A 56,221-nucleotide genomic window follows, 5' to 3' on the forward strand; every position below is an offset into this window, starting at 1 on the left:
GCGTCAACGTCTTGTGGGCCCTGATCCGTGACCGACGGTGCTACGAGGTCACACCGCCCGTGACCGCAGCCGCTTGACAACAACATTAGGAAGCGGGGAGTACTCATGGCGGGCTTCCTCTCGTCGATGCGGGCGAACGGTTTGCTTTCCGCTGAAAACGCGCCCCGCCGGGTCAGGCCCCCGAGTCCGGCAAGCGACGCCAGGCGCTCCGTCCATGCCGTCGCGCGCCCACGCCAGCCGCAGCTCAGCTTCGGAATCCATGCCCACAGCCAGGACCGTGAACCGCAGCCGCCAAGGGCCGGCGTGGTGCGATCCGTGGAGCAGGCCGGCCCCGATGTGGCATCCGGCCGAATGCTGGGGTCGCGACCCCAGCGGCAGACTTCGGATACCGGCCCAGCCACGGAGAAGGACGGCCCCTCTTCCCCGAGTTGCCGCCGCCACTGAGCGCGGGACCTTCCCAGCGCCCCGGTGAGCGTGCCGGGCTCCGAATGACCACAGGCCGGGAGCTGGTTACCGTCCGGAGTCGGTGCGCGCCGGATCCCGGAACCCGCAAGCCATCCCGGGGGATGCGTCACATCGACGCTATCGGCATCGTCAAAGTGACACGAAGCAGCTATGATAGATAGCGTCAAATAGACGAAAAGGCGCGTTCGCAGAAGCGCGGACAAGAACGCAGAGAAGAAAGGGTGCGTGACGTGACCACGGCCCAGCCCCTGGATGTACAGCCGACGCCGCTCGCGCTGCTGCTGCTCGGCCGTGAGGCCGACCCGAGGAGCGAGCGCGGCGTCGAATGCCCCGGCGACCTCCCCTCCCCGTCCGACCCGGACCTGGTGGAACGCGCCCGCGCCGCGAAGGAGAAGCTCGGGGACAAGGTGTTCGTCCTCGGCCACCACTACCAGCGCGACGAGGTCATCCAGTTCGCGGACGTCACCGGCGACTCGTTCAAGCTGGCCCGCGACGCGGCGGCGCGCCCGGAGGCGGAGTACATCGTCTTCTGCGGCGTCCACTTCATGGCCGAGTCCGCCGACATCCTGACCACGGACGCCCAGGCCGTCGTGCTGCCCGACCTGGCGGCCGGCTGCTCGATGGCCGACATGGCTACCGCCGAGCAGGTCGCCGAGTGCTGGGACGTGCTGACGGACGCCGGGGTCGCCGACCAGGTGGTGCCCGTCTCGTACATGAACTCCTCCGCCGACATCAAGGCCTTCACCGGCAAGCACGGCGGCACGATCTGCACGTCCTCGAACGCGAAGCGGGCCCTGGAGTGGGCCTTCGAGCAGGGCGAGAAGATCCTCTTCCTCCCCGACCAGCACCTGGGCCGCAACACGGCGGTGCGGGACATGGGGCTGGAGCTGGACGACTGCGTCCTCTACAACCCGCACAAGCCGAACGGCGGCCTCACCGCCGAGCAGCTGCGCGACGCGAAGATGATCCTGTGGCGCGGGCACTGCTCGGTCCACGGCCGTTTCTCGGTCGAGTCGGTCGAGGACGTCCGGGCCCGGATGCCCGGGGTCAACGTGCTGGTGCACCCGGAGTGCAAGCACGAGGTCGTCGCCGCCGCGGACTACGTGGGCTCGACGGAGTACATCATCAAGGCCCTGGAGGCGGCTCCGGCCGGCTCGAAGTGGGCGATCGGTACGGAGCTGAACCTGGTCCGCCGGCTGGCGAACCGTTTCGCCGCGGAGGACAAGGAGATCGTCTTCCTCGACAAGACGGTCTGCTTCTGCTCGACGATGAACCGCATCGACCTGCCGCACCTGGTCTGGACCCTGGAGTCGCTGGCCGACGGGAAGCTGGTCAACCGGATCGAGGTCGACCCGGAGACGGAGAAGTACGCGAAGCTCGCGCTGGAGCGGATGCTGGCGCTGCCGTAGCGCCGTACGCCCCGGAAGCCCCGGAAGCCCCGGGAATCCCGTACGTCCCCAGGAACCCCGGGAGCCCCGGTATGCCGCAGGTCGGCGTACCGGGGCTTCTCGCATACCGGGCCTATCGCACGCCGGGTCTGTCGCGCGTACCGGGCCCATCGCGTACCGGAGCCTTCGCGGTGCCGGCTTTCGCGTGCCGGTCGGGATGTTCCGCTCGCGATCCGGTCGGGCCGGTTCTCCCATACCGCCGCCGATGACACCACCGCGTAACTACGCTGCTACTCACCGCAGCGAATCTCCGCGCGGCGGGACCGATGAGGCTGACCGGAATGAACGGCGAGGACGGTGGGGCGGGCATGAACTACGAGGACCGTGGGACGGGCGTGGGCGACGAGGCGCGCGGGACGGGCGTGGGGGCCATGGCGGAGTGGAGTCTGCCGCAGGCGGAGGAAGAGGTACGGAACCGGCGCGGCGCCGCCGAAGAGGACCCCGCCACCGGCCTGCCCGCCCTGGCCGCCGCTCTCGTCGGCCTCTCCGAACTCCGCGCCGGGGCCGGGGAGGCACGGCGGGCGATCGCGCCGGCCGAGGAGGCGGCCGGGATCTACCGGTCCCTCGGCGAGGAGGGGTCCGGCGGCTTCGCGCCCGAGCTGGCCGGGGCCCTGCACCAGTGGTCGGACCGGCTCGCCGCCGCCGGGGACAGCGCGGGCGCCTTGCCCCCGGCGAAGGAGGCCGCGCGGATCTACGCCGAGCTCGGCATGAAGCGCCCCGGGGACTACCAGGCGGAGCTGGCCCTGACCATGGGAGCGCTGGGCGACCGCGTGGCCGACACCGGGGACCGGGCGACCGCCGTGCCGTTCGCGAAGCAGTCCGTACGGCTCCAGCGGGAGCTGGTCGACGAGGGGCAGCCGGGGGCGTCCGTACCGGCGCTCGCGGAGTATCTGCTGCGTTACGCGGGCCATCTGGCCGGGTCGGGTGACCCGGTGGAGGCCGTGCCCCGGACCGAGGAGTCGGTGGGCCTCCTCCGGCACCTGGCGGCGGACGAGCCGGAGACCTACCGTTCACGGCTGGCCACGGCTCTGCGCACCCTCGGCGGCCACCGCGCGGCCGTGAGCGACACCTCCGGGGCGGTCGAGGCGACCGCGGAGGCCGTGAGCCTCTTCCGGGACCTCGCCGCGCAGCGGCCGGCCGCCTTCCGCCCGGAGCTGGCCATGGCGCTCGACGGCCTGGCCGGTCACCTCGGCGGGGCCGGCGATCCGGCGGCGGGGCTGCGGGCGGCGGAGGAGGCCGTGGCTCTCCACCGCGAGCGGGCCGCCGAGCAGGCGGAGACCTTCCGGCCCGGCCTCGCCGCCGCCCTGCGCACCCAGGCCCGGTGCCTGGCCGCCACCGGGGACCCGGTGGGTGCCCTGCCCCCGGTGCGGGAGGCCGTCGAGCTGCTGCGGGAAGAGGGGGACACCGTGCTGGCCGAGCTGGCCGGGGCCCTTCAGACGCTCGGTACGTACGTGGAGCTGGAGGGCGACGCGGAGGGGGCGGTGGAGGCGTTCTGGGAGGCGGTGGCGCTCCACCGGTCCCTGGCGCTGGAACGCCCGGGTGCCTCCGCCGCCCCGGTCACCGCCCTGGTGTCGGCCCTGGACGACCTGACGCGGGCGCTCGCGCGTACGGGCGAGCACGCGGCGGCGGTCGAGGAGTTCGACGAGACCGTCAAGGAGTTCACGGCGGCCGATCCGGCGACCGCCCGGCGCCTGGGCGTGGAGCGGAACGCCTTCCTGCTGCGCTGCCCCGACCCGTACCCGGCGACCGGGGTGACCGAGCTGGTGCGGTGGCTCGACGAGGACGGGGAGGCCGCCGGCAGCCCGGACACCGTGACCGTACGGGCCCGGCAGGCGCTGCGCGCGTACGGGGACACCGCGGCGGTGCGCACGGCGTGGGAGGAGGAGACCTTCACGCCCGTGCCGGACTGGCTCGCCCTGCCGGCTCAGACCCTGGATCTCGTCAACGCCTGGGTGTTCGCGCCGAACTGGCCCCGGTCCCGCGACTTCTGGTCCCGCAACGCCGATGTCCTCGGCAGCGAGGAGGCGGCGACGGCCCTGGACGAACTGGCGGTCCTGGACCCGCGCGGTGCGCAGCGGCACGCCCTGCTCCGCGAGGCCGTCCTCGTCCACGGGGTGACCGCCGCCTACGATCCGCTGATCCTGCAGGAGCAGTTGGCCCAGTGGCTGGAGTGCGCGGACTGGACGGAGTCACGGGCGTACCTCCAGGAGCACCCGCGCCTCCTGACCGTACAGCCGCCCGACGCCACCCCGCTGGCCCACGTCGCGATGCTCGACATCGGCCGCACCGAGGGTCTGGACGCCGCGTACCGCCTCGTCGAGGACCGCGAGGCCCTCCAGGCTTACGTGGACCGGGCGTTGGAGGCCGGGGACGGCACCGCGCTGATGCACGGCGGGGGCATCGAGGGCCAGGTGTTCGGCGACCGGCTCTCCTCGCTCACCCACGCGCAGGTGGCCCTGGTGCTCGCCGGGGCCACCGAGGGCTTCGAACCGGACGACCTGGCCGCGCTCCGGCACAGGGCCGACGAGGAGACCCGCGCCCGGCTGGTACGGGAGACGGTCGCCGTCGCCGCCCGCCACCCCGAGCGGCACGGGGAGACGCTGCGCCGGATCGTCGAGGCGCTCGGCGGGGCCGCCTGAGAACCCACGCGTACGCCGCCGGGAGGAGCGGCGCGAGACCCGCGCCGCCCCTCAGCCGGCACTCTCCAGCCGCCCGCCCCGGCTCGCCGCGATCCGCAGGGTGTCCCCCAGCGACTCGGCGAGCCGGGCGCCCGCGCCGCTTTCTCGCAGCACGGGCACGGTAAGCGCGTGGCCCGACGGCTTCGCTGCCCGTTGGATGCTCTCGTGGCCGGGCGACAGGCAGCACTCGATCATCCCGTTCAGCGTCCCGACCCGTACGAAGCCCGCCTTCGCGAGCACCCGCCCCGAGGCAGGGTTGTCGCCCTGGCTCCGGCTCCGGCTCCGGCTCCGGCTCCGGCTCCGGCCCCGGCGATCCTTGCGCAGGACGTAGCTCACGCGGCCGTATCAGCCGGCGACGCCCGTGGGTGCCGTCGCGGTGTCGCGGTGCATGATGTGGCCGGTGGCGGTGAACGCCTCATTGCCGACCAGCCGGCCGGTCCGGGTCTCGGTGACGATGAATCCCTCGCCCGCGTAGAGCGCCTCGGCGGCCGGGTTGCCGTCGAGCACGGTGACTTCAACCCTCGGTCCGGCAGCGGCAACAGCGTGGCGCAGCAGTGCCCTGCCGATCCCCTGCCGATAGCGCTGCGGGTCGACGTACAGCCAGGTGACCTCGTCGTCATCGAGCGCGACGAAAGCGGCTACTCTCCCGTCGACCTCCGCCACCCACAACTGGCCGTCGAACAGCCCCTCCTGCTCAGCGGTCTGCGCGAGCGTCAGGAACGCCTCGACACCGGCGGAGTCGCGCAACTCATCAAGGCGCGCGGCATCGTGAATGCGCGCGATCGCGTCCCAGTCATCGTTGACGTATGGCCGAATCTCGATCTTCACGGGCGGCATACGCCCAATCCTCAGGGTCCACCCACAGCCGGCGCAACGCGTTTTACGCCGCCGGGAGGGGCGGCGCGAGACCCGCGCCGCCCCTCAGTCGGCACTCTCCAGCCGCCCGCCCCGGCTCGCCGCGATCCGCAGGGTGTCCCCCAGCGACTCGGCGAGCCGGGCGCCCGCGAACCGCAGCTCCTGCTCCCCCACCACGGAATCCGCCAGCAACTCCCGCGCCTCGGAGAGCACTTCCTCGGCCGAGGCGATCATGGCGGCTTCCAGCTCGTCGGCCATCCGGGAGACGCGGCTGTCGGGGTTCGTCGTGCTGAGCCAGCACGGCGCCCCGAAGTCGTTGGTCCACGGGAGCAGTCGCAGGGCCCGGCCCTTGCTGTCGAACATCATCTCGGTCGCTACCTCCGGAGAAGGCCCTCTGGTGCACCGCAGGAGAGGGCGGTTACGGTGTGTGCCTCAATCGTCGCCCTGGGGAACATCGCCCCAACAGAGCGCCGCTGTCCCGGCCTTGGGAACGGGACACACGAAAGGCACGCACGTGACGTTCAAACCCCAGCCCCTCACCCCGTACCTCTCCGCCCGCCACTACTTCGGCTCCGAGCAGCGCCGCCACCGCGAGCGGGCTGGTCTGTCCCTCGTCCAGCTCGCGGGCATCGTGAACTCCAGCAAGAGCACGCTGGGGCGGATCGAGACGGCGGACCTGATGCCGCCGCCCGACATCCCGAGCCGCCTGGACATCGCCTTCGGGACCGACAAGCACTTCCACGGGCTGTACGAGCTGGCCCGGCGCGAGATCCATCCGGACCAGTACCAGCGGTACATGGACTTCGAGTTCCGGGCGGAGGTAATAGAGCAGTACGGGGCGCAGGCATTGCCGGGGTTGTTGCAGACAGAGGAGTACGCGCGGGGCCTGCTCCGCTGCCAGGAGGAGCTGAGCCCCGAGCAGGTCGAGGATCGTGTCGCGGCGCGGATGTCCCGCCAGGTGCGGCTGCGTTCGGACAACCCACCACTCCGTTGGGCAATCATCGACGAGGCGGTACTGCGGCGGCAGGTCAGCAGCCCTGACTGCATGCGTGAGCAACTGGCTTCGCTGCTGGAGCAGGTGGACACGCCGAGCAGTAAGGTTCAGGTGATGCCGTTCAGTGCGGGGCCGCACTCGTTGCTGGGTGGCGCGCTGACTCTGCTGACCTTGCCGGATGGCACTTCGGTGGCGTACGAGGAAGGCATCCAGGCCGGTCATCTCTACGAAGACCCGGTCGCGGTGAAGAAATGGCGGCGGCAGTACGACGTGCTGCGGGCCAACTCCCTCACGCTGGACGAGTCGGCGGAACGGATTCGTACCGCGATGGAGGGCTACCGATCATGACCCACTCCCCCGAGCTGAGCACCGCCCACTGGCGCAGCAGCAGCTACAGCAACACGAACGGGGGTGAATGCGTGGAGGTCAGCGACGACTTCCCCGAACTCGTCCCTGTACGCGACAGCAAGAACCCCACCGGACCCGCACTCGTCCTCCAGGCCACCGCCTGGGACGCGTTCATCTCCTCGATCAAGTAGCCGGGAAACCCGGAAGGGGCCTGTCCCACGCACCCGCGTGGGACAGGCCCCTTCCGCCGTGTCAGGCCTGCGCGGGTTCGGCCTCGCGGGCCTCCTCCGGCTCGGGCCGGTCCGGGGTGCCTGCCCTGGCCGCGCGCTTGGCGGCCTTCTTCCTGGCGCGGCGCTCCTTGCGGAGCTCGACCATCGCGTACAGCGTCGGCACGAGCAGCAGGGTCAGCAGCGTGGAGCTGATCAGGCCGCCGATCACCACGACGCCCAGCGGCTGCGAGATGAAGCCGCCGTCGCCGGTGACGCCGAGTGCCATCGGGAGCAGGGCGAAGATGGTCGCGAGCGCCGTCATCAGGATCGGGCGGAAGCGGTGGCGGCCGCCCTCGATGACGGCTTCCACGATGCCGAGGCCCTGGGCGCGGTACTGGTTGATCAGGTCGATCAGCACGATCGCGTTGGTGACCACGATGCCGATGAGCATCAGCAGGCCGATCATCGCCGGAACGCCCAGCGGCGTGCCCGTGATGAGCAGGAGGGCCAGGGCGCCGGTCGCCGCGAACGGCACGGAGACCAGCAGGATCAGCGGCTGGACGAGCGACCGGAACGTGGCCACCAGCAGCATGAAGACGATCGCGATGGCCGCCAGCATGGCGAGGCCGAGCTGCGCGAAGGCTTCGTCCTGGTCCTCGGTGACGCCGCCGATGGTGGCGGTGGCGCCATCGGGGAGGTCCAGGGCGTCGATCTTCTCGGCGAGATCGGCGCCGACCGCGCCGGTGTTGTCGCCGACGGGCTTGGCGGTGATCGTCGCCGATCGCTGTCCGTCGATCCGGGTCATCGAGACCGGGCCGGGCACCACCTTCACGTCGGCGATGTCGCCGAGCGTGACCGGGCCGAGCGGCAGGGCCTTCAGTTCGGCCAGGGTGGCGGCCGGGTCGGCGGACCGGATGACGATGTCGCGCTCGGTGTCGTCCAGCGTCGCCGTGCCGGCGGGTGTGCCGCGGACGGCTCCGGCGACGATTCCGCCGAGGGCGGCGGAGTCGAATCCGGCGGCGGCCGCCTTGTCGTTGGCGGTGACGGAGATGCGCGGGACGCTCTGCGCCAGGTCGCTCTGGACGTCGGTGACGTCCTTGATGGTGGCGACCTCGGTACGGACCGCCTCGGCGGCCTTCTTCAGGACGTCCCCGTCGGCGGCCTTGACCACGACGCTCAGGTCCTGGGAGCCGAAGCCGTCGCCCGCGGCGATGGTGGTGTCGCCGATGCCGTCGAGCTTGCCGAGGGCCTCGTCGATGCGGTCCTGGGCGTCCTCGTAGTCCGCGGCGTCCTTCAGGGTGACCTGGTAGGAGGCCTGGTTGGCGCCCGTGCCGCCGCCGAAAGCGGCCAGGAAGCCGGAGGAGCCGACGGTGACCTGGTAGTCCTTGACGCCCTTGTCCTGCTGAAGGACCTTCTCGACCTTGCGGGCCGCCTCGTCGGCGGCTTCCAGGCTGGTGCCGGGGGTGAGTTCCTGCTTGACGCTCAGGACCTCCTGTTCGCCGGCGTCGAAGAAGTTCGTCTTCAGCAGCGGGACCATCCCGAAGGTGCCGAAGAGCACGGCGACGGCGATGACGAGGCTGGTGACCCGGCGGCGGGTCGCGAAGCGCAGGACCGGGACGTAGATCCGCTGGAGCCTGCTGGCCGCTTCCTTCTCCTCGGCGACGCGGCGGGCTTCCGCCGCGTCCTCGGGGGTGCCCTTGGGTGCGCGCAGGAACCAGTACGACAGCACCGGGACCACCGTGAGCGAGACCAGCAGGGAGGCCAGCAGGGCCGCGGTGACGGTCAGCGAGAACGAGCCGAAGAGCTGGCCGACCATGCCGCCGACCAGACCGATGGGCAGGAAGACCGCGACGGTGGTGAGGGTGGCGGAGGTGACCGCTCCGGCGACCTCCTTGACCGCGGTGATGATCGCCGCGTGGCGCTCCTCGCCGTAGCCGAGGTGACGCTTGATGTTCTCCAGGACCACGATCGAGTCGTCGACGACCCGGCCGATGGCGATGGTGAGCGCGCCGAGCGTGAGCATGTTGAGCGACAGGTCGCGGGTCCAGAGCACGATCAGCGCGAGGACGATCGAGAGCGGGATGGAGACCGCGGTGACCAGCGTCGAGCGGATCGAGGCGAGGAAGACCAGGATCACGACGACCGCGAAGACCAGGCCGAGCGCGCCCTCCGTGGTCAGGCCCGAGATCGACTTGGAGACGGCGGGGCCCTGGTCGGAGACGACCGTCAGCTCCGCGCCGCTGCCGAGGTCCTCACGGAGGCCGGGAAGCTTGTCCTTGACGGCGTCCGAGATGGCGACCGCGCTGCCGTCCTTGTCCATCGTCGCCGTCACGGCGAGGCTCGGCCTGCCGTTGGTGCGGGTGATGGAGACCGCCGTGGACGGCTCCTGCCTCACCTCGGCGACATCGCCGACGCGCACCGGCTTTCCGGGCCCGCCGCCCGCCGGGTCCCCGGCGACGACCTGGAGGTCCTCGATCTGCTTCAGTGAGGTGAAGGCGCCGCCGACCTGGACGGTGCGGCTCTTGCCGGACTCGGAGAAGGAACCGGCCGGCACGGTGGCGCCGCCCGCCTGGAGGGCCTGCGAGAGCGCGCCCGCGTTCAGGCCGGCTTCGGCGAGCTTCCTGTCGTCGGGGACGACGGAGACCTGGAGGTCCCGGACGCCGTCCACCGTGACCTGGCCGACGCCCTCGATGCCCTCAAGGGCCGGGACGACCGTGCGGTCGAGCTGGTCGGCCAGGACCTGCTGGTCCTTGTCGGAGGTGACGGCGAGGACCACGGTCGGGATGTCGTCCGTGGAGCCGGCGATGACCTGCGGGTCGACACCGGCGGGCAGTTGGGCACGGGCCCGGTTCACCGCCTGCTGGATGTCCGCGACGAGCTGCTTGGTGCCTGCGTCGCCGAAGTCGAACGTCGCCATGATGAGGGCGTTGCCCTCGCTGGCGGTGGAGGTGACGCCCTCGACGCCGTCGACGGCCTTGAGGGAGTTCTCCAGGGGCTCGACGACCTGCTTCTCGACCACATCGGGAGACGCACCCTGGTAGGGCGCCAGCACCGAGACCATCGGCAGTTCGATGGTCGGCAGCAGTTGCTGCTTGAGCTGCGGGATCGCTATCGCGCCGAAGACCAGCGCGACTATCGAGATCAGCCCGATCAGGGCCCTTTGCGCGAGGCTGAATCTGGACAGCCAGGACATGGGTGGGTCTCTCTTCTGTGGCGTACGCGGCAGAGGACGGGGAGGGGAGGGGGAGAACATCAGGAGCCTGCGCCTCCGGCCCGGTCCTACGATCTCCGCTCCGCGTCGCCGAAGCGTCGCCCCCCGGGCTGCTTTCCTCTGTCGCGCATACCGCAGGCGGAGTACACCGTCGTACGCCCCGGCCCCACCCCGTCAGTCCGCGCGGGGACGCACCAGGCCCGATTCGTAGGCGATTACCACCAATTGAGCTCGGTCCCGGGCTCCCAGCTTCGCCATCGCCCGGTTCACATGGGTCTTGACGGTGAGCGGGCTGACCGCGAGGCGTTCGGCGATCTGGTCGTTGGAGTGGCCGCCCGCGACCAGCACCAGCACCTCGCGTTCGCGGCCGGTGAGCGCCGCCAGCCGCTCCGCGTACTCCGTGCTGTCCGGCCCCTCCCCCTGATAGCCCGAACTGCCGCCCTGGGCCAGGAACGTGGCGATGAGCCCCTTGGTGGCCGCCGGGGAGAGCAGCGCCTCGCCGGCGGCGGCGATCCGGATGGCGTTGAGGAGTTCGTCCGGCTCCGCGCCCTTGCCGAGGAAGCCGGAGGCTCCGGCGCGCAGCGACTGGACCACGTACTCGTCGACCTCGAAGGTGGTGAGCATGACCACCCGCACCGCGGACAGTTCCGGGTCGGCGCTGATCATGCGGGTGGCGGCGAGCCCGTCGGTGCCCGGCATCCGGATGTCCATGAGCACCACGTCGGCGCCCGTGGCGCGGGCCAGCTCGACCGCCTGGGCCCCGTCCGCGGCCTCGCCGACCACCTCCATGTCCGGCTCGGAGTCCACCAGCACCCGGAACGCGCTGCGCAGCAGCGCCTGGTCGTCGGCGAGCAGCACCTTGATGGACGACTCCCGCGGACCGGGCCCCGGCGTCGGGCTCGGCGTCTGCTGGGTCATCGGCGCTTCGGGCGTCGGCGTCTGTCGAGTCGGCGGCGTCGGCGTCTGTCGAGTCGTCGGCGTCGGCGTCGGCTGGGTCATCGGCAGAGCCCCGTCCCGCCCGCTGTGCCCGGCCGCTCCGGTTCACCCGTACGGGCCTCGACCGGAAGGATCGCATGGACCCGGAAACCGCCGCCGTACCGAGGCCCCGCGGTGAGGGCGCCGCCGAGGGCGGTGACGCGTTCGCGCATGCCGATCAGGCCGTGGCCGCCGCTGTCCGCGCCGTCGTCGGCGGTGTCGCCCGGTCCGGCGCCGGGCCGCCGGGCGGTGCTCCCCCGGCCGTTGTCGAGCACGGTGACCTCGGCGGTGGCGCCGACCCGTACGACGCTCACCTCGGCCCTGGCCCCGGCGCCCGCGTGCTTGCGGACGTTGGTCAGGGCCTCCTGGATGACCCGGTAGGCGGCCAGGTCGACGGCGGCGGGCAGCCGGGGCCCGGCGTCGGCGCAGGCCACCTCGACGGGGAGCCCGGCGTTGCGGAAGGTGCCGACCAGCTCGCCGAGGACGGCGAGCCCGGGGGCCGGTTCGGTGGGCGCCTCGGGGTCGCCCTGCTGGCGCAGCAGTCCGACGGTGACCCGGAGTTCGTTGAGCGCGGAGCGGCTGGCCTCGCGGACGTGGGCGAGCGCTTCCTTGGCCTGGTCCGGGCGCTTGTCCATGACGTGGGCGGCGACCCCGGCCTGGACGTTGACCAGGGCGATGTGGTGGGCGACGACGTCGTGGAGGTCCCGGGCGATCCGCAGCCGCTCCTCGGCGACCCGGCGGCGGGCCTCCCCCTCACGGGTGCGCTCGGCCCGCTCGGCGCGTTCGCGGATCGCGTCGACGAACGCGCGCCTGCTGCGTACGGCGTCCCCGGCGGCCCCCGCCATCCCGGTCCAGGCGAACACACCGAGGTTCTCCTGGCTGTACCAGGGCGTCGAGCCGAAGATCATCGCGGCCGCGGTGAGCGCCCCCATGGTCAGCAGCCCGACCCGCCAGGTGGTGGGGCGGTCGGTGCGCGAGGCGACGGTGTAGAGCGCGATGACCGCGCTCATGACGACCGGGGCGGGCGGGTCCATCAGGACGTACTCGGTGGCCGAGAGGGCCCCGGTGGCGGCGAGCACCGCCAGCGGACGCCGTCGCCGCAGGACCAGGGCGAGGGCGGTCAGCACCATCAGGAGCACGCTGAACGGTTCGGGGGTGCGGGCGCCGAAGGTCGGCCCGTGTCCGGTGCCGGGCCCGGCGAAGGAGCCGCAGATCATCGCGACGAGAGCGCCGAGGGCCAGTGTCGCGTCGAACGCGAGGGGATGGTCCCGGAGCCAGCGGCGGGCGCGCGCGAAGCCGGACGAGAGGGTGGTCACGTCCAGCAACGGTACGCGGCCGGTCCCCGGGCCCGCCGGAGCCGGCCCGGGGAATCAGTTGGGGATGAGACCGTCGTCGCCGAGCATGGCACGGACGTCTTCGAGGGTGGCGTCGAACGCCGGCAGGATCAGCTCGGACGGCTCCAGGGAGTCGTCCGGCAGCGGAGTGCCGAGCTCGCGCACCTTGTCCAGGAGCGCGTGGAGAGTCGTGCGAAAGCCGGGGCCGTCGCCGCTCTCCATCTCCTTGAGCAGGATGTCGTCGAGCTCGTTCAGTTCGACGAAGTGACTGTCGGCCAGCTTGACCTGGCCCTCCCCCATGATCCGTACGATCATGACGCTGCCCTTACTGCTTGTCGAACTTGTGCGGGGACGACTGCTGCGACTGCGGCGCACTGTCCTGGGCGCCGCCCTCGATGGCCTGCTGCGAGGACGAGGAGCCGCCGGCCAGCTCGGCCTTCATGCGCTGCAGCTCCAGCTCCACATCGCTGCCGCCGGAGATCCGGTCCAGCTCGGCGGCGATGTCGTCCTTCGCCGTGCCGGTCGGGTCGTCCAGGGCACCGGAGGCGAGCAGCTCGTCGATGGCGCCGGCCCGCGCCTGGAGCTGCTGCGTCTTGTCCTCGGCCCGCTGGATCGCGAGGCCCACGTCGCCCATCTCCTCGGAGATGCCGGAGAAGGCCTCACCGATCCGGGTCTGGGCCTGCGCCGCCGTGTAGGTGGCCTTGATGGTCTCCTTCTTCGTGCGGAAGGCGTCGACCTTGGCCTGCAGCCGCTGGGCCGCCAGGGTGAGCTTCTCCTCCTCGCCCTGCAGCGTGGTGTGCTGCGTCTCCAGGTCGGTGACCTGCTGCTGAAGGGCGGCGCGCCGGGACAGCGCTTCGCGCGCCAGGTCCTCGCGGCCCAGCGCCAGCGCCTTGCGGCCCTGGTCCTCCAGCTTGGACGACTGGCCCTGCAGCTGGTTCAGCTGCAGCTCCAGGCGCTTGCGGGACGTCGCCACGTCGGCGACGCCGCGACGCACCTTCTGAAGCAGCTCCAGCTGCTTCTGGTACGAGTAATCCAGGGTCTCGCGCGGATCCTCGGCCCGGTCAAGGGCCTTGTTTGCCTTCGCGCGGAAAAGCATCCCCATACGCTTCATGACACCGCTCATGGGCTTCGCGCGCCCCCTTCTGACGGACTGAGCTCCAGCACTCCGGATAGAACCCACAGTACGGGCCCTGTCTCTATTACCGCACTGTCCGAGTCCCGATGTGCTCCTCCCCAAGGACGACTGCGCCTCGTGAACACTCCCGCCCAGGGTGTAGGCGCGGCTCGGGGACGTCTCGTCGACGTACGCCGGAACAGGCGGCCAACACCCGTAAACAGGCGGTCAACGCCCGTATCGGCCCGCTGTGGCACTCCTGGGGACGCCGTCCGTTGCCGGATCGTTCCCGCCCGGATCTCCGGGCCCGCGCGCCGACCCCGTACCCTTGGGTTTTGTGTTCCGTAGCCGTGCCAAGACAGAGAAGGCCCCCACCGACAAGGTGACGGCGGACCTCTCCCAGCAGCCCCGCGACCCGCAGGCTCCCAAGGGTCGCCCCACCCCCAAGCGCAGCGAGGCCCAGACGCAGCGCCGACGCGCCGCGTCCAGCGCGCCGACCGACCGCAAAGCGGCCGTGAAGCGCCAGCGCGAAGCGCGCCGCGCCGACATGGCCAGGAAGCGCGAGGCCCTCGCGTCGGGCGACGAGCGCTATCTCCCGGTCCGCGACAAGGGCCCGGTCAGGCGCTTCGTCCGCGATTACGTGGACTCGCGCTTCTGCGTCGCCGAGTGGTTCCTGCCGATCGCCGTGGTCATCCTGATCCTCAGCGTGATCCAGGTGCAGAACATCCAGAGCATCTCGCTGCTGCTCTGGGTCGGCGTGATCATCCTGATCGTGATCGACTCGATCGGTCTGTCGATGCGCCTGAAGAAGCAGCTGCGTGAGCGCTTCCCGGACACGCCGAAGCGCTGGGCCGTGGCGTACGGCCTGATGCGCACGCTCCAGATGCGCCGACTGCGGCTTCCGAAGCCGCAGGTCAAGCGCGGAGAGCGGCCCTGAGCACGGAGGCCTCCGGCCTCACCGGGGTCACCTCGGCGTGGCCGGCGGGTCCCGGCGGCGTACGCGACAGGGTCCGCCAGGAGCTCGTCGCGCGGCAGCTGGACGAGCAGATAGCCGCGCGGTTCCCGGTGGGCCGGCGGCTGCGCGTCCTGGACGTCGGCCTGGGCCGGGGCACCCAGGCGCTGCGGCTGGCGCGGGCCGGTCACTCGGTGACCGGCCTGGAGTCGGACGCCGGGATGCTGGCGGCGGCCCGTGCGTCCCTGGCGACCGAGCCGGAGGGCATCCGGGAGCGCGTCCGGCTGATCGAGGGCGACGGCCGGGACACCGGTGTGCACTTCCTGCCCGGCAGTTTCGACCTGGTGCTGTGCCACGGCGTCCTGATGTACGTCGAGGAACCGGACCCGATGCTGGCCGGGCTCGCCCGGATGCTGGCCCCCGGCGGCCTGCTCTCCCTGCTCGTACGGAACGCGGACGCGCTCGCGATGCGCCCGGGGCTCGCCGGTGACTTCGGCGCGGCCCTGACCGCCTTCGACACCGCCACGTACACCGACCGCCTCGGCCTCACGGTGCGCGCGGACCGGCTCGACGCCCTGCGGGCCACGCTCGCGGGGATCGCCGCGCCGCTGCACGCCTGGTACGGGGTGCGGGTCTTCACGGACAACGCGGGACACGACGTGGAGCTGCCGCCCGAGGAGCTGGAGCGGGTCCTCACCCTGGAGGACCGGGCCGGGCGGACCGACCCGTACCGAAGTGTGGCGGCACTGCTGCATCTGTGCGGAGTGCGCGGCTAAGGGCTGTCCCGCAATCCTGGTGGATCAGCGCGCGGCGTCAGATGCGGTGCATCGCAAGGCGGAGGGACGCCCGCATACTGGATGTATTCGGGCGTTCCGACAATACGGCGAGGTGCCGTAGCTGACGTCGTGCGCCCACCAGGGATTGCGGGACAGCCCTGAGCACCGGCGTTACGGGAGCCCGTTCGGCCCAGCAGCGCGGGCACCCGAACGGGCCGGACTCCAGACTCCGGTTATGGACGTATCCCCCTTCGGCGGCCGGGCGCGCAGGCTGCTGCTTCCCCTGTCCGCGGCCGTCTGCGCCCTCGCCCTGGCGGGCGGCTGCTCAGGTACGGACCCGGCGGCCCCGGCCCCCGAGACCCCTGCGTCGGGCACGGCGCAGGGTGCGGTGCAGCGTGCCCCCGACGATCTGCAGAACGCCTACCAGTCCGTCATCAACGACGTACTGCCGTCGGTCGTGCAGATCGACGCCTCGCAGAGCCTCGGTTCCGGGGTCGTCTACGACGACAGGGGGCACATCGTCACCAACGCCCATGTGGTCGGCGACGAGGAGAGGTTCAAGGTCAGCGTCGCCACCGGGGAGGCCGTGCTGAACGCCTCGCTGGTCTTCTCCTACCCGGAGCAGGATCTGGCCGTGATCAAGCTCGACGAGGTGCCGGACGGGCTGAAGCCCGCGGAGTTCGGCGACGCGGAGAAGGTCGGGGTGGGGCAGATCGTGATGGCGATGGGCTCGCCGCTCGGCCTGTCCAGCAGCGTCACCCAGGGCATCGTCTCGGCGCTCGGCCGGACCGTGAGCGAGAGCCGGGCGGGCGGTGGCACGGGCGCGACGATCGCCAACATGGTGCAGACGTCCGCGGCGATCAACCCGGGCAACAGCGGCGGGGCGCTGGTCAATCTCGACAGTCAGGTGATCGGCATTCCGACCCTCGCGGCGACCGACCCGCGGATGGGCGACAGCGCGGCGCCGGGCATCGGCTTCGCGATCCCCGTCTCGATCGTGACGACGGTCGCCGACCAGATCATCAAGGACGGCAGGGTCACCGACTCGGGCCGGGCCGCGCTGAACATCACCGGCCGCACGGTCGTCGACGACAGCTACCGCCCCGCCGGGGTGGCGCTGGTCAGCGTGGAGCGGGGCGGGGCGGCGGACGAGGCGGGGCTGCGGGCCGGGGACATCATCACGAGGGTCGGGGACGCCGAGGTCACCACGATCACCTCGCTCGCCGAGGCGCTGGCGGGCGAGAGACCGGGCCAGCAGGTGACCGTGACGTACACGCGGGACGACGACAGCCGGACGGCGGAGGTCACGCTCGGCGAGATCTGAGGACTCAGCGAGGTCTGAGCACCCTGCGAGATCCGGCCACTCGGCGAGATCCGGACGCTCGGCAAGGTCTGAGCGCTCTGCGAGGTCCGGGCACTCTGCGGGGTCCGGGCAGGAGACGCGCGGAAGGGCGGGCGGTACGAGGAGGTCCCCGTACCGCCCGCCCTTCCGCTGTCCTCGCTGCCGCCCGAGCGTCAGGCGCCGTCGGCCTGCAGGCTCATCGGGCCGTAGATCTTGGTCGTGTCCTCGAAGAGCGTCACCTGTGCGGCGCCGCCCTCCAGGAGCTCTTTCCAGTACTCACCGATCCAGGACTCCGCGTCGCCCTGGGTGGTGAACTCCTCCGGCTTCAGCGCCGGCTCCGTCGCCGTACCGTCGGACTTCTCGAACCGCCACGTCCACGCCATGCCAGCCTCCCGGGTCACGTTGCTGTCCGAAGCGTAGCCGGACGCGCACCTCACGCGGGGACACGGGAGGATCAAAGTGTGGAACTGACTCTGCTCGGCACCGGAGCCCCCGAAGGGCTGCCGCGCCCCTCCTGTCCCTGCGCGGCCTGCGCCTCGGCCCGCGGCCCGTGGGCGCGGGCCGCGACGGCGCTGCTGGTCGACGACGCGCTGCTGCTGGACCTCACCCCCGGGGCGGTGTTCGCGGCCGCCCGTGCGGGGCATTCGCTGGGCGCGGTCCGCCAGGTGCTGCTGACCCACCCGCACGACGGCCCCGCCGTCGAACTGCCCGCCCTGCTGCCGCCGGCCGGCCGGGTGCCGGACGGCCAGGTCCTGACGCTGATCAGCGGGCACCGGGTGCGGGCGGTGGCGATGGACGCCCCGGGGACCGGGTACGAGGTGACCGCGCCGGAGGGCGAGCGGCTGCTGTACCTGCCGCCGGGGGCCGCGCCCTCACGTCTCGACGGGCGGGCGGACGGAACGTACGACATGGTCGTCTGCGATGTGATCGCGCGGCCCGACGCGGTGGCCCGGCTGCGGTCGGCCGGTGCGGCCGGGGCGACGACCGAGGTGATCGCGGTCCACCTGGATCACGACGCCCCGCCGGGCGTGGCACTGGAGCGGCGGCTCGCGGCGGCCGGGGCGCGGGCGGTGCCCGACGGGACGACGCTGGTGGTGGGCGAGTACCACGCGGTGCCGGACGTGCCGCGCCGGGTGCTGGTGACGGGCGGCGCGCGGTCGGGGAAGTCGCTGGAGGCGGAGCAGCGCCTGGAGACGTTCCCCGAGGTGGTGTACGTGGCGACCGGCGGCCGCCGCGACGGCGACCCGGAGTGGGCGGCCCGGGTCGGACTGCACCGGGAGCGCAGGCCGGGCGCCTGGCGGACCGAGGAGACCTGCGAGCTCACGGGGCTGCTGGCGGCGGACGGGCCGCCGCTGCTGATCGACTGCCTGTCGCTGTGGCTGACCGACGCGATGGACCGGGTGGCGGCCTGGGAGGACGAGCGGTGGCGCGACGGGGGCGAGGCGGCGTTGCGGGAGCGGGTCGCCGAGCTGGTCGCCGCGGTGCGCGGGACCCGGCGTCCGGTGGTCCTTGTGACCAACGAGGTGGGGTCAGGGGTGGTTCCGGCGACGTCGGCGGGACGGCGGTTCCGGGACGAGCTGGGGCGGCTGAACGCGGCGGTGGCGGCCGAGTGCGAGCAGGTGCTGCTGGTGGTGGCGGGGCAGGTGCTGGTGCTGCGGGGGTGAGGGGGCCGGCGGATCAGGGCCGGGCCCGTGCGCGGGGGCGTCCCGTACGCGGGGGCGTACTGCTCACAGCCAGGCCGTGGGCAGGGGCGCGGGCCCGGACCGTCACCTGGGCGGGGCGTACTGCTCACAGCCGGGCCATAGGCAGGGCTGGCCCCTGGGCGGGGGCGTGCCGCTCACGGCCGGGCCCGCCCCGTGGGCCGACCGGTACTGTTCCGGGCAGGGCGTGTCCGGACACGCTCTGGGGGCCCGCCGCCGGGTTCCCGCAACCGGACCCGACGTGACGACCCGCGAGGCAGACCTCCGTGAACCTGGACGACTTCTCCGACCTGATCCAACGCCCCGACGGGGGTGTGCGGCGCGAAGCAGAGGAACGGCGCGAGCGGCTGACCGTCTCCCCCGGGGCGCTCGGCCGGCTCGACGAGCTGGGCGAGTGGCTCAGCGCCGCGCAGCAGTCCGTACCGGTCAGGGCCGTCGAGCAGCCGCGTCTGGTGCTCTTCGCCGGTGACCACAAGGTGGCCGAGCTGGGCGTATCCGGCCGGCCGGCGGGAAGCGCGTACGAGCTGGTGCGGGCCGCCCTCGACGGGGCGAGCCCTGTCGCGGTGCTGGCGCGGCGCTTCTCGGTGCCGATGCGGATCGTGGACGTCTGCCTGGACTGCGATCCGGAGCTGCTGCCCGAGTCCGTGGTGCGGCACCGGGTGCGGCGCGGTTCGGGGCGGATCGACGTCGAGGACGCGATGAGCCTGGAGGAGGCCGAGCAGGCGGTCCGCCTGGGCATGGCCATCGCCGACGAGGAGGCGGACTCCGGGACCGATCTGGTGGTGCTCGGCGACCTCAGCGTGGGCGGGACCACGGCTGCGGCCACCCTCGTCGCGGCGCTCTGCGGAACGGACGCCTCCGTGGTGACCGGGCGTGGCGGTGCGGGCATCGACGACCTGGCGTGGATGCGCAAGTGCGCGGCGATCAGGGACGCGCTGCGCCGGGCCCGCCCGGTGCTCGGCGACCAGCTGGAGCTGCTGGCCGCGTCCGGCGGGGCGGATCTGGCGGCGATGACGGGTTTCCTGCTCCAGAGTGCGGTGCGCCGGATGCCGGTGATCCTGGACGGGGTCGTCGCGGCGGCCTGCGCGCTGGTGGCGCAGCGGGCGGCGTTCCGGGCGCCGGACTGGTGGCTGGCCGGCCAGGTCAGCGGGGAGCCCGCGCAGGCCAAGGCGCTGGACCGGATGGCGCTGACGCCGCTGCTGGACCACGGGGTGACGGTCGGCGAGGGCAGCGGCGCGCTGCTGGCCCTGCCGCTGGTGCAGGCGGCGGCGGCGCTGGCCGCCGAACTGCCGGAGCGTGAACCGGAACAGGTGGTGGACGAGTCGGTGGACGAGTCGGAGCCGGAGTCGGTATCGGAGCCGAAGTCGGTGTCGGAGGCAGCGGCCCTCGACGGGGTCTGAGGGCGCGGCCCCCCGCCTCTCCCGGCGCCCCCGGTGCGTGGACGAGATCGGCGTCACTCAGGTGTCGCTCAACTTCGCGCTGCCCCGGTCCGTCTTCGAGAGGGAGCGCGGCTCGGCACGCATCCGTGCCGACGCCGGCTACCGACCGACGACCGGGGGCCTGTTCCATGCTGTTCGAGTCCGTGCTGTTCGAGAAGAGCGGATGAGCCGTCTCCCGGCCCTGCGCCGGGCGGCGGCGCGGGAGTGGGGCCCGCTGTGCTCGACCGTACGGCGGGGGCTCGCCGGACGCGGGGTTCGGGCGCTCGCGCTGACGCTGACCGCGGTGGCGCTGACCGCGACCGTCCAGGTGGTGCAGAACCAGGCGTGGGGCTACCGGCCGGTACAGAACCTCGGAGCCGTACGGGCCGATGACCCGCTCTGGCTCGCCCTCCTGCGTACCCCACTGTCACTGTTCGTGCCGGCCCTCGATCTGCCGGTGTGGGGCGCGCTGGCCCAGATCCTGCTGGTGTTCGGCATCGCGGAGGTGTGCCTGGGGCGGTGGCGCACGCTCACGGTGGCGTACGTCGCGACGCTGGCGGGGACGCTGTACGCCCGGATCGGCATCGCGCTCGGGCCGGAGACGTTCCCCGGGCTGCCCGCCTCCGACGCGCAGGTGGTGGACACCGGCCCCTCGGCAGCGGTCGTGGGGCTCGCGGTGTACGTCTGCCACCAGCGGCGCGCCTGGCTCACCGGGGCGCTGGTGGTCCTCGCGATGGTGGTGGAGGTCCTCGTCAAGGACAACCTGGCGGGCCGCGAGCATCTGGCCGCCATCGCCGCCGTCCTGGTGGTGTGCGGCGTACAGGAGTGGCGCGGGCGGCGGCACAGCACTCAGGACCCGGGCGCGGGCGGCAGCGGGGCCCGGTCCGGAGCGCCGCCGATGAGGTCCTGGAACCTCCGGCGCGGCCCGGCCCAGCGCACGTCGTGGTGGTAGGCCCGCAGCAGCGCCCTGGAGCGGGCCCGGTGACGGTGGCGGTAGAAGCGCCTGGCCCAGGGCGAGGTGGGGCGGGCCAGCCGGATCGCGCCGACCAGCGCGACGACCGGGACGAGGGTGCCGAGCACCGCCATCCGCGTCTTGCCCTTGAACAGGGCGATCAGGACGAAGCAGAAGTTGATCGCGTACGTCGTGATGACGCCGAGCCTGCCCTGTTGTTCCTCGTCGGTGACGTCGTCGACGCCGAGCGGGGAGAAGCCCGCCAGGATCAGCAGCACCAGGGAGGCGGTCAGCACGACCACCTCCACGCTCTGGCGGCCCTCCTCGGTCCAGTACACGTCGTCCAGATGCAGGATGAGGGCGAACTCGTCCAGCACCAGACCGGCCCCCACCCCGAAGATCACCGCGCAGACCCCGGCGGCCACGCCGTGCCGGCCGCCGGCCACCGCGCCGAACCCGCCGATCACCGAGAGCACGACCCCGGGCACCACGTGGTGGATATGCACCCCGCCCGGGGCGATGTTGCGGAACGGGCCCTTCCCGGCGCGGATCATGCGGGTGATGGTGCGGGTGATCGCGAAGGTCAGGACGAAGGCGGCCAGCGCGAGGAGCAGGGGCATCTTGCCCGGCTCCGCGATGTTGTCGTGCCACCAGTGACCCACGCCACCCACTCCCGATACATCCGGTTTCGTTGCCGTTCGCCGCGTTTCTGCCAATCTATCGGTGGGGCCCAGCGGCTAGCCTGCGCGCGGTGACCTCCCTGAACAGCCATGGCCTGCGTTTCGCCTTCGGCACCCTGACCGTGCTGCCCGTCCGGGTGACCCGCTGGGACCGCGTGACCGCCCGCTCCGGGATGCTCTGCGCCCCGCTCGCCGGGCTCGTCGTGGGGCTGCTCGCCGCCGCCCTCGGCACACTGTCGCTGCTGGCCGGCTCGGGGCCGCTGCTCTCGGCGGTGGCCTCCGTCGCGGTGCCCTCCGCGCTCACCCGGGGGCTGCATCTGGACGGCCTGGCGGACACGGCGGACGGCCTCGGCAGCGGGAAGCCGGCCGGGGACGCGCTGCGGATCATGAAGCAGTCCGACATTGGGCCGTTCGGTGTCATCACCCTGCTCCTGGTCCTGCTGGCCCAGGTCGCCGTCCTCTTCGAGCTGTACGGGGAGGGCTGGGCCCACGGGGCGCTCGGGGCCGTCGTCGCGGGCGTCGCCGCCCGGCTCGCGCTGACCCTGGCGTCCCGTCAGGGCGTCCCGGCGGCCCGGCCGGAGGGGCTCGGGGCGACGGTGGCGTCCACGGTCCCGGCCGGGCGGGCGCTGCTCGCGGTGGTGGTGACGGTGGCGCTGTGCGCGGCGGCGGGCGCGGCGCTGGGCCCGTACGCGGCGCTGCACCACGCGCTCGCGGTGCTCGGCGCGCTCGCCGCCGCCGAACTGCTGCTGCGGCACTGCGTCCGGCGGTTCGGCGGGGTCACCGGGGACGTCTTCGGGGGCGTCGAGGAGACCGCGGCGACGGCGGCCCTGGTGGTGCTGGCGCTCGGGGCCTGACGGCGTGGCAGGACCGGAACGGCCGCCGGAACGACTGCGGGGACGACTGCGGGGACGACCACCCGCGGCGGCGGCCGTACCCGCGTCGCACCGGCCGGAACCGACCGCTGTACCCGCGGCGTACCAACCGGAACCGACCGTCGCACCGGCAGTCCTACCGGCCGGTTCCGGACGCCTTACCGGCCGGTATCCACCGTCGCACCAGCCGCCGCACCAGCCCCTGCCCACCGCCGTACCGGCTCGGAACCGACCGTCATAGCGGTCCGGAACGGCCCGCCGCCGTCACGGAGCGGGAACCGCGCGCGTAGGCTCATTCCCGACGCATCATCGGGGCGTCTACGATGCGCCGGGCATGGTCGGCCCACCCCTCGACCGAACTCGAACTCAACGGAAGCGAGATTTCACCACCGTGACAGCTCTCACTCTCAGCACTGCCGGTGCGGCGACGCTGCGCGCCGACGCACTCGTCGTCGGCGTCGCCAAGGGCGCCAAGGGACCGGTCCTGGCACCGGGATCCGAGGCCGTGGACAAGGCGTTCGACGGAAAGCTCGCCGCCGTCCTCGCGACCCTGGGTGCCACCGGTGCCGAGGGCGAACTGACCAAGCTGCCCGCCGCGTCCGGTCTCAAGGCCCCGGTCGTCGTCGCGGTCGGCCTCGGTCCGGTCCCGGACAAGGAGGACGCGTACGACGCCGAGGCGCTGCGCCGCGCGGCGGGCACCGCGGCCCGTGCGCTGACCGGCTCCAAGAAGGCCGGCTTCGCGCTGCCCGCCGGCACGGTCGAGGACGCCGCCGCCGTCGCCGAGGGCGCGCTCCTCGGGGCGTACGCCTTCACCGCCTACCAGGGCGGCGAGAACAAGCTGGCGCCCAAGGACGCGAAGTCCAAGGGCAACGGCCCCAAGCTGCCGCTCGCCGAGGTGGCCCTGCTCGGCGCCAAGCCGCGTGACAAGGCCTACAAGGCGGCCGTCGAGCGCGCCCAGGCCCTGGTCGAGGAGATCAACCGGGCCCGCGACCTGATCAACACCCCGCCGAACGACCTGTACCCCGAGTCCTTCGCCGCCGTGGCCGCCGCCGCGGGCAAGGAGCACGGCATCAAGGTCCAGGTCCTCGACGAGAAGGCCCTCGTCAAGGGCGGCTTCGGCGGCCTCCTCGGCGTCGGCCAGGGCGCCGAGCGCGGCCCGCGCCTGGTGAAGCTCGCCTACACGCACCCGAAGGCGGAGAAGACCCTGGCCCTGGTGGGCAAGGGCATCACCTACGACTCGGGCGGCATCTCGCTCAAGCCGGCCGGCCACAACGAGACGATGAAGTGCGACATGGCCGGCGCCGCCGCCGTGTTCGCCGCCGTCGTCGCGGCCGCCCGCCTGGGCCTGAAGGTCAACGTCACCGGCTGGCTGGCGCTGGCCGAGAACATGCCCTCCGGCAACGCCACCCGCCCCGGTGACGTGCTGCGCATGTACAGCGGCAAGACCGTCGAGGTCCTCAACACCGACGCCGAGGGCCGGCTCGTCCTCGCCGACGCGCTGACCCGCGCCTCGGAGGAGAAGCCGGACGCGATCGTCGACGTGGCGACCCTGACCGGCGCGATGGTGCTGGCGCTCGGCAACCGCACCTTCGGTGTGATGGCCAACGACGACGCCTTCCGCACGTCGATCCACGAGATCTCCGAAGAGGTCGGCGAGCCCTCCTGGCCGATGCCGCTCCCCGCCGACCTGCGCGCGGGCATGGACTCCCCCACCGCCGACATCGCCAACATGGGCGAGCGCATGGGCGGCGCCCTGGTGGCCGGTCTGTTCCTGAAGGAGTTCGTGGGCGAGGGCATCACCTGGGCGCACCTGGACATCGCGGGCCCGGCCTTCCACGAGGGCGCGCCGTACGGCTACACGCCCAAGGGCGGCACCGGTTCCTCGATCCGCACCCTGGTGCGGCTCGCCGAGCACACCGCCGCCGGCGACCTCGGCTGAGTTCCCGTCTTCCGTCGCGTACGGCCCCGGGCACAGGTCCGGGGCCGTACGTGTTCTCGGAGCGGAAGCGGCAAGGATGAGCGGCGGAGGCCGGCTGAGCGGCGGCGGGCGAACGGGTTTCGCTCTCGACGAACACCGGCCGAATCCGTAGGTATCTACGCAGCAGTAACCCTCCGGGACGGACGATCATCCGTCCCGGACCCGGGCCCCGCGTCCCGCCCGCCGTCGACAAGTGCGAAGATGGGTTCTCGGCAGGACAGGGCCCCCACCACAGGGCCGAAGACAAAAGCGGCCGCACACCAGCCGACCGGCCGGTCACACCCCAGCGACGGGGCCCCGGCGTACGGCGCACATGCATGGAGGACGTGACGTGGCGAACGACGCCAGCACCGTTTTCGACCTAGTGATCCTCGGCGGTGGCAGTGGCGGTTACGCCGCGGCCCTGCGCGGAGCGCAGCTGGGCCTGGACGTCGCCCTGATCGAGAAGGGCAAGGTCGGCGGCACCTGCCTGCACAACGGCTGCATTCCCACGAAGGCACTGCTGCACGCGGGCGAGATCGCGGACCAGGCCCGCGAGTCGGCCCAGTTCGGCGTGAAGGCGACCTTCGAGGGCATCGACATCGAGGCCGTCAACAAGTACAAGGACGAGGTGATCTCGGGCCTGTACAAGGGTCTCCAGGGGCTCATCGCCTCGCGCAAGGTCCACTACATCGAGGGCGAGGGCAAGCTCTCGTCGCCGACCTCCGTCGATGTGAACGGCCAGCGCGTCCAGGGCCGCCACGTGCTGCTGGCGACCGGCTCCGTGCCGAAGTCGCTGCCCGGCCTGGAGATCGACGGCAACCGGATCATCTCCTCGGACCACGCGCTGAAGATGGACCGCGTGCCGAAGTCCGCGATCGTGCTGGGCGGCGGCGTCATCGGCGTCGAGTTCGCCTCGGCGTGGAAGTCGTTCGGCACCGAGATCACCATCGTCGAGGGCCTCAAGCACCTCGTCCCGGTCGAGGACGAGAACAGCTCCAAGCTTCTTGAGCGCGCGTTCCGCAAGCGCGGCATCAAGTTCAACCTCGGCACCTTCTTCGACAAGGCCGAGTACACGCAGGACGGCGTCCGCGTGACGCTCGCCGACGGCAAGACCTTCGAGGCGGAGCTGCTGCTCGTCGCGATCGGCCGCGGCCCGGTCTCGCAGGGCCTGGGCTACGAGGAGCAGGGCGTCGCGATGGACCGCGGCTATGTCCTGGTCGACGAGTACATGCAGACCAACGTGCCGACGATCTCGGCCGTGGGCGACCTCGTCCCGACCCTCCAGCTCGCCCACGTCGGCTTCGCCGAGGGCATCCTGGTGGCGGAGCGTCTCGCCGGTCTCAAGACCGTCCCGATCGACTACGACGGCGTGCCCAAGGTGACCTACTGCCACCCCGAGGTCGCCTCCGTCGGCATCACCGAGGCCAAGGCCAAGGAGATCTACGGCGCGGACAAGGTCGTCGCCCTCAAGTACAACCTCGCGGGCAACGGCAAGAGCAGGATTCTGAAGACCGCGGGCGAGATCAAGCTCGTCCAGGTCAAGGACGGTGCCGTGGTCGGCGTCCACATGGTCGGCGACCGCATGGGCGAGCAGGTCGGCGAAGCCCAGCTGATCTACAACTGGGAGGCGCTGCCCTCCGAGGTCGCCCAGCTCATCCACGCACACCCGACGCAGAACGAGGCGATGGGCGAGGCTCACCTGGCGCTGGCCGGCAAGCCTCTCCACTCCCACGACTGATCCCCCGGTTCCGGGCGCGACGACCGACCACTTCCGCATTTTCGTAAGGAGCAACTGAAACCATGTCGGTTTCCGTAACCCTTCCGGCGCTCGGCGAGAGCGTCACCGAGGGCACTGTCACCCGTTGGCTGAAGGCCGAGGGCGAGCGCGTCGAGGCCGACGAGCCGTTGCTCGAGGTCTCGACCGACAAGGTCGACACCGAGATCCCCGCCCCCGCGTCCGGTGTGCTGACCGCCATCAAGGTCGCCGAGGACGAGACCGTCGAGGTCGGCGCCGAGCTGGCCGTCATCGACGACGGCTCGGGCGCTCCGGCCGAGGCCGAGGCCCCGGCTGCCGAGGCCCCTGCCGCCCCGGCCGAGGCCCCGGCCCCGGCCGCCGAGGCACCCGCCGCCGCTCCGGCCCCCGCGGCCGAGGCTCCGGCAGCCGCCCCGGCCGGCGGCGCCTCCGGCACCGACGTCACCCTCCCGGCGCTCGGCGAGAGCGTCACCGAGGGCACCGTCACCCGCTGGCTCAAGGAGGTCGGCGAGGAGGTGGCCGAGGACGAGCCGCTGCTCGAGGTCTCCACGGACAAGGTCGACACCGAGATCCCCGCCCCGGTCGCCGGTGTGCTGCTGGAGATCGTGGTCGGCGAGGACGAGACCGCCGAGGTCGGCGCCAAGCTCGCCGTCATCGGCGCTCCGGGCGCGGCTCCGGCCGCCGCTCCGGCGCAGCCCGCCGCCCCGGCCCAGGAGGCCCCGAAGGCCGAGGCGCCGAAGCAGGAGGCTCCCGCAGCTCCCGCCCCGGCCCCCGCCGCCCCTGCGGCTCCGGCTCCGGCCGCTCCGGCTCCGGCTCCGGTCCAGGCCCCGGCGGCTCCCGCCGCCCCGGCACCGGCTCCGGCGCAGCCCGCCCCCGCCGCCCCGGCACCGGCCGCTCCGGCCGCGCCCTCCGGTGACGACGGCGCGTACGTCACGCCGCTGGTCCGCAAGCTCGCGTCCGAGAACAACGTGGACCTGAGCGCGGTCAAGGGCACCGGCGTCGGTGGCCGTATCCGCAAGCAGGACGTCGTCGCCGCCGCGGAGGCCGCCAAGGCCGCAGCGGCCGCTCCGGCCCCGGCAGCTGTGACTGCCGGAGGCCATGCGGCCGCAAAGGCGCCGAAGCTGGAGGCGTCCCCGCTGCGCGGTCAGACGGTCAAGATGACCCGCATGCGCAAGGTCATCGGCGAGAACATGATGAAGGCGCTGCACTCGCAGGCCCAGCTGACCTCGGTCCTCGAGGTCGACATCACCAAGCTGATGAAGCTGCGCAACCAGGCGAAGGCCTCCTTCGCCGCCCGTGAGGGCGTCAAGCTGTCCCCGATGCCGTTCTTCGTGAAGGCGGCGGCCCAGGCGCTGAAGGCCCACCCGGTCGTCAACGCCCGGATCAACGAGGACGAGGGCACCATCACGTACTTCGACGCGGAGAACATCGGCATCGCCGTCGACGCGGAGAAGGGTCTGATGACCCCGGTCATCAAGGGTGCGGGCGACCTGAACATCGCCGGTATCTCCAAGAAGACCGCGGAGCTCGCGGGCAAGGCGCGCGGTGGCGGCCTGACGCCGGACGACATGTCCGGCGCCACCTTCACCATCAGCAACACCGGTTCGCGCGGCGCCCTGTTCGACACGGTCATCGTGCCGCCGAACCAGGCCGCCATCCTGGGCATCGGCGCCACGGTCCGCCGCCCGGTGGTCATCGACCACCCGGACCTCGGCGAGACCATCGCGGTGCGCGACATGACGTACCTCTCGCTCTCCTACGACCACCGTCTGGTGGACGGCGCGGACGCCGCCCGCTACCTGACGTCGGTCAAGGCGATCCTGGAAGCCGGTGAGTTCGAGGTCGAGCTCGGCCTCTGAACCCCCCGGCTGTAACCAGCCTCACCAGCGGCGCCCCCGTCCGGAACTCTTCCGGGCGGGGGCGCCGCCGTATTGTCTAAGCACCACCGGCCGCCCGCGCCGCCGTGCTGGTGTAGGCACCACCGGTTTGCCCGAAGGAGCACCTCATGACCCCGCCCGTCGTCCACTCGCTGCGCGAACAGATCCGCGAGCACATCGTGGAGGGGATCGTCAGCGGGCGCTGGAAGCCGGGTGAGCGGATCGTGGAGCGCCGCATCGCCACCGAGCTGGAGGTCAGTCAGACGCCCGTGCGCGAGGCGCTGCGCGAGCTGGAGACGCTCCGGCTGATCGAGTCGGCCCCCAACAAGGGCGTCCGGGTCCGCAACCTCACCGCCGCCGACCTGGAGGAGAGCTACCCGGTCCGGGCCGGCCTGGAGCAGATCGCGGCGGAGCTGGCGGCCCCCCGGCTGGGCCGGGACTGCTCGGCGCTGGCCCCGCACGTGGCCGCGCTGTACGAGGCGGACCGGCTGGCCGACGGCGAGGCCCAGGTGCGGCACACGGTCGGCTTCCACCGGGAGATGGTGCGGGCCGCCGGGAACGCGGTGCTGCTGCACACCTGGGAGGGGCTTGGCATCGAGGTGTTCACGGCCCTGTCGATCCGCTGGCTGGGCACGGTGCAGAAGTCGTACGCGGAGGAGCACCAGGCGCTCATCGACGCGTTCCTCGCCGAGGACCCGGAGATCGGGGCCCTGGTGAAGGCGCACGTGCTGGGCTGCGCGCCCCGCGCCTGAACGCTTCCGCGGGACTCCGCGGAACTCTGCGGGACTCCGCGAGGCTCCGATCATCTGGCACCCGACCCGCTCTTCCGTGCAGGTCAGCGCCCTATTTGCACGCTATTTCGCGTCACTCCGTGCCCCGTTTCGAGGCACCCCATGCCACTTTTCTTCGTATCGAGAAGTTTTGCCTTCAATCCTTTGATCGATCATCGATCAGCGCCTTACAGTTCACTTCGCGGGCCCACCGGCCCCATCGCTCTGTCCTGCCAGATAGAGCCTTCTCCACCCCCCTCCTCTCCGGAAGGCGGCGATCATGACCGACCCCGTAGGAAAGCTTCCGAGCGAGCTCGACCAGCTCCCGGACCGTGACCCCGAGGAGACCGCCGAATGGGCGGCCTCCCTCGACGCCGTCACCCAGGCCGCCGGCCCGCACCGCGCCGCGTACCTGATGCGCCGCTCGCTGCAGCACGCCGAGGGCGCCGGTCTCGCGCTGCCCAAGCTGCTGGAGACCGATTACGTCAACTCCATCCCGACCGCCGCCGAGCCCGCGTTCGACGGCGACCTGGAGATGGAGTCGAGGATCACCGCGTGGAACCGCTGGAACGCGGCCGCGATGGTCACCCGGGGCGCCCGGTACGGGGTCGGCGGCCACATCGCCACCTTCGCCTCGGCGGCCTGGCTCTACGAGACCGGCTTCAACCACTTCTTCCGCGGCAAGGAGGGGGACGGCAGCGGCGACCAGCTCTACATCCAGGGCCACGCCTCCCCCGGCATCTACGCCCGCGCCTTCCTCGACGGCCGGATCAGCGAGCAGCAGCTCGACAACTTCCGCCAGGAGTCGGGCGGCGAGGGCCTGCCCTCCTACCCGCACCCGCGGCGGCTGCCCTGGCTGTGGGAGTTCCCCACCGTGTCGATGGGCCTCGGCCCCCTCTCGGCCATCTACCAGGCGCGCTTCAACCGCTACCTGACCAACCGCAACATCAAGGACACCGCCAACTCGCACGTCTGGGCCTTCCTGGGCGACGGCGAGATGGACGAGCCCGAGTCGACCGCCGCCCTCGCCCTCGCGGCCCGTGAGCAGCTCGACAACCTGACCTTCGTCATCAACTGCAACCTGCAGCGCCTCGACGGCCCGGTCCGCGCCAACTTCCGCGTGGTCCAGGAGCTGGAGGCACAGTTCCGCGGGGCCGGCTGGAACGTCGTCAAGACGCTCTGGGGCAACGCCTGGGACGAGCTGTTCCAGCTGGACACCCAGGGTGCGCTGCTGCGCCGCCTGCGCGAGGTTCCGGACGCGCAGTTCCAGACGTACGCCACCCGCGACGTCGCCTACATCCGCGAGCACTTCTTCGGCGCCGAGCCCGCGCTCGCCGAGCTGGCGAAGCTGCTCACCGATGCGAAGATCGCCGAGTGTTTCTACACCTCGCGCGGCGGCCACGAGGCCCGCAAGGTGTACGCGGCCTACCGCGCGGCCGTGGAGCACAAGGGCGCGCCGACCGTGATCCTGGCCCAGACGGTCAAGGGCTACACGCTCGGCAAGGGCTTCGAGTCCAAGAACGCCAACCACCAGATGAAGAAGCTGTCGATCGACGAGTTCAAGGGCATGCGCGAGCTGCTCGGCCTCCCGATCCCCGACAGCGCCTTCGAGGACGGTCTGGTTCCCTACGGCCACCCGGGCGCCGACTCCCCCGAGGTCCGCTACCTCCAGGAACGCCGCGCCGCCCTCGGCGGCCCCGCCCCCGCCCGCCGGATGCACGCCTCCGCGCCGCTGCCGCAGCCCGAGGAGCGCGCGTTCAAGGCCCTGTACAAGGGGTCCGGCAGGCAGGAGATGGCCACCACCATGGCGTTCGTCCGCCTGGTGAAGGACCTGATGCGGGACAAGGAGACCGGCAAGCGCTGGGTGCCGATCGTCCCGGACGAGGCCCGTACCTTCGGTATGGAGTCCCTCTTCCCGTCCGCCGGCATCTACTCGCCGCTGGGCCAGACGTACGACCCGGTCGACCGCGACCAGCTGATGTACTACAAGGAAGCCAAGGACGGCCAGATCCTCAACGAGGGGATCACCGAGGCCGGGGCCATGGCCGACTTCATCGCCGCCGCCACGTCGTACGCGACGCACGGCGAGACGATGATCCCGTTCTACATCTTCTACTCGATGTTCGGCTGGCAGCGGACCGGCGACCAGATGTGGCAGCTCGCCGACCAGCTCGGCAAGGGCTTCATCGTCGGCGCGACGGCCGGCCGTACGACCCTGACGGGTGAGGGCCTCCAGCACGCGGACGGCCACTCGCACCTGATCGCGGCCACCAACCCGGCCTCGCTCAACTACGACCCGGCGTTCGCGTACGAGGTCGCGGTGATCGTCAAGGACGGTCTGCGCCGGATGTACGGCCCCGAGGCCGAGGACGTCTTCTACTACCTGACGGTCTACAACGAGCCGAAGCCCCAGCCCGCGATGCCCGAGGGCGTCGAGGAGGGCATCGTCAAGGGCCTGTACCGCTTCAAGGAGGGCACGCCCGCGCAGGCGGACGCGCCGCGCCTGCAGCTGCTGGCCTCCGGGACGGCGATCCACTGGGCCCTGGAGGCCCAGGAGCTGCTGGCCGCCGACTGGGGTGTCACGGCCGACGTCTGGTCCGCCACCTCGTGGGGCGAGCTGCGCCGCGACGCGCTGGAGGCCGACGAGGCGCTGCTCCGCGGTGAGCAGCAGGTCCCGTACGTGACGCAGGCGCTCTCCGGCGCGCCGGGCCCGGTGCTCGCGGTCAGCGACTGGATGCGCCAGGTCCCGGACCAGATCAGCCAGTGGGTGGAGCAGGACTGGTCCTCGCTCGGCACGGACGGCTTCGGCCTCTCCGACACCCGCGCCGCGGCCCGCCGCCACTTCGGCGTCGACGCCCAGTCGATCGTGGTGGCCTCGCTGGCCCAGCTGGTCAAGCGCGGCGAGGTCCCGGCCTCGGCGGTCAAGGAGGCCCGGGAGCGCTACGGCCTCTGAGCCCCGCTCCCGTGGAGCCCAGCCGAACCCCCGGTCACCGGGCGGGCGCGCCCGACAGCGCGCCTGCCCGGCGGCCGGGGGTTCCGGCGTGGGACGGGCCCGCCCTGCCGCCACAATGGGCTCATGCGCGCTGCCCGGCTGATCAAGATGGTGCTGCTCCTGCAGGCCCGCCCCGCCATGACCGCCGCCGAGCTGGCGGCGGAGCTGGAGGTGTCGGAGCGTACGGTCACCCGGGACGCGCAGGCGCTCTTGGAGGCGGGCGTCCCGGTGTACGCGGAACGCGGCCGGGCCGGCGGCTACCGGCTCATCGGCGGCTACCGCACCCGGCTGACCGGTCTCGCCCGGAACGAGGCGGAGGCGCTCTTCCTCTCCGGGCTGCCCTCGGCGCTGCGCGAGATGGGCCTTCAGGACGCGGCGTCGGCGGCCCGGCTCAAGGTGTCGGCCGCGCTGCTGCCCTCCGTGCGCGACGCCTCCGCCTCCGCCGCCCGGCGCTTCCACCTGGACGCGCCCTCCTGGTACCACGACCCGGAGACCCCCGAACTGCTGCCCGCCATCGCCGACGCGGTCCGGGACGACAGGCTGCTGCGGGCCCGCTACCGCAGGGGCGGGGGCCGCGAGGCGGGCGACCAGGGTACGGAGGCGGCGCGGGAGCTGGCCCCGTACGGCCTCGTCCTCAAGGCCGGGGTCTGGTACCTGTGCGCGCGGGCGGGGGACGACTTCCGGGTCTACCGGATCGACCGCTTCACCGCCGTGGAGCCGGCCGAGGAGCGCTTCGAGCGGGACGAGACCTTCGACCTGCCCGGGTTCTGGGCGGAGCGGGCCGCCGGGTTCGCCCGGTCCCTGCTGCGTACGGAGGTGACCGTACGGGTGTCCGGGCGCGGGGCGCGGATGCTCGCGCACACCGGTGACCGCGCGGCGGCCGCGGCGGCGCTCGCGGAGGCCTCCGAGCCCGGCCCGGACGGCCTGCGCACCCTCACGCTGCCGGTGGAATCACTGGACGTGGCGTACGGCCAGCTGCTGGCGCTGGGACCCGAGTTGGAGGTCCTGGCGCCCGAGTCGCTGCGGATCCGGTTCGCGGACGCCGCCGAACGCCTGCGCGAAATGTATCGCTGAAAGGCGTCAATTCGGTGTCTGCGCGTGCGGGAGCCCCCGGCAGGCTGGATGCTGGACCCGTGATGGACGAAACGGAATTCTGGGAGATCATCGACAGCACCCGCGAGGCCGCCGAGGGCGACCCCGAGGACCACGCCGACCTGCTGGTGGAACGGCTGGTGCAGCTCGATCCCGATTCCGTGCTGGACTTCGCCCGGCACTTCGAGGCCCGCTACAACCGCGCCTACCACTGGGACCTGTGGGGCGCGGCGGCCGTGCTGCTGGGCGGGGCGAGCGACGACGCGTTCGACTACTTCCGCTGCTGGCTGATCGGCCAGGGCCGGGAGGTCTTCGAGGGCGCGCTGCACGACCCGGAGAGCCTGGCGGAGCTGCTGGAGGACTTCGACGAGGAGATCGACGGGGACGGCGAGGACCTGGGCTACGCGGCCGACGAGGCGTACGAACAGCTCACCGGCGTGGTCGCGCCGGACCTGGGGCTGCCGCCGCAGGCCGCCGAGCCGCTGGGCACCCCGGTCGACTTCGAGGACGAGGAGGCGCTCGCCGCCCGCTTTCCCGAGCTGTGGGACCGCTTCGGGCCGCGCTGATCCCCGGCGCTCAGGCGGGGCCGAGCGAGCGGCCCATGCAGATGTCGTCGACGTAACGCCCGTTCAGGAAGAACTCCCCGGGCAGCACCCCCTCGACGGCGAAGCCCTCGGAGGCGTACAGCGCGCGGGCGGGGTCGTTGTGCCCGAGCACCCGCAGCGTGATCCGGTTGGCGCCCTGGCGACGGGCCTCGGCGAACGCGGCCCGCAGCAGGGCCCGCCCCACTCCGGTCCCGCGCGCCCAGGTCGCCACGGCGAGTCCCCGTATCTGGCGCACATGGGCGTTGGAGGCGAGCGGGGTGGGCCGCGCGAGAAGGATGTACCCGGCGATCCGGGTCCCGCCGCCCTCCGTCCCGGCCCCCGCCTCCGCGTCCGCCCCCACGTCCGCCTCCACCACGAGGAAGTCCTCCGGCGGGTGCCGCTCCCCGAAGAAGGGGTCGTACGGCGGCACGGGCCTCGGCAGGACCGCGTGCAGCGGCGACCAGGTGGACCGGTCGAGCTCGGCGAGCTCGGCGTCGTCGGCGGGCACGGCGGGGCGGGCGGGGCGGAGGATGAGTGCGGCCATGGGGTCACTGTGCCACGCGTTGTTCCCGGTGTCCGAGGCATTTCATGGGGCAGGATGAGCCCATGCCGAGCTCCCGTATCGCCGTCAGCGGATCGTCAGGACTCATCGGAGCGGCGCTGGTGCGCTCGCTGCGCGCCGACGGGCACGAGGTGGCCCGCCTGGTGCGCCGGCCCGCCAGAACCGGCGACGAGGTCGCATGGGACCCCAAGCGGGGTTACGTGGATGTGGCCGGGCTCGTCGGCTGCGACGCCGTCGTACACCTGGCCGGGGCCGGGGTGGGCGACCACCGCTGGACCGACGCCTACAAGCGGGAGATCCGGGACAGCCGGGTCCTGGGCACCGCCGCCGTCGCCGAGGCCGTCGCCTCGCTCGACGCCCCTCCCCGCGTTCTGCTGTCCGCGTCCGCCATCGGCTTCTACGGCGACACCGGGGACCGCCCAGTGGACGAGAGCGCGCCGCCCGGGGACGGGTTCCTGCCCTCGGTCTGCGAGGAGTGGGAGGCGGCCACCGCCGCCGCCGAGGAAGCGGACATCCGCACGGTGCACGCACGGACCGGGCTGGTCGTCGGCCGCGAGGGCGGGGCCTGGGGGCGGCTCTTCCCCCTGTTCAAGGCGGGGCTGGGCGGACGGCTGGGCAACGGCCGCCAGTACTGGAGCTTCATCGCGCTGCACGACCACATCGCGGCCCTGCGTCACATCCTGGACACCGAGTCGCTGACCGGCCCGGTGAACCTGACCGGCCCCGACCCGGTCACCAACGCCGAGGTGACCGCCGCGATGGGCCGGGTCCTGCGCCGCCCGACGCCGTTCCCCGTGCCGGCGCCCGCGCTGCGGCTCGTGCTCGGGGAGTTCGCGGAGGACGTCCTGGGCAGCCAGCGGGTGATCCCGGCGAAGCTGCTGGACTCCGGCTTCTCGTTCGCCTTCCCCGGCATCGACGAGGCGATCCGGGCAGCGCTGAGGTGAACGGGCGGCGCTGAGGCTCCGGCCGGCCCGACGCCCCGGGCTCGCTTCGGGGCGTTCACCGGTCCGCGCGCCCCGGCCGCGCTTCGGGACGCCCGCCGGTCCGCGCCCCTTCGCGGCCCGTCCGGTGCGGCGTGTGCGACCCCGTGCCCCGGTGCTCCCCGGCGCGCGTCTGACCCAGTATCGGCCATCCTCCTAGCCTCGATGCGAACTCCGGCATTCCGGGGGCCTGTTGGGGGCAAGAGCCTCCCACCAGTCGCACCGACTCGGGGAGGGGCACGTGCGCAACACGGCACACCACGCAGACGTGGTCATCATCGGGGCCGGAATCGCCGGCCTGTCAGCGGCCCACCTGCTCATCGGGGCGGGGCTCGGCGTCAGTGTTCTGGAGGCGGCGCCCCGGGTGGGCGGCCGGCTCGCCACCGACGAGGTGGACGGGTTCCGGCTCGACCGGCTAGGCCCGCTGCTCTGCACCTCCTGGCCCGAGCTGACCGGCACCCCGGGGCTCGGGGCTCCGGGGCTGCGGGAGTTCGCGCCCGGGGTCCTGGTCCACAGCGAGGGCCGCCGCCATCTCACCGGCGACATACGGAGCGCGAGGGGCGCACTCAAGGCGGTACGCACCCGTTCGAGCGCCCCCCGGGCCCCACGCGCTCCCTGGGCGGCGCAGAGCGCGTACGGGCCCGAGCACGGCGCCCCGGCGCGCGGCGGCGGCCGGGGCGGCGTGGTGACCGGGGCGATCGACCGGGCCCGGCTGGGCGCGGCGCTGTCCCGGCTGGCGGCCACCTCTCCGGCCCGGCTGCTGGCCCGCCCGGAGCGGACGGTCGCCGACGCCCTGGCCGGCGTCGGGCTGCCCGGCCGTACGGTGGACGGCGTCCTGCGCCCCCTTTTCACCGCGCTGCTCAGCGACCCCGCCCTCACCACGTCGAGCCGGTGCGCCGATCTCGCCCTGCGGGACTACGCGCGCGGCGGCCTGTGCGTACCGGCGGGCGGTTCGTCCGTGCTGCCGGAGCTGCTGGCGGCCTCGCTGCCGCCGGGGACGGTGCGTACGGGCGTCCATGTGACGGCCGCCGACATCACCTCCGTACGCACCAAGGAGCACGGGGAGCTGGGGTGCCGCTCCCTACTGCTGGCGACCGGCGCGGGGGCGGCGGCCGAGCTGCTGCCCGGTCTGCGGGTGCCGCCCTTCCACCCGGTGACGGTCCTTCACCACACCGCGCCCGCCCCGCCGCCGACGGGCAGGTCGCTGGTGCTGGACGGTGACCGGTCGGGCCCGGTGGCGTACACCGCGGTGATGAGCGAGGTCGACCCCTCGCGTGCGCCGGAGGGCCGGGCGCTGATCACCTCGACGGTGCTCGGGTCCCCGCCGCCGGACCTGGACCGCTCGGTGCGGGCGCATCTGGCGGCGCTGTACGGCGTGCCGACGGACGGCTGGGAGCTGCTGGCGGTCCATCACGACCCGGAGGCGGTGCCCGCGATGGAGGCCCCGCACGATCCGCGCCGGCCGGTGCGGGTGCTGGCCGGGCTGTACGTGTGCGGCGACCACCGTGACACGAGCTCGGTCCAGGGCGCGCTGCACTCGGGCCGCCGGGCGGCGGAGGCGATCCTCACGGACCTGGCCGTCCCGGGCAACCGCGAGGGGAGCCCGCGACTGCCGGAGGCGGCATGAGCAAGCGCGAGGGGAGCCCGCCGTTCCCGGCAGCGGCATGCAACCGCGACCGGAGTCCGCCGCTGCCCGAAGCGCCATGAGCAACCGCGACCGGGTCAGCCGAGGGCGGCGACCCGGTCGCGGTAGCCGCGTACGGCGACCGCGTCCCGGTAGGGCTCCAGGCTGCGCTCGAAGGCGCGTACGTACTCCGTGGCGCGCACCGAGCGCATCTCGGCCGCCTGCTGGGCCGCCTCCGCGCCCAGCTGGCAGGCCTGGTCCAGCTCGCCCAGGCCCAGGCGGGCCGAGGCGAGGACCACCCGGCAGAACAGTCTGCTGCGGGCGTACGCCGGGGCGCACAGCGCGAGCGACCGCTCGGCGTGCTGGGCGGCGGCCCGGTACTGCTGGAGATCGCGGTGACAGTGGCTCAGCTCGTCGGCGAGCTGCGCCTCGTCGAAGGTGCGGGCCCAGTGCGGCACCTCGTCCCCGGGGCGGGAGGTCTCCAGGGCGTGTTCGGCCCGGGTCAGGGCGGCGGTGCAGGAGCGTGCCTCGCCGAGCACGCCGTGCCCGCGCGCCTCGACCGCGTACAGCAGCGCCTGGACGAGGGGCGGAGCGGACGAGCCGACACCCTGCTGGGCGACACGGGCGAGCTGGACAGCCTCCCTGCCGTGCCCGAGGTAGACCGCCTGCCGGCTCATCGTGATCAGCACGTAGGCGCCGTAGCCCCGGTCCCCGGCGGCCTGGGCGAGCCGCAGCGCCTGGACGAAGTAGCGCTGGGCCAGGCCGTGGGCGGCGATGTCGTACGAGGTCCAGCCGGCCAGCCGGGTCAGGCCGGCGACCGCGGCGAACAGCCGCCGTCCGGTGGCCTCGCCGTACGTGCCCCGGAGCATCGGCTCGGCCTCGTGCTCCAGGTACCGCACGAGGGCCTGCCGGGCGTGCCCGCCGCCGTACGCGTGGTCGAGGGTGCGGAAGAGCTCGCCGACCGAGCGCAGCGCGGCGACGTCCCCGCCGCCGACCCGCTGACCGGGGCCGCGGTCCGTCTGCCGCTGGCGCGGGACCACGGGCAGCGCCCCGGTCCCGGGGTGCGCCCCGGCGGCGGGCGGGCGCGTGGCGGCGGGATGCGGGCCGGGCGGGCCCGGCGGCTTGGGCCGTGGCGGGCCGGCGGCCGGGCGCGGCCCGCCCCTGGTCTCGGTGCGCAGCGCCCCGTCCGGGCGCCCCGGAGAGGACACCCCGGCCTCTCCCCCGGCCCGGCGGGCGGCGCCGCCGTCCCGGGCGACCCACTCGTCGGCCCGGCCGATCAGCCAGTCACGGCTGGGGACGACGAGTCCGGCCGGGGTGAAGGCGATCTTGCGCAGCTCCGTGTGGGTACCGGAGTCCTTGCGCCAGAGGCCGCTGACGATGTCGACCGCCTCGGTGGGGGTGGCCGCGAACTCCAGACCCGCGTAGACGGGCGCGCAGGCGTCGAGCCCGAGATCCTGCGCGGAGAGCCGCCGCCCGAGCCGCCGGGTGAACACCTCGGCGATCAGCGCGGGCGTGGTGCCGCGCGGCTGCTGTCCCCGTAGCCAGCGGGTGACCGAGGTCTTGTCGTACCGCAGGTCGAGGCCGTGTTCGAGGCCGAGCTGATCGACCCGGCGGGCCAGGCCGGCGTGCGAGAACCCGGCTTCCGCGATGAGCGAGGCGAGTCGGCGGTTGGGGGTGCGCTGCGGGGGTCGTTCCGACATCAGCTGTACGGTCTCCTGCCTTCGGGGCCGGACGGGCAGCCCTCATGGGAACGGCGCGAATTTAGCGGCCGCCGGGGCGGTCACAGCCACCCTTTGCTCCACGTTCATCCGATCGTGTGAGGATTCCGGGCGGAGCTGACGGAATCGTCCGACCCGTGGACGGTCCGGCACCGGGCCCCGGGCGGGCGGCGAACGGCTCACGGACGCTCCGCGGGCGGGTCGCGGACGGGCCGGGCGGGCTGCGGGCGGATCACGGATCACGGACGGGCCGGCGGGCTTCGGGCGGTCCCCGATCCGGGCCCGGCCCCGGTTCGGCCGCCCGCCCCGGGACCGGCCGCCGAACCTGCCGGGGGGCTGTTCGGGCGACGGTCGTACAGTGGATGCGGGCGCGATCAGTGCAGGGCGCCGCCATCCCGGGGACACCCCTCCGGGCATGCGGGGCCCGCGTAGGGAGGCATCGGTGAGCGAGCTGCGGTTCGTCCGTCTGGGCTTCGGCGAACAGGCCGTCGCGTACACGGAGGCTTGGCAGAAGCAGCGTGAGGTGCACGCGGACCGGTTCGAGGACCGGGTGCCGGACACCTGTCTGCTGCTGGAGCACCCGCCCGTCTACACCGCAGGACGCCGTACGGCGGACAGCGAGCGTCCGCTGGACGGCACCCCGGTCATCGATGTGGACCGCGGCGGGAAGATCACCTGGCACGGCCCCGGGCAGCTCGTCGGCTACCCGATCCAGAAACTTCCGCGCCCGGTCGACGTCGTCGCACACGTCCGCCGGCTGGAGGACGCACTGATCCGCACGGCCGCCGACTTCGGCGTGGCGACCTCCCGGATCGAGGGCCGCAGCGGCGTCTGGGTGCTCGGCGACCCGGTCGAGCAGCGCCAGGCGCTGGGCGGGCTCTCGCTGGACTTCGACCCGAGGCTCCAGGACGAGGAGTTCGACCCGCGGCTGAACGGCCCGGAGTACGCCCCGTCCAACGCGGGCCAGCGCCGCGAGGACCGCAAGCTGGCCGCGATCGGGATCCGGGTCGCCAAGGGCGTGACGATGCACGGCTTCGCCCTCAATGTGAACCCGGACAACACCTGGTTCGACCGGATCGTGCCGTGCGGCATCCGGGACGCGGGGGTCACGTCCCTCTCGAACGAGCTGGGCCGGGAGATCACCATCGAGGAGGTGCTGCCGGTCGCAGAGAAGCACCTGCGGGACATCCTGGAGAACGCGGAGCTCGCACCGAGGGTGATCGAGCAGCCGACGGCCCCGGCCCCGGCGTAGTGCGGCCCCCCGCAGTACGGCCCCGGCCCGGCGCCGACCGGCCGTACCGGTCGTACCGGCCAGTAGCCCGGCCGTCACACCGGCCGGGGAATAGGCCCCGTCGGCCGCAGGTTGGGCGGACGTAAGACCGTTTGATGTACGGGCGTACCCTGGTGTTCGCCAAAGAATCCAAAGCGAGTCCCTCGCGAATCGCTCGCGAATCCCACGCGAACCCGACGCGAATCCAACGCAGCAGAGAGCAAAGGGGAGCCGGAGTGTCCGCTGTCGCACCCGACGGGCGCAAGATGCTGCGCCTGGAGGTCCGGAACAGCCAGACCCCCATCGAGCGCAAGCCCGAGTGGATCAAAACGCGGGCGAAGATGGGCCCCGAGTACAAGCAGCTGCAGCAGCTGGTGAAGGGCGAAGGGCTGCACACGGTCTGCCAGGAGGCGGGCTGCCCCAACATCTTCGAGTGCTGGGAGGACCGCGAGGCCACCTTCCTCATCGGCGGCGACCAGTGCACCCGGCGCTGCGACTTCTGCCAGATCGACACGGGCAAGCCGCAGGCGCTGGACCGTGACGAGCCCCGCCGCGTCGGCGAGTCGGTCGTCACGATGGACCTGAACTACGCCACCATCACCGGCGTCGCACGCGACGACCTGGAGGACGGCGGCGCGTGGCTGTACGCCGAGACCGTCCGCCAGATCCACGCGCTCACCGCGGAGCGGGAGGCCGGCGCGACCAAGGTCGAGCTGCTGATCCCCGACTTCAACGCCGAGCCCGAGCAGCTCGCCGAGGTCTTCTCCTCGCGCCCCGAGGTGCTCGCGCACAACGTGGAGACGGTGCCGCGGATCTTCAAACGGATCCGCCCCGGCTTCCGTTACGAGCGTTCCCTGGAGGTCATCACCCGAGCCCGCGAGGCCGGTCTGATCACCAAGTCGAACCTGATCCTCGGCATGGGCGAGACCCGCGAGGAAGTCAGCGAGGCGCTCCAGGACCTGTACGACGCGGGTTGCGAGCTCATCACGATTACGCAGTACCTGCGCCCCTCCGTACGGCATCACCCGGTCGAGCGCTGGGTGAAGCCGCACGAGTTCGTCGAGCTGAAGGACGAGGCCGACGCGATCGGCTACTCCGGCGTGATGTCGGGTCCGCTGGTGCGGTCCTCGTACCGCGCGGGGCGTCTCTTCCAGCAGGCGATGGCGGCGCGCGGCGCGGCCGCCGGGAGCGCGCAGGCCGCACCCGCCGTGTGAATCCGCTCACGAGCGACTACCTCGCAGTAACCGTGCGACCGAAGCGGTCCGGACGCTCCCCGCAGGTCGGGGACGCGTACGGACCGCTTCGGCGTGCGCGGCACCGGAATGAAGGCTTCATTGGTGTTTGACCACCCGGTCATGCGCTGGTAACACCAAGCAGTGAGCCTAGGTACGCGTGCGGCAGCGACTCCCGCGGCCGCCGCCGTCACCGCTTCCCGTACTCAGTCCGCGCCCCGGGGCGCATCCACTCCGAGGGGGAACACCACGATGCAGGCCGCACCGGTCCGCGCCCACGTCCTTCCGTCCGTCACCACCGCCCTGCGCGCCGTCGAGTCGCTGCTGCTGAGCAGCGGCCAGCGCACCGCCCGCCGCAACGCCTGGACGGCCGTCCTGGAGGACCGCCGCCGCGCCAAGGACCGGGTGGAGGCCCAGCACGTGCTGGAAGCCGTGGCCGACCACCGTTCCTAGGTCGCTCCCACGTTCCTGCGTCGCTCCCACGCCACGTAAACTTCAGTACATGGCGAGGAAGGCAAAAACTGAAGGCGCGGACAGCGCCGAGAACGCAGGGCGGCTCAAGCAGATCGCCCTGACCTACAAGATGACCAGGCGGACCGACAGCAAGATCGGTCTTGTCGTCGCGGGTGTCGGAATCCTCACGTTCGGTGTCCTCCTCGGCATCGGCTTCGCGATCGGCCACCCGGTCTATCTGGGCATCCTGGGCTTCGTCCTGGCCGTCCTCGCGATGGCGATCATCTTCGGCCGGCGCGCCGAGCGGGCGGCCTTCGGACAGATGGAGGGCCAGCCCGGAGCGGCGGCCGCCGTCCTGGACCGGATCGGACGCGGCTGGACCACCACCCCCGCGGTGGCGATGAACCGCAGCCAGGACGTCGTCCACCGGGCGGTCGGCAAGGCCGGCATCGTCCTGGTGGCCGAGGGCAACCCGAACCGGGTGAAGGGCCTGCTGGCGGCCGAGAAGAAGAAGATGGCCCGCATCGTGGTGGACGTGCCGGTGCACGACATCATCGTCGGCAACGGCGAGGGCCAGGTGCCGCTGAAGAGGGTCCGCACCAAGATGCTGAAGCTCCCCCGCGTCCTGACCGGCCCGCAGGTGACCAGCACCAACGACCGGCTGCGCGCGATGGGCGACCTGATGAGCAACATGCCGCTGCCGAAGGGGCCGATGCCCAAGGGCATGCGGATGCCGCGCGGCGGAAAGATGCGCTGACCGCTCACGGCTGACCGTGAGGCGGACGTACGCGACAGAAGACGTACGCAACAGAGCGGGGCGGCCCCGGACCGGTGAACGGTCCCGGGCCGCCCCGTTCTGTTGCCCGTATCGCCACGGGCCGCCGGATTCTCATGCCCGTATCGTCACAGGCCGCCGGATTCTCTTGCCCGTATCGTCACGGGCAACCCGGCTCTCATGCCCGTATCGGGGATGTCACATCCGGACCTGCACGGCACGGGTGAGCCGGTCGTGCAGTCCACGCCCGTCGCGGTCCCAGACCAGCGCGGGGATGACGAGCAGGAGCAGAACGGTCCGCATGGCCACGCGCACGAACCCGAGCCGCCCGCCGTCCTCGGCAACCACCCGTACGCCCAGGAGGCGCTTCCCGGGTGTGCAGCCGATGGTCCCGACGGTCAGCAGGCTCATCACGAGGAAGACCCCGAGCGCCCAGTTCCCCGCCGCCTGCTGGTCACCGCGAGCGAGCAGCCCGTATGCGATCACCATGCAGAGCGACCAGTCGATGAAGAGGGCTCCGAAGCGCCGGCCGAGCGGCGCGACCGAGCCGGGCCCCTGCTCGGGCAGCCCGAGCCCCTTGCCCCGGTAGCCGAAGTCGGCGCCCATCTCCTCGGCGGCCGCGCGGGGCCCCGAGAGCCACGATCCGATTGCTTGCCTGTTGTCCACCCGTCCACGGTACTGCGCCCGTATCCGCCCCCGGCCGGGCGGGGCACCGGAAACAGTCGCGGAGATGCCGCCCGTCACCGCCCCGGTTAACTTGGGCGAAACAAATGGGTCATGCTTGAGAAACCACGCCTGCCTATGGTCGGGTCCAGCGTGTGCCACCGCACTGGCCGCACCACGAGCTACAACCCCGTCCCTCCCGGGCCGGGAGTAGGAGGAGTTGGATGTTCCAGAACGCCGACGAAGTGCAGAAGTACGTAGCGGACAACGACGTCAAGTTCATCGATGTCCGGTTCTGCGACCTGCCTGGGGTGATGCAGCACTTCACGATCCCGGCAGCGACCTTCGACCCGGCCGAGGAACTGGCCTTCGACGGTTCGTCGATCCGTGGCTTCCAGGCCATCCACGAGTCCGACATGGCGCTGCGCGCGGACCTGTCGACGGCTCGGGTGGACCCCTTCCGCCGCGACAAGACCGTCAACATCAACTTCTTCATCCACGACCCGATCACGGGCGAGCAGTACAGCCGTGACCCGCGCAACATCGCCAAGAAGGCCGAGGCCTACCTCGCCTCGACCGGCTTCGCGGACACCGCGTACTTCGGCCCGGAGGCCGAGTTCTACGTCTTCGACAACGTCCGCTTCCAGACGTCGGCGAACGAGAGCTTCTACCACATCGACTCCGAGGCCGGCGCCTGGAACACCGGTGCGCTGGAGAACAACCGCGGCTACAAGGTCCGCTACAAGGGCGGCTACTTCCCGACCCCGCCGGTCGACCACTTCGCCGACCTGCGTGCCGAGATCTCCCTGGAGCTGGACAAGAACGGCCTCCAGGTCGAGCGCCAGCACCACGAGGTCGGCACCGCCGGCCAGGCCGAGATCAACTACAAGTTCAACACGCTGCTCGCCGCGGCCGACGACCTGATGCTCTTCAAGTACATCGTGAAGAACGTCGCCTGGCGCAACGGCAAGACCGCGACCTTCATGCCGAAGCCGATCTTCGGCGACAACGGCTCGGGCATGCACGTGCACCAGTCGCTGTGGCAGGGCGGCGTTCCGCTCTTCTACGACGAGCAGGGTTACGCCGGCCTCTCGGACATGGCCCGCTACTACATCGGCGGCATCCTGAAGCACGCGCCGTCGCTGCTGGCCTTCACCAACCCGACGGTGAACTCCTACCACCGCCTGGTCCCCGGCTTCGAGGCCCCGGTCAACATGGTGTACTCGCAGCGCAACCGCTCGGCCGCGATGCGCATCCCGATCACCGGCTCGAACCCGAAGGCCAAGCGCGTCGAGTTCCGCGCCCCGGACCCGTCCTCGAACCCGTACCTCGCGTTCTCGGCGCTGCTGATGGCGGGCCTGGACGGCGTGAAGAACAAGATCGAGCCGGCCGAGCCGATCGACAAGGACCTCTACGAGCTGGCTCCCGAGGAGCACGCCAACGTCCAGCAGGTCCCGACCTCCCTCCCGGCCGTGCTCGAAGCCCTGGAAGCGGACAACGAGTACCTCCAGGCGGGCGGCGTCTTCACGTCGGACCTGATCGAGACGTGGATCGACTACAAGCGCACGAACGAGATCGCCCCGATCCAGCTGCGGCCGCACCCGCACGAGTTCGAGCTGTACTTCGACATCTAGGACCGCCACGGGCCGGGCTCACCCGCGCCTGGGACGCCGAGGGCCGCCACCTCCTCCGGGAGGTGGCGGCCCTCGGCCGTTCCGTCAGGCGCGCCGGGCGTCGCCCCAGAAAGACCGGGACCTGCCCAGGACTTCCTTGGCCCCGTCGCCGTGGACGGCCGCGTCACTCAGCCGCCGGAAGGCCTTCCGGTAGAGGTCGACTTCAGAGGGCGCGCTCGGCGGCCCAGGCGCGAAGCTCTCGTCCGAGCGGGGCGGCTCGACCACGTCGGCGTTGCGGGCGTCCACGGTGTGCAGGGCCAGGGCCCGGAAGCCCTCCCGGTCCTGCGGTTCGACACCCCGCAGGCGTACCCTCCCGCCGGTCCACAGGTCCGTCATCGCTCTCCACGGTCCCGGCGGCCCGTGCGGGGTCGGGGGTGCGGAGTGTGCGGGGTGTGCGGGGTGTGGCATCAGTTGCGGGGTCCCGCCGGGCCGGTCATGTGAGCCTGGCGGCGATCGTCCTCGCGCAGTCCAGGGACTCCGCGTTCGTGGTGTCCACCTCCAGGTCGTACGCCACACCCCGGTGGACCATTTCCGCCTGCGCTGCGGCCATGCCCTTCGGGCGGTCACCCCGGGCGACCTCGCGGGCCTCGGCGACCGTGCTCCCGCAGCGGACCCCGACCCACAGCACGTCCAGTCCGGCCAGGGCCTTCCGCCACGGCTCCTGGGAGGCGGGGCCGCCGAGGAACACGTCGTCGACGATGACCCGGGCGCCCGCCCGGACCATCGCCGCGACGCCCTCGCGCCACGCCGCCTCCAGCTTCCGGAACTCCGGCCCGACGGCCACGCCGCCGTCCTCGGCGAACTCGATGCCCGCGTCCGATGCCCTCAAGGACGCGGGCAGCGAATCGACGAAAGCGTCGATCGCGGCGGCGAGCCACGGGTCCGGCAGTTCCGACTGGAGGCAGCGGACGATGCCGGACTTGCCGGAGCTGGACCCGCCGTTCAATACGATCACCTGTGTGGTCACCCCGTAACGGTAGAGGCAACCGCGACAGCGCTCGACCCTGTTTACGGGTCCGGGTCCAGGCCCTTTCCACTTCGTCCGGGCGTCACCGGGGCGGCGGCCAGCGGTCGACGCTCGGCTCGGCGAAGGGAGCGGCGTCCCGGCGGCCCCGCGATGTCTCTCGGGGGCCGGGAGCCGCCCCACCCCAGAGCCTGACCGCACCTCAACATCAGCGACCATGTTCGGGGAGAGCACGACATGCTGACCGCGCTGGTGCCCTGAGCCCGTTCCTGCCCCCCTCCTCCCCCTGCCCCCTCAGCTCCGCCACAGCCGGCGTTATCGGTGTGATGGGCGTCATGGGCAGCGTGCTGGGTGAGGCAGCGGTGCCCTGTCCGGGCTTGATCGTGGAGAGTTGCGCGAGCAGCAGGATCAGCCGGTAGGCGCTCGCGTATTCGGGGGCCGTGCAGGCGACCGTACGGGCGCCGCCGGTACGCGATACGCCCGGTACGAGGGTCGCCAGGTCGACGGCGTGCGGGCTCACCAGGTCGACCTCCACGTCCAGCGGCCCGGTGAGCGTCAGGGGCCGGATCTCCGCGCGGCGGGTGACCGCGTCCGCCGCCGCCCGGCGCAGCCGGTCCCGGGCCTCCTCCGGGTGCAGCGTCACGGCGGCCGCCATGCCCAGGGCCTCCTTGACCGGGACGGTGACCGCCGCGGGGACCAGGTCGGTCAGCTCGGCGCAGGCCGCGTCGTCGCCGCTGAGCAGGACGACCGGTACGCCGAGGTGGCCGGCCATGGCGGCGTTGAGCCCGATCTCGCCCAGGGAGCGGCCCGCCACCCGTACGTCGAGGATCTCGCCGTTCATGGTGTGCGCCAGCACGCCAGGCCCCTCGCCCGCACGGACGTGGTAGCCGACGAACAGCGCCGCGTCGGTCTCCTCGTCGAGCCCGGCGAGCATGTGCAACGCGCGCGGCTTGCCCCGGACCAGGCGGGCCCTGCGGTCGAGCTGTTCCGGCAGGAGGTTGCGGAACGTGCCGTGCGCGTCGGCCACCCGCACCTCGGCGGTGGGTTCGGTGTCCAGGACGCCCGCGACGACCGCGTTCGCGTCGGCCGTCATGTACTCCCGGCCGCGCTGGTAGTCGTAACGCTCGGGGTGCGTCTCGTTGGGATGGACGATCCCCGAGATGCCTTCCATGTCGACCGAGATGAGGAGCTTCATGAGTCCGACAGCCTGCGCCGGGCAGAGGTGGTGCGCCGATCGAGGCAGCCCGGTGGCGGCGCACGAAGGGCGGGGCGAATCTGTGGAGATGAGCGAACAGTCCCCGTACGGGGCTTCGAGCGGGGGCTGGTCACATCCGCCGCCCCCGGCCGCGCCGGAGAAGCGGCGCAGGTGGCCCTGGATTCTGCTGGTGGCGGTCCTGCTGCTGATCGGTGGCTGCGTCGCCGTGGTCGCCCTGGTCGCCGACGAGGTCGTCGAAGAGAGCGAACGGACGGTCCGGGTGCGGTACGAGGTGACCGGCACGGCCGAGGGCGTTTCCATCGCGTACACCACCTGGCGGGACGGCAGGATGTCGATCAGCCAGGTGACGTCGCAGCGTCTGCCGTGGACGAAGGAGGTCACGACGAAGGGGTTCGTGAAGGGCGGTTCGCTGGGCATCACGGTCGGGGCGTCCGGCGGGACGGCGGTCTGCTCGGTGACGGTGGACGACGGTTCACCGCACACGGCGACAGCGTCCGGCGCGTTCGCCAACGCCTTGTGCAGGGGGTTCTGAGGTCCGGGCAGGCCTCTGCCCCGCCCGGCCGGAGGGGCCGGCCGGGCGGGGCAGAGGCGATCACCAGTCGGGGCGGGGCAGGACGAGTCGGGTCGGGGTCGGGGTCTGGGTCGGGTCGGGGTCCGGTCTGGTCTGGTCTGGTCTGGTCTGGTCTGGTCTGGTCTGGTCTGGTCTGGTCTGGTCTGGTCAGCGGCCGTAGCGGATCAGGGCGCGGACCATGCGGCAGGTGGTGTCGGACGGGCGGTGGATGTCCAGGCGCTCGGCGGCGATCCGTATCCGGTGGTTACTGGCGCTGGACGGCTGGTAGACCCCGCTGTCGAGCAGGGCGATGACCAGGCGCATGGCCTTGAGACGCCGGTTGTGGGAGACGTACCACTCGCGGGGGCGGCCCGGGGGCAGCCGCTTCTTCGGCAGCTGGGTGGGAAGCGGCGGGTGGAAGGACATCGGGAGCTGTCGGTCCAGCGGCTCGGTCGTGACTGCGGCAACGGCCATCGGCATCCTCCTGGCAGCGTGGTGGAACCCTCACGAACTCCCTCCATTTTACTGCCCCCCACTGACAATCGCCCCTGGCCAGAGGCCCTTTCGGTAGTCCATCGCGTAACCTTGGCCCCATCGGGATCCGGATCGATCCGGCCGGGTTCGACCTGCCGCAGCGCGCTCCCCCCACCCGGCACCGTCACAGAATCGCGAAATGACAACAGCTCAGCCAGGAGTCCCGTCGCCCTCGACATTGGCCACCATCTTGCGCAGTACCTTGAGCGCGGCCACGTACTCCTCGTCGCTGATGCCCTGGTGAACCACGGCGCGCACCTCGGTGGCCACCTCACGGAGCCGCACCCTGGCGGCCTCCCCGGCATCCGTGAGGTGCAGGCGCTGCCCGTCGTCGATCCGGAGCCACTCGCGGTGGAGCAACTGGTCGACCACCCTGGCGATTTCGTGCGGCCCGTCGGCAAGGTGCGTCAGCTGCGTGACGACCTCCTCGCGGCTCGGCGCTGCGGGACCGCCGTTCACGCGGTTGAGAACCCAGTACTGCGGCTGGGTGACGTCGACCTTGGCCATGGCGTCACGCAGATGCCGGGTGACGGTCGCATGGGCGAGGCCGCACCAGTAGCCAACGGGCTGAGTGGCCAGCATGTCATCGGTGACGGCCGGGTTCGCCGGCGCCTGGTCGGTGTTGGTTCCGGTCGGTGATTCCATGATCGCGAAGCTACATTCCCCCGGCGCGCCAAACAATCGGAATGCAGCATTCACCACAACTCGCCCTGGGCACGCATCGGAATCGTCGGCCAACGTCACCTTCGAGTCCGCCGCACATTTGCACGCCACCATTCCGCTGCCCGGCGCAACCGCTACCGACGACAGCTTTCCCACGCAGTCAGCGGGCACATCACGAAACCGCACGGGAGTACCGGGCGGCGAAGTCGTCCTCAGCGGGAATCCGTGCATTGCCAAGCTCGCGAACAGCCGGCTGATCATGGACTCCGGCGGCGGCCCGACCCCGGACAAGCCCGATGGCGCGCTCCGCCCGCCGGCCGACACCGGCATGGGCGGTGAGCTTCCTGAATCCATTCAGCGGCCTTGCCAAGCTTCTTGCAGTCGGCAATGGCCGTGCGATTCGGCCCGCGATCGCCAGCTCCACCAGGGACGCCCCGGCGATAGCCGAAGCAGCGTTCGCGGGCTCACGCGCGACGCGGGATTCATCGTCCGGCGAGAGGAGTAAAAGCCGTTCTCCCAGAGTTGTTTCCATCTTTTCCGGCTCTCCTTCCCGGACGAGGTTCCCCGGTGGCGGGGACGGGGGCTCGCCGGGGTGGCTGCTGGTGGATACGGCTGGGGCTACGATGCGAAACGGCCCGGCCCGGCAGCCGCTTGTCCCGGATCCGAGGGCTCAGCGTTCGTCCGTGCCCGCGCGCTTGGCGGTGGACAGGGCTATGCGGTTCCACGTGTTGATCGTGAAGATCAGGGCCAGCAGGTGGGCCAGTTCCTCCTCCTCGAAGTGGGCCGCCGCCCGGTCGTAGACCTCGTCCGGCACCCCGGCGTCCCCGATCCGGGTGACCGCGTCCGTCAGGTCGAGAGCGGCCTGCTCCCGCTCCGTGAAGAAGTGGTCCGCCTCCTGCCACACCGCGACCATGTGCAGGCGCTCCTCGCTCTCGCCCGCCTTGCGCGCGTCCGTGGTGTGCATGTGCAGGCAGTACGCGCAGCGGTTCAGGTGCGAGGCTCGGATCTGTACCAGTTCGACCAGCGTCGGGTCCAGGCCGGCGCGGGCCGCCGCGTCCAGGCCGATCACGGCCCGGAAGACCTTCGGTGCGGCCTTCGCGAAGTCGAGCCGGTCCGTGCCGCTGTTGCGCCGGACGGTGGTGGCGGGGGCGGTGGTGCGGTCGTTCGTCTTGATCTCCGTCGTCTTCATGGGTACGAATCTAGAGCGACAGGCGACTGGGTATGGGGTGCATTTCCTTGAAGGATTCATGGGTCAATTCCGCGGAGCTCCTGGGCAGTGATCTGCCGCTGGAGCTGTCCGGTACGGGCAACCGCCGGGCCGTCCTGATGGCCGCCCTCCGTGACGCCGTGCGCGGCGGGCGGCTCGCACCGGGCACCCGGCTGCCGCCCTACCGCTCCCTCGCCGCCGATCTGGGCCTCGCCCGCAACACCGTCGCCGACGCCTACGCCGAGCTGGTCGCGGAAGGATGGCTCGCCGCCCGGCAGGGTTCGGGGACCCGGGTCGCCGAGCGGGCCGTCCCGGTCACCCCCGCCCACCGGCCGCGTACCCCCGAGCGCGCCGCCCGCCCGGTCCATGACCTGGTCCAGGGGCAGCCGGACCCCTCGGCCTTCCCGCGCACCGCCTGGCTGGCCTCGGCCCGGCGGGCGCTCGCCGCCGCACCCGACGACGCGTTCGGGCCCGGCGATCCGCACGGGCGGCCCGAGCTGCGGCGGGCCCTGGCCGGCTATCTCGCCCGGGTGCGCGGGGTGCGGGCCGCACCGGAGCGGATCGTGCTGTGCTCGGGGGCCGCGCACGGGCTGCGGCTGCTGTCGGAGGTGGTGGGCGGCCCCTGGGCGGTGGAGGAGTACGGCCTGCCCTTCCACCGCGGGCTGCTCGCCTCCCACGGGGTCGGCACCCGGCCGCTCGGCGTGGACGCGGACGGCGCCCGGGTCGACGGGCTCACCCGCCACGACCGTGCCGTACTCCTCACGCCCGCCCACCAGTTCCCCACCGGCGGGCCGCTGCACCCCGCGCGGCGGGCGGCCGTCGTCGACTGGGCACGGGCCACCGGCGGGCTCGTCGTCGAGGACGACTACGACGGGGAGTTCCGCTACGACCGGCAGCCCGTGGGGGCCGTCCAGGGGCTCGATCCCGAGCATGTGGTGCTGCTGGGGTCGGTGAGCAAGAGTCTGTCCCCTGCTCTGCGGATCGGCTGGATGGTGCTGCCCCAGCGGCTCGTGGGCCCCGTCGTCACGGCGAAGGGCGAGCGGGAGCAGTGGTCGAGCGCCACCGAGCAGCTGACGCTCGCGGATTTCGTCGAGTCCGGCGCGTACGACCGGCAGGTACGCCGGATGCGGCAGCGTCACCGCCGCCGCCGGGACCAACTGGTGGCGGCCCTGGAGCGGCGGGCCCCGCATGTCCGGGTCACCGGTATCGCGGCCGGCCTCCACGCGGTGCTGGAACTGCCGCCCGGCACCGAGCGTTCGGTGGTCCGGGCGGCGGCCTGGCAGGGACTGGCCGTGGAGGGGCTCGCCGACTATCTGCACCCGGGCGCGGAGGGGGCGGCGGCGGGCGCGGAGAGCGCGGGCCGCGCGGAGGATGGTGCGGGGGTGGTGGGCTCGGAGGGGGCGGCAGGCCCGGCACGCGCGGAGGGTGCGGGCCGCACAGAAGGCGCGGCACCCACGGAAGGCGCGGGCCGCACGGAAGGCCCGGCACGCCCAGCACGCGCGGAGGACGCCTCGAACGCCGGTGCCGCTGGTACCGCCAGTACCGCCGGTGCTGCCAGTGCCGCTGGTACCGCCAGCGCCGCCAGAACCGCCGGCACCGCCGAAATCCCCAGCCGGGACGGGCTCGTCGTCGGATACGCGACGCCTGCCGAATCCGCCTACCCGGAGGCGCTGGAGGCCCTGTGCCGGGCCCTGCCGCCGGGGCCATCGTGGGAGGAGACCCGCTAGCGTCCTCGGCGCCGCGCCCCGCCGCCGGGGTGAGCCACCGGATTTTGCGGCTACCCCGCCTGCGCCTGCGTCTCCGCCGCCACCAGCAGCTCCGTGAGGTGGAGGCCGAAGCGCGCGTCGCAGGCGTGCGGCACCCCCGTACGTACCGCTTCGGCCAGGGCGTCCACCGCGCCCCGGAACGCGGTCCCGGCGCCGTCCCAGCCGGGGAGCGACGCCGTGCCCCGCTCGCCCCGGAGCTCGATCTCGACGCCCGCCGCAGCGGGCGGGGCGCTCAGCCCGAGCGTCACCGTGCTGGACGCGCCGGAGGTGTGGCGCAGGATCAGGTGCGTGGTGTCGGCCGGGCCCCGGGCGGCGGTCAGGTGCTCGACGTCGCCCAGGACCGGGATCAGCACCGAGAGCGCGTGCGGGCCGACATCCCAGAGGCCGCCCTTCTCGCGCCGCCACGGGGAGTCCGCGTACTGGCTGGCCGAACCCTCGGCGTAGAGCGAACCCAGCCACTGGGCGCGAGCCGTGAACCAGCCGTCCACCGCGGCCTGTTCGGCGATCCACGCGGAGGTCTCGGGCGCGAATCGCAGCGTGCAGAAGACGACCGAGGCCACCGCTGACTTCTCCGCCGCCTCGGCCACCGCGCGGGCCCCGGCGACCGTCGTGGCGACCGGCTTGTCCATCAGGAGGTGGCAGCCCGCCTCCGCCGCCCGGACCGCGAGCGGGGCCTGGACGTCCGGCGGCAGTGCGAGGGCCACCGCGTCGCTCGTCTCCAGGAGCGCCTCGATGCCCGCCTCACCGGTGTACGCGCGGGTCCCGTGGGCGGCGGCGAGGGTGTCCGCCGCCTCGGCCCGGCGGCCCCACACCCCGCTCAGCTCCACGCCGGGGTGGGCGGCGAGCGCGGGGGCCTGGGTGTTCCGGGCCCAGGGGCCGGTGCCGAGGAGGCCGATGCGCAGGGGGGCGGTGGTGCCGGCAGCTGAATCCATGGCGCCAGTGTGCCGGGTGCGCCGGCCGGCTGGGCAGGGGGCCGAGGCGTCCGCCGTGCGAACATGGAGGGTCGGTTCGTCGGCGCGAGAGCGCGAGCAGTCGTCGGGCACCGAATGCGGTGGCGCGAAGCGACCGTGTCCCGTTACCGTTCCGGAGCCGGCCGCGGGACTCCGGTGCGACTTCCGAGACCTGCCTGTGAAGCGATGATTTCGTTGTTCGCGCCCCCATTCCCCGGCCGGCCTCTCTGTCTATGCCGGAGGAACTTTCACGCATGTTCTACCGGGGGAACTCTCATGTCACGTTCTACCGGGGGAACTTCCATGCACGCGTCCGAGGCCGTACGAGCGTCCGAGACCGTCGCCGACCTCGTCGCCGCCGAGGACGTCCTGCTCTTCGTGAACGCGGCGATCACCGCGACCGGGCAGCGCGAGTTCCGCTCGGACGCCGCCGACCAGCAGCTGTCCCTGGACTTCCTGCACACCTACGTACGGGTCAACTACCGCCGGGTGTACGCGGCTTCCCTGGCCCTGGACATCAACCACCACAACGCGGCGCTCATCGTGCGGCGGCTCCTGGAGACGGCGGGCGAGGCGAGCCCCGAGGAGCGGCGCACCGAGGGCCGGCTGATCGCCGCCCGGCTGGCGCTGCTGCCGCCGCCGCGCGTCTACCGGCTCTTCGGCGAGCTGCGCCGGGCCGGAGTCAACAACCGGCGGACGCGTGCGATCGTGCGGGACTGGCTGGCGGCCCGGCCGGACCTGGGCCATGACGCCGTGAAGTACCGGGCCGGGCTGAAGAGGACCGCCCGGCACATCCATCTGCCCTGCCCCGAGGGGGACCAACCGCTCTCCGAGATCGGGGAGTTCCTGTTCCGGCCCGGCCGGTCGCCCCGCTACGAGCACCCGCTGCTCGACGCCTGGCGGCGCGCCCACTACGAGCAGGGAGCCGTGGCCGAGCTGCCGTTCACCGTCGCGGAGGGGTTCGCCGCCCGGCACGGGATGAAGCGCGAGGTGTTCCTGAAGCGGGCCGCGCCCCGGATGACCCGGCTGGAGCGGCTGCGCACCCAGGAGCGGCGGGCGGCGGTCCGGCGCCCGAACGGTCCCGCGGTGGAGGTGGATCTGACCGTGATGCCGCTGACCCGGCTCGCGCTGTACGTGCTGTCGCTCGGCTTCGAGCAGCGTGCCGGGCGCCGCGCCGAACTGACCGGCGCCCTGCGCGCGGCGGCCCGCCGGGCGGCGGGCGGCCACGCGGGGAGCTGGGGGCGGGTGCACGCGGTGCTGGACGACAGCTTCTCCTCGTCGGGTTCGGGGCAGAAGCGGCGTCGGCCGCTCGCCGTGGCGCTGGCCTGCCACCATCTGCTGGAGGCGCTCGCCGCGCCCGGTGCGTACCGGGGGCTGTGGACCTCGGGCGCGGGCGACGCGCTGCTCGTACGCCCGTGGGGGCCGACCCCGCTGGGGATGCGGGTCCTGGACGCGCTGGAGCCGGGGCCGGGCGGGGCGGGTCCGGACCGGCTGGTGATCGTCTCGGACGGCTGGGACAACGCCCCGGCGGGCCTGGCGGGCGAGGTACTGCGGGTGTGGCGGAGCCGGCTGGATCCGGAGCGGCGGACGGCGGTGGTGCACGTCAACCCCGTATACGACGCGGAGGGTTTCGACGTGCGGCGGCTGGCGGCGGGGGTGGCGACGGCCGGGATCCGGGACGCGGAGGATCTGCCCGCCCTGGTGGAGATCGCCCGGTTCGCGGAGGGGCGCATGGGGCCGGCGGAGCTGTACGCGTATCTGGACCGGCGGGTGGCCCGGTTCACCGGAGCGGGCGAAGGAGAAGGAGTGGTCGCGTGAACCGGCTGGAGCTGACCGGGCTCACCGCCCGGCCCTCGCAGGTGTGGGGCGGTGTCCGTCTCGTGCCGCTGGTCCGCGAGGCGCCGGTGGAGGGACTGCGGCTGCACCGCGAGGTGTACGAGGGCCTGGGCACCGGGGTCGTCGAGCTCGGGCCACGGGACCGCTATGTCTCGTACATTCCGCACGGTCTGGTCGCCGACTGGTCGGTGGAGGACGGCCAGGCCCCGGAGGCGGGCCGGCAGTCGGCCGCGTACGGCACCCAGTTCGGCGGGGGTGGCGCGCCCCGGGCCGTTCCGCTGGCGCCGCTGCCGCACCACCGGATGGCCAAGCGGCGGCCCGGTGACCGGTTGCGGTTCCTGCCGCTGCACCTGGCGTTGGAGGGCTATCTCGCGCTGCACTTCGGCGGTCCGTCGACCGCGTGGGAGGAGTGGTCGCGCACGGCCCTGCGCGACGGGCTCTCGCCGCGCGCCGAGGACGCGTACCTCGGGCGGTCGGTGCGCGGGCTCGGGGACGCGCTGCGGATCTTCGAGATCCACCCGGGCCAGTGCGGGGTGATGGTGTACGTCTCCGACGCGCTCGCCGCCGCCTTCGTCGTCCCGCATCCGGACGACTACCGGCTGCTGCACGCCTCGCTGGTGGAGGACCTCTACGGGGAGCTGGTGCACCAGTACGCGCTGTACGGGGCTCCGGTGGCCCAGGTCCCGGTGCGGATCGGGGGCGAGGCGCACATCCGTGACCTCGGTGAGCTGCGGGCGGCCGCGCTGGTGCAGGAGCGGGCGTGGGAGGAGGCGCACGACACCTTGTTCGCGCGGGAGCTGCTGGACACCTCGTACGCGTTCGACCAGGTGTACCGGATGGAGTCGTTCACTCTGTGGCGCTTCCTGCCGCCGTTCGTCCGGGACACCGGCGGGCAGCACATCGGGGAGACGATCACCGATCACCGGGGGCGGGTCGCCTACCTCAAGACGTTCCGGCTCTCCGACGCGCAGATCCGGCGGGGCCATCTGCTGCGGACCGTGGCCGGGGCCGGCTGGGAGCTGGACCGGGCGGCGGCCGCGCTGGGGTCGAGCCGGCGGGAGCTGGTGCGCCGGATGCGGGCGGCCGGGTTCTCGGCCCTGCTCAAAGGCAGTGTCTGACGCGTCGTCCCGGTGGCCTCCGATGGTTCCCCGGTGGCCACCCGATGGCCCCCGGGGACACCGGGTGACGGGTTCGGACCAGGCGCGCTTCTTCCGCAGGAAACCTCGGTAACACGGGGTTCACATCCGGGCAACGGACGGGAAATCGCGTCTTGCCAAGCTGCGCTGCATAGACCGCTGCACCCGCAAAGGATGGCGTCCGTGACGTTCAAGGCTGAGTACATCTGGATAGACGGCACCGCGCCGACCGCCAAGCTTCGCTCCAAGACGAAGATCATGGACGGTACGCCGTCGGGGGACGTGGCGGAGCTGCCCATCTGGGGGTTCGACGGTTCCAGCACCAACCAGGCCGAGGGCCACGCGTCCGACCGGGTGCTGAAGCCCGTCTTCACCTGCCCGGACCCGATCCGCGGCGGCGAGGACGTCCTCGTCCTGTGCGAGGTCTTCAACATCGACATGACGCCGCACGAGTCCAACACCCGTGCCGCGCTGCGTCCGGTCGCCGAGCAGTTCGCGGGCCAGGCCCCGATCTTCGGCATCGAGCAGGAGTACACCTTCTTCGACGGCCACCGGCCGCTCGGCTTCCCCGAGGGCGGCTTCCCGGCCGCGCAGGGCGGCTACTACTGCGGTGTCGGCGCGGACGAGATCTTCGGCCGCGACATCGTGGAGAAGCACCTCGACAACTGCCTGGCGGCGGGGCTCGGCATCTCCGGCATCAACGCCGAGGTCATGCCCGGCCAGTGGGAGTTCCAGGTGGGCCCGCTGTCGCCGCTGGAGGTCTCCGACCAGCTGTGGGTGGCCCGTTGGCTGCTCTACCGCACCGCCGAGGACTTCGGCGTCTCCGCGACCCTGGACCCGAAGCCGGTCAAGGGCGACTGGAACGGCGCGGGCGCGCACACCAACTTCTCCACCCGGGCGATGCGCGAGGGCTACGAAGCGATCATCACCGCGTGCGAGTCGCTGGGCGAGGGTTCCAAGCCGCTGGACCATGTGAAGAACTACGGCGCGGGCATCGACGACCGGCTCACCGGCCTGCACGAGACCGCCCCGTGGAACGAGTACAGCTACGGCGTCTCCAACCGCGGCGCCTCGGTGCGTATCCCGTGGCAGGTCGAG

49 protein-coding genes and 2 pseudogenes (1 of these 51 cut by a window edge) are annotated in these 56,221 nt (G+C 72.5%); 30 read left to right on the top strand and 21 right to left on the bottom strand.

What is annotated here, in order from left to right; translation table 11 throughout:
* Nucleotides 1-686 precede the first annotated feature (686 nt).
* Both nadA and ACGF2Y_RS04955 read left to right on the top strand, forming a co-directional pair.
* The gene (gene nadA / locus ACGF2Y_RS04950; RefSeq protein ID WP_392943304.1) at nt 687-1,874 is read left to right on the top strand and encodes a quinolinate synthase NadA; all 1,188 of its coding nucleotides are present in this window, start codon (nt 687-689) and stop codon (nt 1,872-1,874) included.
* Nucleotides 1,875-2,221: 347 nt separating this feature from the next.
* Entirely contained in the window at nt 2,222-4,552 is a 2,331-nt protein-coding gene (locus ACGF2Y_RS04955) for a tetratricopeptide repeat protein (protein ID WP_392943651.1), read from the top strand.
* A 51-nt stretch (nt 4,553-4,603) separates the two neighbouring features.
* On the opposite strand, the gene ACGF2Y_RS04960 is transcribed toward ACGF2Y_RS04955, so the two are convergent.
* From ACGF2Y_RS04960 to ACGF2Y_RS04970, 3 genes are all read right to left on the bottom strand, one after another.
* Entirely contained in the window at nt 4,604-4,927 is a 324-nt protein-coding gene (locus ACGF2Y_RS04960; protein ID WP_392943305.1) for a hypothetical protein, read from the bottom strand.
* Nucleotides 4,928-4,936: 9 nt separating this feature from the next.
* Entirely contained in the window at nt 4,937-5,428 is a 492-nt protein-coding gene (locus tag ACGF2Y_RS04965) for a GNAT family N-acetyltransferase (RefSeq protein WP_392943306.1), read from the bottom strand.
* Between the two features lie 84 nt (nt 5,429-5,512).
* Nucleotides 5,513-5,812, bottom strand: coding sequence for a hypothetical protein (locus ACGF2Y_RS04970; protein WP_392943307.1), 300 nt, complete (start codon nt 5,810-5,812; stop codon nt 5,513-5,515).
* Nucleotides 5,813-5,960: 148 nt separating this feature from the next.
* Here ACGF2Y_RS04970 and ACGF2Y_RS04975 point away from each other — a divergent pair, with 148 nt between their 5' ends.
* The gene (locus ACGF2Y_RS04975; RefSeq protein ID WP_392943308.1) at nt 5,961-6,788 is read left to right on the top strand and encodes a Scr1 family TA system antitoxin-like transcriptional regulator; all 828 of its coding nucleotides are present in this window, start codon (nt 5,961-5,963) and stop codon (nt 6,786-6,788) included.
* Nucleotides 6,785-6,979 (top strand): DUF397 domain-containing protein, encoded by a 195-nt coding sequence (locus tag ACGF2Y_RS04980; protein WP_392943309.1) that lies wholly within the window; start codon nt 6,785-6,787, stop codon nt 6,977-6,979. Before ACGF2Y_RS04975 ends, ACGF2Y_RS04980 begins: the two co-directional genes overlap by 4 nt.
* A 61-nt stretch (nt 6,980-7,040) precedes the next feature.
* Here ACGF2Y_RS04980 and ACGF2Y_RS04985 read toward each other — a convergent pair whose 3' ends face one another.
* The 5 genes from ACGF2Y_RS04985 to ACGF2Y_RS05005 all read right to left on the bottom strand — a co-directional run bounded on the left by ACGF2Y_RS04985 (nt 7,041) and on the right by ACGF2Y_RS05005 (nt 13,628).
* The gene (locus ACGF2Y_RS04985; RefSeq protein ID WP_392943310.1) at nt 7,041-10,190 is read right to left on the bottom strand and encodes an efflux RND transporter permease subunit; all 3,150 of its coding nucleotides are present in this window, start codon (nt 10,188-10,190) and stop codon (nt 7,041-7,043) included.
* Between the two features lie 192 nt (nt 10,191-10,382).
* On the bottom strand, nt 10,383-11,126 hold the full coding sequence (locus ACGF2Y_RS04990) for a response regulator (RefSeq protein WP_392943311.1): 744 nt from the start codon (nt 11,124-11,126) through the stop codon (nt 10,383-10,385).
* Between the two features lie 77 nt (nt 11,127-11,203).
* The gene (locus ACGF2Y_RS04995; RefSeq protein ID WP_392943312.1) at nt 11,204-12,499 is read right to left on the bottom strand and encodes a sensor histidine kinase; all 1,296 of its coding nucleotides are present in this window, start codon (nt 12,497-12,499) and stop codon (nt 11,204-11,206) included.
* A gap of 54 nt (nt 12,500-12,553) precedes the next feature.
* Nucleotides 12,554-12,832 (bottom strand): hypothetical protein, encoded by a 279-nt coding sequence (locus ACGF2Y_RS05000; RefSeq protein ID WP_392943313.1) that lies wholly within the window; start codon nt 12,830-12,832, stop codon nt 12,554-12,556.
* A 10-nt stretch (nt 12,833-12,842) separates the two neighbouring features.
* Nucleotides 12,843-13,628 (bottom strand): PspA/IM30 family protein, encoded by a 786-nt coding sequence (locus ACGF2Y_RS05005; protein WP_103531870.1) that lies wholly within the window; start codon nt 13,626-13,628, stop codon nt 12,843-12,845.
* Nucleotides 13,629-13,968: 340 nt separating this feature from the next.
* Between ACGF2Y_RS05005 and ACGF2Y_RS05010 the strand changes: the two genes are divergently transcribed.
* The 3 genes from ACGF2Y_RS05010 to ACGF2Y_RS05020 all read left to right on the top strand — a co-directional run bounded on the left by ACGF2Y_RS05010 (nt 13,969) and on the right by ACGF2Y_RS05020 (nt 16,683).
* Nucleotides 13,969-14,568 carry a DUF3043 domain-containing protein gene (locus ACGF2Y_RS05010; protein WP_392943314.1) on the top strand — a complete coding sequence of 200 codons (600 nt, stop codon included), beginning with the start codon at nt 13,969-13,971 and terminating at the stop codon, nt 14,566-14,568.
* A gap of 98 nt (nt 14,569-14,666) precedes the next feature.
* Nucleotides 14,667-15,359 carry a methyltransferase domain-containing protein gene (locus tag ACGF2Y_RS05015; RefSeq protein WP_392943653.1) on the top strand — a complete coding sequence of 231 codons (693 nt, stop codon included), beginning with the start codon at nt 14,667-14,669 and terminating at the stop codon, nt 15,357-15,359.
* Nucleotides 15,360-15,594: 235 nt separating this feature from the next.
* The gene (locus ACGF2Y_RS05020) at nt 15,595-16,683 is read left to right on the top strand and encodes a S1C family serine protease (protein ID WP_392943315.1); all 1,089 of its coding nucleotides are present in this window, start codon (nt 15,595-15,597) and stop codon (nt 16,681-16,683) included.
* Between the two features lie 191 nt (nt 16,684-16,874).
* Here the strand turns inward: ACGF2Y_RS05020 and ACGF2Y_RS05025 are convergent, their stop codons facing one another.
* On the bottom strand, nt 16,875-17,084 hold the full coding sequence (locus ACGF2Y_RS05025; RefSeq protein ID WP_392943316.1) for a hypothetical protein: 210 nt from the start codon (nt 17,082-17,084) through the stop codon (nt 16,875-16,877).
* Between the two features lie 78 nt (nt 17,085-17,162).
* On the opposite strand from ACGF2Y_RS05025, the gene ACGF2Y_RS05030 reads away from it, so the two are divergent.
* From ACGF2Y_RS05030 to ACGF2Y_RS05040, 3 genes are all read left to right on the top strand, one after another.
* A complete protein-coding gene (locus ACGF2Y_RS05030) occupies nt 17,163-18,365 on the top strand; it encodes a bifunctional adenosylcobinamide kinase/adenosylcobinamide-phosphate guanylyltransferase (protein ID WP_392943317.1) in 1,203 nt (400 codons plus the stop codon).
* A 302-nt stretch (nt 18,366-18,667) separates the two neighbouring features.
* Nucleotides 18,668-19,801: a nicotinate-nucleotide--dimethylbenzimidazole phosphoribosyltransferase gene (gene cobT / locus ACGF2Y_RS05035; RefSeq protein WP_392943318.1), complete on the top strand. Its 1,134-nt coding sequence runs from the start codon at nt 18,668-18,670 to the stop codon at nt 19,799-19,801.
* Nucleotides 19,802-20,003: 202 nt separating this feature from the next.
* Nucleotides 20,004-20,771 carry a hypothetical protein gene (locus tag ACGF2Y_RS05040; RefSeq protein WP_392943319.1) on the top strand — a complete coding sequence of 256 codons (768 nt, stop codon included), beginning with the start codon at nt 20,004-20,006 and terminating at the stop codon, nt 20,769-20,771.
* Here ACGF2Y_RS05040 and ACGF2Y_RS05045 read toward each other — a convergent pair.
* The gene (locus ACGF2Y_RS05045) at nt 20,669-21,433 is read right to left on the bottom strand and encodes a hypothetical protein (RefSeq protein WP_392943320.1); all 765 of its coding nucleotides are present in this window, start codon (nt 21,431-21,433) and stop codon (nt 20,669-20,671) included. The two genes, ACGF2Y_RS05040 and ACGF2Y_RS05045, sit on opposite strands and share 103 nt — an antisense overlap.
* Before the next feature lie 89 nt (nt 21,434-21,522).
* Here ACGF2Y_RS05045 and ACGF2Y_RS05050 point away from each other — a divergent pair, with 89 nt between their 5' ends.
* The 8 genes from ACGF2Y_RS05050 (at nt 21,523) to ACGF2Y_RS05085 (ending at nt 33,333) form a co-directional block, all read left to right on the top strand.
* Nucleotides 21,523-22,305: an adenosylcobinamide-GDP ribazoletransferase gene (locus ACGF2Y_RS05050; protein ID WP_392943321.1), complete on the top strand. Its 783-nt coding sequence runs from the start codon at nt 21,523-21,525 to the stop codon at nt 22,303-22,305.
* 409 nt (nt 22,306-22,714) lie between these two features.
* Nucleotides 22,715-24,262, top strand: coding sequence for a leucyl aminopeptidase (locus tag ACGF2Y_RS05055; protein WP_392943322.1), 1,548 nt, complete (start codon nt 22,715-22,717; stop codon nt 24,260-24,262).
* Between the two features lie 370 nt (nt 24,263-24,632).
* Entirely contained in the window at nt 24,633-26,021 is a 1,389-nt protein-coding gene (gene lpdA / locus ACGF2Y_RS05060; protein ID WP_392943323.1) for a dihydrolipoyl dehydrogenase, read from the top strand.
* A 62-nt stretch (nt 26,022-26,083) separates the two neighbouring features.
* Complete coding sequence (sucB, locus tag ACGF2Y_RS05065) at nt 26,084-27,895, top strand: 2-oxoglutarate dehydrogenase, E2 component, dihydrolipoamide succinyltransferase (protein WP_392943324.1); 1,812 nt, start codon at nt 26,084-26,086, stop codon at nt 27,893-27,895.
* A 146-nt stretch (nt 27,896-28,041) separates the two neighbouring features.
* Nucleotides 28,042-28,665: a GntR family transcriptional regulator gene (locus tag ACGF2Y_RS05070; protein ID WP_210993055.1), complete on the top strand. Its 624-nt coding sequence runs from the start codon at nt 28,042-28,044 to the stop codon at nt 28,663-28,665.
* Between the two features lie 298 nt (nt 28,666-28,963).
* A complete protein-coding gene (gene aceE, locus ACGF2Y_RS05075) occupies nt 28,964-31,636 on the top strand; it encodes a pyruvate dehydrogenase (acetyl-transferring), homodimeric type (RefSeq protein WP_392943325.1) in 2,673 nt (890 codons plus the stop codon).
* A 123-nt stretch (nt 31,637-31,759) separates the two neighbouring features.
* Complete coding sequence (locus ACGF2Y_RS05080) at nt 31,760-32,749, top strand: helix-turn-helix transcriptional regulator (protein ID WP_392943326.1); 990 nt, start codon at nt 31,760-31,762, stop codon at nt 32,747-32,749.
* Nucleotides 32,750-32,811: 62 nt separating this feature from the next.
* Nucleotides 32,812-33,333 carry a DUF4240 domain-containing protein gene (locus ACGF2Y_RS05085; protein WP_392943655.1) on the top strand — a complete coding sequence of 174 codons (522 nt, stop codon included), beginning with the start codon at nt 32,812-32,814 and terminating at the stop codon, nt 33,331-33,333.
* 10 nt (nt 33,334-33,343) lie between these two features.
* On the opposite strand, the gene ACGF2Y_RS05090 is transcribed toward ACGF2Y_RS05085, so the two are convergent.
* Nucleotides 33,344-33,895, bottom strand: a complete 552-nt coding sequence (locus ACGF2Y_RS05090) for a GNAT family N-acetyltransferase (protein ID WP_392943327.1) — start codon at nt 33,893-33,895, stop codon at nt 33,344-33,346.
* A 62-nt stretch (nt 33,896-33,957) separates the two neighbouring features.
* Here ACGF2Y_RS05090 and ACGF2Y_RS05095 point away from each other — a divergent pair, with 62 nt between their 5' ends.
* A complete protein-coding gene (locus ACGF2Y_RS05095) occupies nt 33,958-34,857 on the top strand; it encodes a TIGR01777 family oxidoreductase (RefSeq protein WP_392943328.1) in 900 nt (299 codons plus the stop codon).
* Nucleotides 34,858-35,134: 277 nt separating this feature from the next.
* The gene (locus ACGF2Y_RS05100) at nt 35,135-36,520 is read left to right on the top strand and encodes an FAD-dependent oxidoreductase (RefSeq protein ID WP_392943329.1); all 1,386 of its coding nucleotides are present in this window, start codon (nt 35,135-35,137) and stop codon (nt 36,518-36,520) included.
* A gap of 95 nt (nt 36,521-36,615) precedes the next feature.
* Here ACGF2Y_RS05100 and ACGF2Y_RS05105 read toward each other — a convergent pair whose 3' ends face one another.
* Complete coding sequence (locus ACGF2Y_RS05105) at nt 36,616-38,217, bottom strand: regulator (protein ID WP_392943330.1); 1,602 nt, start codon at nt 38,215-38,217, stop codon at nt 36,616-36,618.
* 460 nt (nt 38,218-38,677) lie between these two features.
* On the opposite strand from ACGF2Y_RS05105, the gene lipB reads away from it, so the two are divergent.
* The 4 genes from lipB (at nt 38,678) to ACGF2Y_RS05125 (ending at nt 41,947) form a co-directional block, all read left to right on the top strand.
* A complete protein-coding gene (gene lipB / locus ACGF2Y_RS05110; protein WP_392943331.1) occupies nt 38,678-39,487 on the top strand; it encodes a lipoyl(octanoyl) transferase LipB in 810 nt (269 codons plus the stop codon).
* Nucleotides 39,488-39,741: 254 nt separating this feature from the next.
* A complete protein-coding gene (gene lipA, locus ACGF2Y_RS05115) occupies nt 39,742-40,719 on the top strand; it encodes a lipoyl synthase (RefSeq protein ID WP_392943332.1) in 978 nt (325 codons plus the stop codon).
* Nucleotides 40,720-40,989: 270 nt separating this feature from the next.
* A complete protein-coding gene (locus tag ACGF2Y_RS05120; protein ID WP_392943333.1) occupies nt 40,990-41,190 on the top strand; it encodes a hypothetical protein in 201 nt (66 codons plus the stop codon).
* A 49-nt stretch (nt 41,191-41,239) separates the two neighbouring features.
* On the top strand, nt 41,240-41,947 hold the full coding sequence (locus ACGF2Y_RS05125; protein WP_392943334.1) for a DUF4191 domain-containing protein: 708 nt from the start codon (nt 41,240-41,242) through the stop codon (nt 41,945-41,947).
* A 216-nt stretch (nt 41,948-42,163) separates the two neighbouring features.
* Here ACGF2Y_RS05125 and ACGF2Y_RS05130 read toward each other — a convergent pair whose 3' ends face one another.
* On the bottom strand, nt 42,164-42,571 hold the full coding sequence (locus ACGF2Y_RS05130; RefSeq protein WP_392943657.1) for an RDD family protein: 408 nt from the start codon (nt 42,569-42,571) through the stop codon (nt 42,164-42,166).
* A gap of 281 nt (nt 42,572-42,852) precedes the next feature.
* Here ACGF2Y_RS05130 and glnA point away from each other — a divergent pair, with 281 nt between their 5' ends.
* Nucleotides 42,853-44,262, top strand: coding sequence for a type I glutamate--ammonia ligase (gene glnA, locus ACGF2Y_RS05135; protein ID WP_030586274.1), 1,410 nt, complete (start codon nt 42,853-42,855; stop codon nt 44,260-44,262).
* Between the two features lie 208 nt (nt 44,263-44,470).
* Here the strand turns inward: glnA and ACGF2Y_RS05140 are convergent.
* The 3 genes and pseudogenes from ACGF2Y_RS05140 to ACGF2Y_RS05150 form a co-directional block, all read right to left on the bottom strand.
* A pseudogene (locus tag ACGF2Y_RS05140) lies at nt 44,471-44,637 on the bottom strand (RimJ/RimL family protein N-acetyltransferase); the annotation flags it as partial.
* A 97-nt stretch (nt 44,638-44,734) separates the two neighbouring features.
* A complete protein-coding gene (gene cpt, locus ACGF2Y_RS05145) occupies nt 44,735-45,268 on the bottom strand; it encodes a chloramphenicol phosphotransferase CPT (protein WP_392943335.1) in 534 nt (177 codons plus the stop codon).
* 370 nt (nt 45,269-45,638) lie between these two features.
* A pseudogene (locus tag ACGF2Y_RS05150) lies at nt 45,639-46,460 on the bottom strand (M55 family metallopeptidase); the annotation flags it as partial.
* Nucleotides 46,461-46,548: 88 nt separating this feature from the next.
* Between ACGF2Y_RS05150 and ACGF2Y_RS05155 the strand changes: the two are divergent.
* A complete protein-coding gene (locus ACGF2Y_RS05155; RefSeq protein ID WP_392943336.1) occupies nt 46,549-47,013 on the top strand; it encodes a hypothetical protein in 465 nt (154 codons plus the stop codon).
* 186 nt (nt 47,014-47,199) lie between these two features.
* On the opposite strand, the gene ACGF2Y_RS05160 is transcribed toward ACGF2Y_RS05155, so the two are convergent.
* From ACGF2Y_RS05160 to ACGF2Y_RS05175, 4 genes are all read right to left on the bottom strand, one after another.
* A complete protein-coding gene (locus tag ACGF2Y_RS05160) occupies nt 47,200-47,505 on the bottom strand; it encodes a hypothetical protein (protein WP_392943337.1) in 306 nt (101 codons plus the stop codon).
* A 210-nt stretch (nt 47,506-47,715) separates the two neighbouring features.
* Nucleotides 47,716-48,210, bottom strand: a complete 495-nt coding sequence (locus ACGF2Y_RS05165; RefSeq protein WP_392943338.1) for a MarR family winged helix-turn-helix transcriptional regulator — start codon at nt 48,208-48,210, stop codon at nt 47,716-47,718.
* Nucleotides 48,211-48,400: 190 nt separating this feature from the next.
* Nucleotides 48,401-48,760, bottom strand: coding sequence for a hypothetical protein (locus ACGF2Y_RS05170; RefSeq protein ID WP_392943339.1), 360 nt, complete (start codon nt 48,758-48,760; stop codon nt 48,401-48,403).
* Between the two features lie 138 nt (nt 48,761-48,898).
* The gene (locus ACGF2Y_RS05175) at nt 48,899-49,417 is read right to left on the bottom strand and encodes a carboxymuconolactone decarboxylase family protein (protein ID WP_392943340.1); all 519 of its coding nucleotides are present in this window, start codon (nt 49,415-49,417) and stop codon (nt 48,899-48,901) included.
* A gap of 47 nt (nt 49,418-49,464) precedes the next feature.
* On the opposite strand from ACGF2Y_RS05175, the gene ACGF2Y_RS05180 reads away from it, so the two are divergent.
* Nucleotides 49,465-51,162: a PLP-dependent aminotransferase family protein gene (locus ACGF2Y_RS05180; protein WP_392943341.1), complete on the top strand. Its 1,698-nt coding sequence runs from the start codon at nt 49,465-49,467 to the stop codon at nt 51,160-51,162.
* A 50-nt stretch (nt 51,163-51,212) separates the two neighbouring features.
* On the opposite strand, the gene ACGF2Y_RS05185 is transcribed toward ACGF2Y_RS05180, so the two are convergent.
* Nucleotides 51,213-52,133 carry a Gfo/Idh/MocA family protein gene (locus ACGF2Y_RS05185; RefSeq protein ID WP_392943342.1) on the bottom strand — a complete coding sequence of 307 codons (921 nt, stop codon included), beginning with the start codon at nt 52,131-52,133 and terminating at the stop codon, nt 51,213-51,215.
* 321 nt (nt 52,134-52,454) lie between these two features.
* Here ACGF2Y_RS05185 and ACGF2Y_RS05190 point away from each other — a divergent pair, with 321 nt between their 5' ends.
* The 3 genes from ACGF2Y_RS05190 to glnII all read left to right on the top strand — a co-directional run.
* Nucleotides 52,455-53,969 (top strand): hypothetical protein, encoded by a 1,515-nt coding sequence (locus tag ACGF2Y_RS05190; RefSeq protein ID WP_392943343.1) that lies wholly within the window; start codon nt 52,455-52,457, stop codon nt 53,967-53,969.
* Nucleotides 53,966-55,105: a hypothetical protein gene (locus ACGF2Y_RS05195; protein WP_392943344.1), complete on the top strand. Its 1,140-nt coding sequence runs from the start codon at nt 53,966-53,968 to the stop codon at nt 55,103-55,105. The genes ACGF2Y_RS05190 and ACGF2Y_RS05195 overlap by 4 nt, the downstream gene beginning before the upstream one ends.
* Nucleotides 55,106-55,306: 201 nt before the next feature.
* Nucleotides 55,307-56,221 carry the 5' portion of a glutamine synthetase gene (glnII, locus tag ACGF2Y_RS05200; protein WP_392943345.1) on the top strand. 120 nt of this gene lie beyond the right edge of the window, so only the first 915 of its 1,035 coding nucleotides appear in the window; the start codon lies at nt 55,307-55,309; its stop codon lies beyond the right edge, outside the window.

The sequence above is a fragment of the Streptomyces sp. NPDC048142 genome (assembly GCF_043202835.1).
Lineage (GTDB): Bacteria > Actinomycetota > Actinomycetes > Streptomycetales > Streptomycetaceae > Streptomyces.

Excerpts from the sequence above, each read along its gene's own strand:
- ACGF2Y_RS04955 (WP_392943651.1), top strand. The coding sequence starts at position 2,222 with ATGAACTACGAGGACCGTGGGACGGGCGTGGGCGACGAGGCGCGCGGG.
- ACGF2Y_RS04965 (WP_392943306.1), bottom strand. The coding sequence starts at position 5,428 with ATGCCGCCCGTGAAGATCGAGATTCGGCCATACGTCAACGATGACTGG.
- ACGF2Y_RS04970 (WP_392943307.1), bottom strand. The coding sequence starts at position 5,812 with ATGATGTTCGACAGCAAGGGCCGGGCCCTGCGACTGCTCCCGTGGACC.
- ACGF2Y_RS04980 (WP_392943309.1), top strand. The coding sequence starts at position 6,785 with ATGACCCACTCCCCCGAGCTGAGCACCGCCCACTGGCGCAGCAGCAGC.
- ACGF2Y_RS04985 (WP_392943310.1), bottom strand. The coding sequence starts at position 10,190 with ATGTCCTGGCTGTCCAGATTCAGCCTCGCGCAAAGGGCCCTGATCGGG.
- ACGF2Y_RS04990 (WP_392943311.1), bottom strand. The coding sequence starts at position 11,126 with ATGACCCAGCAGACGCCGAGCCCGACGCCGGGGCCCGGTCCGCGGGAG.
- ACGF2Y_RS05000 (WP_392943313.1), bottom strand. The coding sequence starts at position 12,832 with ATGATCGTACGGATCATGGGGGAGGGCCAGGTCAAGCTGGCCGACAGT.
- ACGF2Y_RS05005 (WP_103531870.1), bottom strand. The coding sequence starts at position 13,628 with ATGAAGCGTATGGGGATGCTTTTCCGCGCGAAGGCAAACAAGGCCCTT.
- ACGF2Y_RS05020 (WP_392943315.1), top strand. The coding sequence starts at position 15,595 with ATGGACGTATCCCCCTTCGGCGGCCGGGCGCGCAGGCTGCTGCTTCCC.
- ACGF2Y_RS05025 (WP_392943316.1), bottom strand. The coding sequence starts at position 17,084 with ATGGCGTGGACGTGGCGGTTCGAGAAGTCCGACGGTACGGCGACGGAG.
- ACGF2Y_RS05040 (WP_392943319.1), top strand. The coding sequence starts at position 20,004 with ATGAGCCGTCTCCCGGCCCTGCGCCGGGCGGCGGCGCGGGAGTGGGGC.
- sucB (WP_392943324.1), top strand. The coding sequence starts at position 26,084 with ATGTCGGTTTCCGTAACCCTTCCGGCGCTCGGCGAGAGCGTCACCGAG.
- ACGF2Y_RS05070 (WP_210993055.1), top strand. The coding sequence starts at position 28,042 with ATGACCCCGCCCGTCGTCCACTCGCTGCGCGAACAGATCCGCGAGCAC.
- aceE (WP_392943325.1), top strand. The coding sequence starts at position 28,964 with ATGACCGACCCCGTAGGAAAGCTTCCGAGCGAGCTCGACCAGCTCCCG.
- ACGF2Y_RS05080 (WP_392943326.1), top strand. The coding sequence starts at position 31,760 with ATGCGCGCTGCCCGGCTGATCAAGATGGTGCTGCTCCTGCAGGCCCGC.
- ACGF2Y_RS05085 (WP_392943655.1), top strand. The coding sequence starts at position 32,812 with ATGGACGAAACGGAATTCTGGGAGATCATCGACAGCACCCGCGAGGCC.
- ACGF2Y_RS05090 (WP_392943327.1), bottom strand. The coding sequence starts at position 33,895 with ATGGCCGCACTCATCCTCCGCCCCGCCCGCCCCGCCGTGCCCGCCGAC.
- ACGF2Y_RS05095 (WP_392943328.1), top strand. The coding sequence starts at position 33,958 with ATGCCGAGCTCCCGTATCGCCGTCAGCGGATCGTCAGGACTCATCGGA.
- ACGF2Y_RS05105 (WP_392943330.1), bottom strand. The coding sequence starts at position 38,217 with ATGTCGGAACGACCCCCGCAGCGCACCCCCAACCGCCGACTCGCCTCG.
- ACGF2Y_RS05120 (WP_392943333.1), top strand. The coding sequence starts at position 40,990 with ATGCAGGCCGCACCGGTCCGCGCCCACGTCCTTCCGTCCGTCACCACC.
- ACGF2Y_RS05125 (WP_392943334.1), top strand. The coding sequence starts at position 41,240 with ATGGCGAGGAAGGCAAAAACTGAAGGCGCGGACAGCGCCGAGAACGCA.
- ACGF2Y_RS05130 (WP_392943657.1), bottom strand. The coding sequence starts at position 42,571 with ATGGGCGCCGACTTCGGCTACCGGGGCAAGGGGCTCGGGCTGCCCGAG.
- glnA (WP_030586274.1), top strand. The coding sequence starts at position 42,853 with ATGTTCCAGAACGCCGACGAAGTGCAGAAGTACGTAGCGGACAACGAC.
- ACGF2Y_RS05155 (WP_392943336.1), top strand. The coding sequence starts at position 46,549 with ATGAGCGAACAGTCCCCGTACGGGGCTTCGAGCGGGGGCTGGTCACAT.
- ACGF2Y_RS05160 (WP_392943337.1), bottom strand. The coding sequence starts at position 47,505 with ATGGCCGTTGCCGCAGTCACGACCGAGCCGCTGGACCGACAGCTCCCG.
- ACGF2Y_RS05165 (WP_392943338.1), bottom strand. The coding sequence starts at position 48,210 with ATGGAATCACCGACCGGAACCAACACCGACCAGGCGCCGGCGAACCCG.
- ACGF2Y_RS05170 (WP_392943339.1), bottom strand. The coding sequence starts at position 48,760 with ATGGAAACAACTCTGGGAGAACGGCTTTTACTCCTCTCGCCGGACGAT.
- ACGF2Y_RS05175 (WP_392943340.1), bottom strand. The coding sequence starts at position 49,417 with ATGAAGACGACGGAGATCAAGACGAACGACCGCACCACCGCCCCCGCC.
- ACGF2Y_RS05185 (WP_392943342.1), bottom strand. The coding sequence starts at position 52,133 with ATGGATTCAGCTGCCGGCACCACCGCCCCCCTGCGCATCGGCCTCCTC.
- ACGF2Y_RS05190 (WP_392943343.1), top strand. The coding sequence starts at position 52,455 with ATGCACGCGTCCGAGGCCGTACGAGCGTCCGAGACCGTCGCCGACCTC.